The following is a 57100-nucleotide window of genomic DNA, read 5'->3' as shown; positions in this document are numbered from 1 at the left end:
GGCAGTGCTGCGAGCGAGGCCGCCTCCGCCATGCTGAGCGCCCCGAGCGGCTTGCCGAAATAGGTGTCGGCGGCGGCGGCCACGCCATAGGCCGCGCCGCCGAAATAGATCTGGTTCAAATAGATTTCCAGGATGCGTTCCTTCGACAGCGCCGCCTCGATCCGGCTGGCCAGGATCGCCTCGCGCACCTTGCGGCGGAGCGACCGCGGCTGATCGGCCAGCAACAGGTTCTTGGCGACCTGCTGGGTGATGGTCGAGCCGCCGGCCGGATCGTTGCCGAGATTGGCGATGTTCTGCGCGGCGGCCCGGACGATGGCCGGCAGGCTGGTGCCGCCATGGTCGAAGAAACGCCGGTCCTCCGCCGCCAGGAAGGCCTTGACGACATGGCCGGGGATCATGTCGAGGGCGACGAAATCGCGTCGCTCCAGCAGCCGGCCATTGGCATCGCGCCGCGTGACGCTTTCCGGACGATAGGTCGCGAGCTGGCCGACCTCGGGCAGATCCCGGCCATAGGTCACGAGCAGCGCGCCGGCGCCGCCCCCGACCAGCAGCGCCAGGGCGGCGGTCGCCACGCCGGCGCGCTTGGCCCAGCGCTTCAGTTCGCCGCCGGCCAGCTGATAAGGCCGGCTCAGCAAATCCAGCGGAATGGCCCAGGCGCGCGCCAGCTTGTCGGCCATGCTGCCCGAAAGCGCCCGGCGCCGCGCCAGGATCTCGGAAGCGCGCGAGCGCGAGCCGAGGACTTCGGCGAGCTCGGCCTGCGACCGCCCCTGCGCCTGCATGGCGAAACCGATGACCGCGACCGGATCGGGGGCGCCGAGATCGGCGGCCTTCTGTTCGTAATTGGCCACCAGGATCGCCAGCACCTCCAGGCGGTCGGCCTCCGGCGTGCCGGCGGCGGCGCCCAGCAAGGCGCGGATCTCATCGAGCGCGCGCCGGTGATCTTCAGTGGAGCGGATCGGCTTCAGTGGTTCCATCTGGCTGACCTCTGGATGTCATGGAGATTCAAGTGAAATGCCGTCGATGACGACGAGACGGGCGGCGAAATGCACCGACCAGCGGATCGTCAGGGGCGGATGATCGAGCACGAGCCGCCATTGGCCGCCCGGCCCATCCGGCCGGCTGCGCGGCAAGGTGGCGAGAAGATCTGCGGCGCCGGACCAGTCGGCCGCCGCCACCAGGGCGTGAAAGGCACGCAGCATCGGCCCGGCCTCGGGGTGCTGGCGAATGGCGTCGTTGAGGAGAGGCAAGCCGACAATCTGCATGGACGCAGACTTGTTCCCAATTATGGGAACATTATGACCAGAAGACCGAGCTGCAGCGCTCCTGTTCGAAACGCCCCTGTCCTACCCGCGCGGCGGGCGGTTCTCGGCAAAACGCCTGCGGAACCAGTCGCGCAGCATGGCCTTCTCATAAGGCAGCCATTCGCTCGAATTGCGCGCCTGGACATTCGTGAGATAGTCGAGATCGGAGACGGTCTCTTCGGCGCTGGCAATGGTCCGGCCGGCCATTGCGAGGCGGTAGCGCAGCTTGACGCGCGGCGGCGTCATGTCACGCATCACCCTGATATCGTTGAACCGGGTGTTGAACGGCTCGTAACGGCCGGCGAGATCGACATCGAGAATCTCGATGCTGAGGGTCTGGCCGGGCCGCAGGTAGCGCTCGCCCATCCGCTGCAGGTAACGCTCCAGCTCCTTCATCAGCGAGTCGCGCTTGTAGGGGCTGCGAAAGTCCTGGTCGCCGAAGCGCTCGGGGGCGATGAAGCGGACATTGACGCCGGCGAGCGCGGCGCCCGGCAGGAGAAGCGCCAAGAGGGCAACGACAGCGACGATCCTGGATGCGCGCATGATCTCTCCGACATTATCGTCAAAGCCCCCGCAGCCATCATAGGCCGTTGCCGGGCGACACTGAAGAGGTCGCGTCGACGCGGATGCGCCGCCCGGAGCCGGTCAGGCGGTTGGCCGCCCGCCCGTCAGATCCGCCAGAAACGGCGGGATCGGCCTGCCGACCGAGACGAGATAGGCGACCATGGGGCCGACGACCCGGCGCACGGCCGGCCGCTGCGTCATCCGCGCCCGCCAGGCGATCAGGTTCGGGTGGTCGGCTGTGAGCCGCGCGCCCATGCGCTCGCCGAAGAGCTGCGCCATGAAGAAGGCAATATCGGCGACGGAATATTCGCCGGCGAGATAGTCCCGGCCGTCGACCTGCCGCTCCATCTCGGCATGGAACCGGCCGGCGGCCGTGAGCGCGGCAACCGCCGGCTCGCCGCCCAGCTGGTCCTGCAGGCTCATCAGCCTGATGATATCGGGAAAATAGACCTCGTCGGACTTGTGCTCGGTCAGGCGGGCCCGGGCGCGCGCCGCCGGCTCAGCCGGCCAGAGCGCAGGCTCGGGTTTCAGATGCTCGAAATATTCGCAGATCTGGGTCGAATCGAAGATTTCGAGATCGCCATGGATCAGCACCGGCACCTGGCGCTTGGGATTGATGCGCAGCACCTCCGGATGTTTCGGCTCGTAGAGCCGGTCCATGTCGAAGGGCACCATGACGACGTCGAAATCGAGCCCCTTCTCGAAGGCGGCGATCTGCACCTTGGCGCCGAACATGTTGAGCGGACCGTAGAACAGGCGCATGCGGTTCATCCTCGTCTCCCCAGGCTGTTGTTTGTCGTGGCGCCGCTCCGGTCGAGCATCCCGGCCAGATGGACGGCGCAGGCGCGCAACGGCCGGGCGCTCTGTTCCGCCTTGGCCATCGCCATGGCGCCGGAATAGGCGGCGACCACGAAGGTCGCGAGGCCGTCGGCGTCGTCGGTCCGGTCGGCGCGAAAGCACCGCGCAAGCGCCTCGCGCCAGCGCTGGAAGATCGCTTCCGTCGCCATGCGGAACTCGTGGTCGGCCAGCGACAGTTCGAGCGCCAGATTGTTGAGCGGACAGCCGCGCACGCCGCCCTGCCGTTCGAGATCCGTCGCGATGGTGTCGAACACGTCGAGGATGCCTTGGCGCGCCGAGGCGGCGGCGGTCACCGGGGCGATCCAGGTGGCCTCGACGGCCTCAGCGACCCGCTCGTTCAGCACGCCGAGACCAAGCGCCTTCTTGGTCGGGAAATGATGATGCAGCGCCCCACCCGTGGCACCGGCGAGCCGCATCACGTCGTGAATGCTGGTCGCGTGATAACCGGCGCGCTGGAAGGCGTCGAAGGCGACATCGAGCAGCCGGCGGCGCAGGCCGTCCGGGTCATTCGTGCGCTTGCGCCCTCGCCTCTCGTCCGTCGCCATCACGTTTCTCCAGCGGAGGACGCTAGCACAAATATAAAACAGGACAACCGGTCTGTTTTTCGAACAACAGACTTTGACGGGCGTCTCCGGTTCTCACCGCGTCCTGGCCGGGCTTGTCACGGCCATCCCCGGCTTGTGCGGTCGAGCTATTCGTGGATGGCCGGGACCAGGATCTGTCGCTGGGGTCGCGCATGGACCGGGGGTGCCGGGCTTGCGGTCAGCTCACTGCATCGTCTTGCCCGGGCTTGTCCCGGGCATTCACGACTTGTTCCCGCGTCGCCGAGGACCGGGATTGATCCAATCTCCGCGACCAGCTCGGCTGAATTCGTGGATGCCCGGCACAAACCCGGGCAAGACGGAAGGGGTGGTGGGGCGGCGGAAGCCGGACACACCCACCCATCCAGCAGTCCCGATCCTCAGGAAGCCCGTTCGGCCGCCGATGCCACGAGGTCCTTTCCCGCCACCGCGAGGCAATCGGCGAAGTCCAGCCCCTCGCCGGCGCGCTGCGCCATCACCATGACCAGCTTGGTCAGGAACAGCGCTTCATTGGCCTCGCCGGCCCGGTCTATGGCTTCGGCCAACTGCTCATAGACGGTTTCGAGCCTCGCGAAAGGCAGAGGCGCAGGCTTGGACGTCATGGCGCCGTTCTCCCGAGGCAGGCCGACAAGGTCGCGATAATCTCGGCCGGCACGGCGTCACGCCAGCGGCCGGCGACATGAAGGTCGGGGCGCAGCAAATAGACCGTGCCCGGCCGTGCGCCATAACGGGCAAAGACCGCGCCGTCCGGATCGGCGATCGCGCCACCCTGCCCGTCCGGAGTGATGATCACGGCCCTGAAGCGCCGATCGAGGCGCGCCAGGGCATCAAGGCAATCGGCCATGGCGGCGCTCACGGAACCATCGGCAAAGACCAGCGCGATGAAACCGTCGCCGGCCAGGTCGAGCAGGAAACCGCCGGCCGCCAGTTTGACGTTCACCCCGGCCGCGCCGCTCGCCGGTCCGCCGGCAAAGGTGTGATCGTGCCCGGCAAACGGTGTCAGCGGGCTGTCGGCGTAGGTATAGGGCGCCATCTGGCGCGGATCGGCGAAGGCCCGCGCGAAATCCTGGCTGAGCGCCAGCGACAGCACGGCTTCGCGCACCAGTTTCCAGCCGCGGGTCGGCGGCGTCATGAAACGGGTGCTCTTGGTCGCATTGGCAAAGACGTCGAGGGTGGCGCCGCGTCGTTCCGGCGAATAGCTGTCGAGCAGCGCCGCGCCGGCCTCGCCGTTCAGCACATAGGCCAGTTTCCAGCCGATATTCTCGGCATCTGCAAAGCCGTTGTTCAAGCCGCGCACGCCGAAGATCGGCACGATATGGGCGCTGTCGCCAACGAAGATCACGCGTCCATGGCGGTAATCGTCGAGGCAGAGCGTGTTGGCGGAATAGACGCTCCACCATTCCAGCGCCCAGTCGCCCTGGTGGCCGATATCGGCGAGGATGGCGCCGACCCGCGCGCGGATCGTCTCCTCGCGCATGGCCAGTTCCTCGCTCTCGCCGTCCTTCAGCTGATAGTCGACGCGCCAGATCCGGTCGGGCTGCTTGTGGACCAGCACCGTGCCGCCAGGATTGGAGGCGGGTTCGAAAAAGGCGCGCCGTTCGGTCGGATAGTCGTGGTCCATCTGGACGTCGGCGATGACATAGCGGCCTTCGTAATTCGCGCCCGCGAGCCTGAGGCCCAGGCTGCCGCGGATCGTGCTGCGCGCGCCATCGGCGGCCAGCACATAATCGGCGGCGAGCCGATAGGCGCCATGGGGCGAGGTGACATCCAGCGTCACGCCATCGGCACGGGCCTCGATATCGGTAACGGCACTCTCCCAGCGCAGCTCGATCAGGTCGCTCCGCGCCACCGCCGCATGCAGGAACTGCTCGATATATTGCTGTTCGAGATTGTACATGGGCATGTACTTCTCATGCGCGCCATGCGGCATCTCGAAGCTGTAGATCTCGCGGCCGCGATAGAAGCTGCGGCCGCGGGTCCAGCCGAGCGACTTCTCCAGGAAGGGCGCCACCGCACCGACCCGGTCGAGGATCTGGAAACTCTGCCTAGCGATGCAGATCGCCCGGCTGCCATCGTTGAAGGTGTTCTTGGCGTCGAGCAGCAGGCTCCTGACACCATAGCGGGCCAGCGTCAGGGCAGCCGTCATGCCGATCGGGCCGGCGCCGACGATGACCACCGGATGACGCCTGGATTGCCCGGCAAGCTCCGGAGCCGGCTTCGTTTCGAAGACCGGGTAGTCGAAATAAAGCGATTCGAGTGGTCCCCGGCCCTTCGGTCTCATGGCTTCCCCGGCTTCGTGGCGTCCCCGGTCTCGTGCGATCCCCGATCAGGCGGCCGCCTCGAAGCCCCCCAGCACGGCCGCCAGATTGGGCCCGAGATTGTCGGAGAGATAGCCCCCTTCCTGGACGAACAGCGTCGGCAGGCCCATTCGGGCGATCGCCTCGCCGGCCCGGCGGAAGCCCTCGGCCGTCACCTTGGCGCCGCCGAACGGGTCGTCGGCCGAGGCATCGAGGCCCAGCGCCACGACGAGCATGCCTGGATCGAAGGCGGCGATGGTGCGGGCCGATTGTTCGATCGCACCGACATAAGCCGTGTCGTTGGCGCCCAGCGCCACGGGAATGTTCAGGTTGAAGCCTTCGCCGGCGCCCTCGCCGCGCTCATGGGCATAACCCCAGAAGAACGGATAGAAGCGGTTCGGATCGGCATGAACGGAGACGGTGAGCACGTCCGGCCGGTCGTAGAAGATCGCCTGGGTGCCGTTGCCGTGGTGAATGTCGATGTCGAGCACGGCGACCCGGTCGTGCACCGAGCGCAGATATTGCGCGACGACGGCGGTGTTGTTGATGAAGCAATGACCGCCGGCCATGTCGCGATAGGCGTGGTGTCCCGGCGGCCGGCAGAGCGCATAGGCGGCACGCTCGCCCTCGATGACGAATTCCGCCGCGGTGACGGCCACGTCGGTCGCCGAGGAGGCGGCGATCCAGGTTTCCGGCCCGATGCCGCAGGCCATGTCCTGCATGTACCAGCCGGCCCGGCCGGTGAGCGATTGCGGCATGGTGCCGCCGCGCCGGACCGGATGGACATTGCCAAGCACCTCGTCGGAGGCATCGACCAATTGCTTCCATTCGGCCGCCGCCTCTTCGAGGAAGCGCAGGTAATCGACCGAGTGAACGCCGAGCCGCGGGCCCTGGCCGAAGATCTCAGCCGGGTGGAGCTCGTGCCGGCCGGCCTGCAATCCGGCGGTCAGCCGGTCGGCACGTTCGGGCCGCTCCTCGCCCTGGGCGAATTTGCCGCGCAGGACGAAACGCTTGGGATCGTGGCCACGGTGCAGATCGGTGAAGACGGCTTTCATCGGCGATATCCCGGCGAATTCTGGAATCTGTGAGGTCTGGCCGGCGACCAAACACGCTCGGGGCGAGCCTCGCAAGGGCCGATGTGCGGAGCAAGGCTGCGTCATCCGCGCTTGTTCGCGGCTGCCCCGCCGCTAGGCTCGCCGCCGAATGGAGCCCGCCTCATGCCGCTTGATGATGCCCTTGCCGCCAAGATCCTGAAAGCCGTCGACGACAATTTCGAGCGCCAGATGGACTTCACCAAGGCTCTGGTGCGCTTCGCCTCGCTGCGCGGCGCGGAAACCCCGTGCCAGGATTTCGTCTTCGCCGAGATGGAAAAGCGTGGTTGGGCCATGGACCGTTTCGCCATGGACGAGGACGCGATCAAGCGTCATCCCGGCGGTTCGCCGTTCTCGCCCGAGCACTCCAAGGCGCCCATCGTCGTCGGCATCCACCGGCCCCGCGCCGAGACCGGCCGCAGCCTGATCCTGCAGAGCCATGTCGACGTCGTGCCCGCAGGCCCGGACGCGATGTGGTCCAGGCCCGCCTTCGAGCCGCATATCGAGGGCGATTGGTTTTATGGCCGCGGCGGCGCCGACATGAAGGCCGGCCATGCCGCCATGTTCGCGGTGTTCGACGCGCTCGGGAGCATCGGCCTGCAGCCGGCGGCGACCGTCACCGTGCAGTCGGTGGTCGAAGAGGAAGCGACCGGCAACGGCGCGCTGCAATGCCATTTGCGCGGCTATCGCGCCGAGGCCGTGCTGATCCCCGAGCCGGAAGAGGAAAAGATCATTCGCGCCAATGCCGGCGTGCTGTGGTTCCGGGTCGAGGTCGCCGGCCTGCCCGTCCATGTCAGCCATGCCGGCTCCGGCCAGAACGCCATCGAAGCCGCCTTCGGCCTGATCGGCGCGCTGCGCGGGCTGGAAGCACAATGGAACGCCAAGAAAGGCGAGCACCCGCTGTTCGCCCGGGACCCGCACCCGATCAACCTGAATATCGGCAAGATCGAAGGCGGCGACTGGGCCTCCTCGGTGCCGGCCTGGTGCACCTTCGACTGCCGCATCGCGATCTATCCGGGTGAGCGGCCAGAGGCCATGCAGAAGGCCGTGGAGGCGACCATCGCCGGCGCCTCGCTGAACGACCGCTTCCTGTCCAACAACCCGCCCAAGGTGGTCTGGAACGGCTTCACCACGGAAGGCTATGTGCTGGAACCCGGCTCGGACGCCGAGGCGGTGCTGGCGCGCGCGCATCAGACCGCCACCGGCAAGCCGCTCGAGGAGCTGGTGACGCCGGCCTATCTCGATACCCGGGTCTATGCGCTCTACGACAAGGTGCCGGCGCTCTGCTACGGCCCGATCTCGGAAAACATTCACGGCTTCGACGAGCGCTTCTCGGTCGCCAGCATGAGACGCGTCACCCGCTCCATGGCGCTGTTCGTCGCCGAATGGTGCGGCGTCGAGCCGATCTGACCATCGTCGCGCGGGTTCTGTGCCGCGTTCCCCTCATTCCCTTTGCCGAACTGCCCGGAGCTTTTCATGCCGCTCGATGCCGCGCTCGCCGACAAGATCCTGAAAGCCGTCGACGACAATTTCGCCGACCAGCTCGAACTGACCAAGGCGCTGGTGCGCTTTCCCTCGCGGCGCGGCGAGGAGAATGCGGTGCAGGACTTCATCTTCCGCGAGATGAAGACGCGCGGCTGGGCGATGGACCGTTTCGCGATGGACGAGGAGGCGATCAAGCGCCACCCGGGCGGCTCGCCCTTCTCGCCCGAGCATTCCAAGGCCCCGATCGTCGTCGGCATCCACCGGCCGAAACAGGAGACCGGCCGCAGCCTGATCATGCAGGGCCATATCGACGTGGTGCCGGAAGGCCCGACCAAGATGTGGACGAGCCCGCCCTATGAGCCGCGCATCGACGGCGACTGGTTCTATGGCCGCGGCGCCGGCGACATGAAGGCCGGCCATGCCTCGATGTTCGCGGTGTTCGACGCCTTGAAGCGGACCGGGCTGCAGCCGGCCTCCACCGTCACCGTGCAGTCGGTGGTGGAGGAGGAATCGACCGGCAACGGCGCGCTCCAGTGCCACCTGCAGGGCTACAAGGGCGAAGCGGTGATCATCCCCGAGCCGTCGGGCGAGAAGGTGACGCGCACCAATGTCGGCGTCGTCTGGTTCCAGATCGACGTCGCCGGCTTCCCCGTCCATGTGCGCGAGGCCGGCAATGGCCAGAATGCGATCGAAGCGGCCTTCGGCATCATCCGGAAGCTGCGCGAGCTCGAAGCCTTCTGGAACACCAAGGTCGGCGACTTCCCTCTGTTCAAGGACACGCCGCATCCGATCAATCTGAATATCGGCAAGATCAAGGGCGGCGACTGGGCCTCCTCGGTGCCGGCCTGGTGCACCTTCGATTGCCGCATCGCGATTTTCCCGGGGGAAAAGCCCGAGCAGATGATGCGCGCCATCGAGGATGCCGTTGCCAAGGCGACCCGCGAGGACCGGTTCCTGGCCAACAATCCGCCGCGCATTACCTGGAACGGTTTCACCACGGAAGGCTACGTGCTGGAACCCGGCTCGGAAGCCGAAGCCGTGCTCGGCCGGGCGCATCAAAGAGTGAATGGCGCGCCGCTCACCGCCCAGGTGCTGCCGGCCTATCTCGACGGCCGCGTCTATGCGCTGTTCGACAAGATCCCGACGCTCAATTACGGCCCCTATTGCGAGCTGGCGCACGGCTTCGACGAACGCTTCAGCATTGCCAGCCTGAAGCGCTCGACCGGCACCATGGCGCTGTTCGTCGCCGAATGGTGCGGGGTCGAGGCGATCTGACAGCCAAGATCCATTGGCGAAATCCCGAGGCCCGGCCGCAAGCCGGGTCTCGTTTCGTCAACTTGACCGCCGCCGGTCCCTCCCCGACAGTCCGTCACCCCATGGAGAATCCCGATGTCCACAGCCGTACGTGACGCCCTCGAAGCCTCGCTTGCCCGTATCGATGACCCGAACTCGGACGGCCGCGTCACCTACACCAAGGTCTATACCGAGCGGGCTCGCGCCGAGGCGGACGCGGCCGATGCGCGCGCCAAGGCCGGGGTCTGCCTGTCGCCGCTCGACGGCTGGGTCATCTCGGTGAAGGATCTGTTCGATGTCGCCGGCGAGACCACCACGGCGGGCTCGTCGATCCTGCGCAACCGGCCGGCGGCCAAGAGCGATGCTCCCGTCATCGCCCGGCTCAGGCAGGCCGGCGCGGTCATCGTCGGCAAGACCAATATGAGCGAATTCGCCTTTTCCGGCATCGGCATCAATCCGCATTTCGGCACGCCCGGCAATGCCGCCGACAAGAGCCGGGTGCCCGGCGGCTCGTCGTCCGGCGCCGGTGTCTCGGTCGCCGAAGGCACGGCGCGGATGGCGCTCGGCTCGGATACCGGCGGCTCGATCCGCATTCCCGCCGCGCTCAATGGCTGCGTCGGTTTCAAGCCGACCGCCAACCGGATCCCCAAGACCGGCGCCTTCCCGCTGTCCTATGCGCTCGACTCGATCGGGCCGCTGGCCCGCAACATCGCCGACTGCGCCGCGACCGACGCGGTGCTGGCCGGCGAGGAGCCCTGGGCGCTGGAGCCGGCGCCGGTCTCCGGCCTGCGGCTCGGCGTGCCGCGCGGCCGGCTGTTCGGCCAGACCGAACCCGAGGTCGAGAAGGCCTTCGAAGCCTCGGTGGCCAAGCTCGCCAAGGCCGGCGCGCGCATTACCGACGTGTCGATCGAGGACCTCCTGCAGGAACTCACCGACGCCATGGCCAAAGCACCCTTCGTGGCGATCGAGGCCTCCGCCGTCCATGCAGAATGGCTGGAGGAGCGGGCCCGCGACTTCGATCCGCGCGTGCTCGCCCGCATTCGCATCGGCGCCAAGGCAACCGCTTCCGACTATATTCGCCTGATCAACAAGCGGACCGAGCTGATCCGGCGCATGCGCGACCGGCTCGCCGATATCGACGCGCTGATCCTGCCGACCACGCCGATCCGGGCGCCGAAGATCTTCGACCTGATCGCCTCCGACGACCAGTTCTGGGCCGCCAACGGCCTGGTGCTGCGCAACACCACGGTCGGCAATATCTTCGACTTCTGCGGCGTCTCCATCCCCTGCCCGCAGGTGAAGGGCCTGCCGGTCGGCTTCATGATGACCGCGCTCGCCGGCCAGGACCGGCGCATGCTGCGCATGGCGGCGGGCGTGGAAGTGCTGTTCCAGGGGTAAGGGGGCGAATAGAAGGGCGGCGAGTGCGGATCGAGCGACACCCACGCGCCAGTTGACGGCCTCCGAAGTTCGCTATGCGTGCAATGGCACCTGCAAACCAACCCTCTCCCATAGGGAGAGGGTGGCGCCGTCAGGCGCCGGGTGAGGGGCGTAACCTCTCAGGACTGCAGCCGACGCTCGCGCCGCATGCCGCCCTCTCTGGAGATGGACGACCCCTCACCCCGCCGCTGACGCGGCCACCCTCTCCCTCTGGGAGAGGGTTCGTTGAAGCGCGCGCAATCCTGACCCGTCTCCAATCCCATGAAAAAAGCCCGCCGCGGCAATGCCGGGCGGGCTTTCAGCTTGTCGGCCGCGGAGCGAACTTACGCCGCCTTGACGGCGCCGAGGAACGTGCCCACCGCGTCGCGCAGGGCGGTGACATCGCTGTCGAGGCCGGTCGCCACCTGGTTCAGCGACTGGACGGCCGAGCCGACCGCGCCGATGCGCTCGGATACCGTACCGATCGCCTGGCCGGCCTCCTGAGCGACGGCCGCCGCGCTTTCGACGCTGACGCCGATCTCGCGGGTTGCCATGGCCTGCTGGTCGATCGCGCTGGAGATCGCCTCGCTGGCGTTGCGCATCTTCACCACCGTGTCGGAAATGCCGGTCATGGACGACACGGTGCGGCCAGTCGCCTGCTGGATGGCCGAGACCTGGCCGGCAATGTCTTCGGTGGCGCGCGCCGTCTGCGACGCCAATTGCTTGACCTCGCTCGCGACCACCGCGAAGCCCCTGCCCGCCTCACCCGCGCGCGCCGCCTCGATCGTGGCATTGAGCGCCAGCAGATTGGTCTGTTCGGCGATGGCGCGAATGAGCTGCACCACTTCGCCGATCTTCTCCGCCGTCGACGCAAGGCCGCCGACGTCGCCGGAAGCGGATTCGACCGCCCGGGTCGCTTCCGCCGATACGTTGAGCGCTTCCTCGGTCTGCCGGCGGATCTCGACGATCGCAGCGTTGAGCTCCTCGGTCGCGCCGGCGATGCCGGTGACGCGGCTGAGCGTCTCCTCGGTCGCCGCCACCGTCTCGCGGGCACCGGTCTCGGCTGCCTCGCCGGAGGCGGACGCGGTGCCGGACGCTTCGCCGACGGCGCGGGCGCGCGATGCGACATGCTCGACCACTTCGCCGATGGCCGCATCGAAGGTACGGATCGCCAGTTCGACGCGGGTCCGACGCTCGATATCGCCGGCGACCCGGGCGTCCTCGCTGGCGCGCATTTCGGCGCGCTCGGCGAGGCTTGCCGCAAGGCTGTCGACGGCCCGCGCCATCAGACCGACCTCGTCCTGGCGGGCGGCGTGCCGCAAGGGGGCGACCGGCTTGTCCTCGGCCAGCGCATTGATGGCGTCAGCCACCTCGCGGACCGGCTTCAGCAGGCGCGACAGCACGATGAAGACGCCGGCGGCCGCGACCAGGGTGAGAATGGCGAGCGCGGCGAGGACGCTGTTGCGCATGCCGGCGGCCAGCGCCTCGGCCTCGGCCTTGCTGACGCCGGCGGCAACCGCCCCGACCACCTTGCCGTCCTGACCGACGAGCGGCAAATAACGGGCGATCCGGTTGATGCCGGCGAGGAAGATGTAATCCGTGACGACTTCGCCCCGGCCAATGCCCTGGGCGATGCGGGCCGACGCCGGAATGCGGGTGCCGACCGAACGCTGCCCCTGTTCGGTCTTGACCGAGCTCGAATAGCGAATGAGATCGCCATTGGCGGGATCGACGCGGAAAATGGTCGCGGTGTCGACCGCGTGATCGACAATGGTGTGATCGCCTTCCTTGGGCAGTCCGGGCAGCTTGATGCGCAGCAGCGCGCCGGCCGCGTTGCGCTCGATCGCCGCCCCGGCGACACCGAGTTCCAGCGCCTTCGCGTTGGATATCATGCGCTCGTTCAGCTGGCTCTCGACGATGGCATCCATCCGGGTGCCGATCTCCGCGACCGTGTACCAGGCGGCGCCGGCGGCGACGACCGTGATCAGCAACGCCGCAAGCGCGGAAACTTTGGCCGCGAGCGGCAGACGATTCAGAAGGCGCATAGGGTCCCCAATGGTTTCAGCCCAGTGGGGACGATCAGCGAACAGCCTTAACAAAATATTGGCAAAATCCGCTTCAAGCAGGAAAAAGACAACAAAACAAATATGATACGGGACCGCGGCCGGTTGCTCCGGCCGAACGCGGCAGCTTGGCCCTGGTTACACGCTCGGCCGTCACAATGGCTTGGTCATCCGGACGAGCCAGGCGAGCGCGGCGCCGTCGAGCTGGCGCGCCAGCGCCTTGGCCACGCGGGCATGATAGGCGTCGATCCAGGCCCGCTCCGTGGCGTCGAGCAGTCCGATATCGATGGCGCGCCGGTCGATCGGGCACAGCGTGATCGTCTCGAATTCCAGGAAGCCCTCGGCCGCCGCCTCGCGCACCACCAGCAGGTTCTCGATACGGATGCCGTGGGAGCCGGTCTTGTAATAGCCGGGCTCGTTGGACAGGATCATGCCGGGGTCGAGCGGCACCTGGCTGAGCGGCGAGATGCGGGCGGGCCCCTCGTGGACGCCGAGATAGCTGCCGACGCCATGGCCGGTGCCATGGTCGAAATCGAGCCCGTTGGCCCAGAGATGACGTCGCGCGAATGCGTCGATGGCGATGCCGCCGGTGCCCTTGGGAAAGCGCGCCGTGGCCACCGCGATATGGCCCTTCAGCACCAGGGTGAAATGCCGCTTCAGCTCACGTGGCACCCGGCCGACCGGAATGGTGCGGGTGATGTCGGTGGTGCCGTCGCCATATTGGCCGCCGGAATCGAGCAGGAAAAACGTACCCGTCTCGACCGGCCGGGCGGTCGCCTCGGTCGCCCGGTAATGCACGATGGCGCCGTTCGGGCCGGAACCGGCAATGGTGGTGAAGCTCGACCCCCGATACATCGGGTCCTCGCCACGGGTCTCCTCGAGCTTGGCCATCACCTGCAATTCGCTCAGGCCCAGCGCCTCGGCGTCGAACCAGGCGAGGAAACGCACCATGGCGGCGCCGTCCCGGACATGGGCCTTTCGCGTGCCGGCGAGTTCCGCGGGGTTCTTGCGCGCCTTGGGCAGGACAGTCGGATCGGGCCCCCGGACGACCTTGGCGCCGGCCTGTTCGAGCTGCGCCTTGATCCAGGCGGTGGCGGTGTCCGGCTCGATCGAGACGGTCTCGCCCGCCAGATCCTTCAGGCCGTCGGCAAAGGCCTCGATCGGGCGGATGGTGACGCCATTGCCGAGATGATGAGCAAGGCCCGCGGTGAGCTTGCGCTGGTCGACGAACCAGGTGGCGTGGCCATCGGCGGCAAGCACCAGGAAGCTCTGCACCAGCGGCGTCGAGGGCGTGTCGCCGCCCCGGACATTGAGGAGCCAGGCGATCGAATCGAGCTGATTCAGCACCGTTGCCCTGGCGCCGCGCCGGGCGATTTCCTCGCCGAGGCGGGCGCGCTTGTCGGCGCTCTCTTCGCCGGCGAAAGCCAGCGGATGGGCGTGAACCGAGGCGAAGGGGTCGCCCGGCTGGTCGGCCCAGAGCTGGTCGATCGGATTGTCGTCGAGCGCCACCAGTTCGGCGCCGGCCTTGGCCAGCGCATCGCGCCAGCGCTCGGCCTCGCTCACCGGCGTGACGCGCGGGTCGTAACCGACGCGGTCGCCGGCCTTGACCTTGCCGGCGAGCCATTCGATCGCCGGCGGCTTCTTGAAATGGCGGCATGCGATGACGCTGGCATCGGTCTCGGCGGGCGCCTGCAAGGTGTAGCGCCCGTCGACGAACAGGGCGGCCTCCTTGCGCAGGACGACGACGAAACCGGCCGAGCCGGTGAAGCCGGTCAGCCATTTCAGCCGCTCGGCGCGCGCCACGATATATTCGCCCTGGTGCTCGTCGGCCCGCGGCACCAAGAAGGCGGCGAGCTTCAGCTTGGCCAGCAGCTTCTGCAACGCCGGAATGCGTTTGGCGTCGCGCTCGAACGACGGTTCCGGCGCCTCGGCCAGCATGGCCCTCAACTGGAAGCGCTGTTCGACGGTCGCCTGCGGACAGGCCGCCGCCATCCACTCATCGGGATGGGCGCTGGCGGGCGTCGCCTTGACGCGGGCGAGGATCGGGCGAAGCCCCTCGATATCAACTGGCATCAAGAACCTGTCTGGCCGCCTCGGCCCCCGCAATGCGTCCGAGGACGACGGCGGTCACGAGGCCATTGCCGGAAAGATAGCCTGACGAATGCGGACCTGACACCCCCACCGCCGCGCCCCCTGCCGCGAAAAGATTGGGCAGCACCGATCCGTCGGGCCGGCGGACGCGCGCGTGATCATCGACCCGAAGCCCGCCCTGGGTATGGAACAGCGCACCGGTCACGCGCACCGCGCGGTAAGGCGGCTCGAGTTGCGGCGAGCCAGACCAGTCGCGTCCTGAGAAATCGATTCCGCCATTCCGCTTGAGCTCCGAGACCGATTCGAGAGTCGCGCGAATCGCTTGCGGGGAGATCTTCATGGCGTGGGCGAGCGCTTCCGGCGTTTCGGCCGCGACGATGGCGCCCTGGGCTTCGGCCCGCCTGAAGTCGTCGAACTGGCCGGCAATCCCGGCGATGCGTCCGTCGAAAATGTCCCAGGCGATGCCGCCGGGCTGGCCGAGCACGGCGACGCCGGCTTCCGAATAGCCCTGGGCCTCGTTCCAGAACCGTTTGCCCGCGGCATTGACCTGGAAGCCGCCCTCCATGATCACCGCCCAGGAGATCAGGATGCCGTGCGGATGGGCCACCGAGCCATGGCCCTGATGGCCGGTCATGTGTTTCAGCCCGGCGCCCAGCGCCTCGCCCCAAAGGACCGCATCGCCCTGGTTGCCGGCATGGCCGAAATAGAGCGCATGTTCCAGCTCCGGGATATGGGTTGCGACCAGGGCCTTGTTGCCGCCATAGCCGTTGCAGGCGAGCACCACCGTCCCGGCGCCGATCCGCTCGGTCGCGCCATCCGGCCGGGTCAGCTCCAGGCCGCGCACCGTGCCGTCGGCCGCGGCGACCAGCGCCGTGACATGGGCGCCGGTCATGATCGCCACGCCGGCTTGCTCGGCGGCCGCGCGCAGCCGGTCGATCAGCTCGGCGCCCGAGCGCGAGGCGAGCCCGTGCATGCGCCGGGCGGAATGGCCGGGATAGGAGAAGTCGTCAATGACGGTGAAGGCGAGGCCATGGCGGTCGCAGAGCCAGTCGACGGCCGGCCCCGCCCCTTCCGTCGCGAGCTTCAGCACCGTGGGATCGGCCTCGCCATGGGCCTTGGCCTGGATATCCCTTGCGAAGCGTTCGACGCTGTCGGCGATGCCGGAGGCAAGCTGCGCTTTGGTCGCCGGCGCCGGAATCAGGCCGGCGGAGAGCGATGTCGAGCCTTGCGGCAGCGGGTCGCGTTCGAACACGACGGGGTCGATACCGGTTTCGGCCGCGGCCAGCGCCGCGCAAAGGCCCGCGGCGCCACCGCCGATAATGGCGAGGGGAATGGTGGTGTCGAAAGGCAGGTCATCGACGAGCACGCGGGACATGGGAGTTCTCGCTCCGCCAGATAACCCTCTCCCTATGGGAGAGGGTTGGTCGCGCGCGTCTCGCCGCATGCCCCATTCGCTATTCGCCATTCGCCTTCCCCCGGCCCTCACCCACCGATCTCCGCCATCAGCTCCGCCACGGTGGCGATCCGTGCCACCGGCTTCAGCCCCGCGATCGCCTCGGCATGGATATGGGGCGAAAAAGCCGCGCAGCCATCCTCGATGACCGTCACCTCGAAATCACGGACATGGGCGTCACGCACCGTCGAGGCGACGCCGCCATTGGTGACGATGCCCGAGACCAGGAGATGCTCCACGCCCGCCTTTTTCAGCACCCATTCGAGCCTGGACATGTAGAACGCGGAAAAGGCGACCTTCTCGACCTGGATGTCGGCCGGCCTGAGATCGTCGACCAGGTCGTGGCCCCAGGCGCCGGGCAGGAAATCGCCCTTGGCGAGGAAAGGCCGGAGCTTTTTCAGATGCGCCGAGATGAAGGGCTCGCCGCCCTTGCCCGGCACCAGAGTGAAATGGGTCGAGATGATCCATCCGCCATGGGCGCGGACACGGTCGACCAGCGGCTTCACCCGGGCCGGCACCGCCGCGATGGCCTCGGCCGATTGTCCCGCCCGGCCATAGGCGCCGTCCGGATGAATGAAGTCGTTCTGCAGGTCGCAGAGGAGCAGCGCCGTCGACGCAAGGTTCATCAGCCGCGCTCCACGATCAGATTGCCGAGCTGGTCGACCCGGCCGCGCTGGCCCGGCGGCACCACGGTGGTGGCGTCGGGCTGCTCGAGAATGGCCGGGCCCTCGACGACGGCGCCGACCGGCAGGTCGAGCCGCGACCAGATCGCCGTGTCGCGCCAGCCGCCGAACCAGACCTTGCGCTCGCCGATGCGCGCCTTGGCGACCGAGGCGTCCGGCCCCGGCGCCAGGGCGCCGAGGTCGATCTGCGGACGCCGGCCGATCGCGGCGGTGCGCAGGTTGACGATGCGCACGCCCAGCCCCGGCAGCAGCCGCGAGAAGGCCCGGGAATAGGCGGTCTCGAAGGCCCTGGCGGTGATCTCGCCGGTAATGCCGGTCCGCCCGTCGGCGAGCGTCACCGGCAGCGGCACGGCCACCGTGTGGGTCTGGCCGAGATAGTGCATGTCGAGCTCGAAGGTGACGTCGATGCGCTCGACGCTGAGGCCGGCGGCCGCGACCACGGCACGCGCCGCCTCGCCCTCGCGGACCATGCGCCGGTCGAGCGTCTCGGCGTCCAGCCCGTCGAGCGCCAGGTTCAAAGTCTGCACCTGGTCGTGCCTGATATCGGCGATGACGCAGCCCATGGCCGAGGTGACGCCCGGAAAGCGCGGCACCAGCGCCGCCTTCAGACCGATATCGGCGATCAGCGCGCCGGCATGCAACGCGCCGCCGCCGCCGAACGGCACCAGGGCGAACTTGGCCGGATCATGCCCGCGTTCGATCGAAACCAGCCGGATGGCGCCGGCCATGCGGGCATCGGCGACGCGAATGATCGCCTCGGCGGCCTCGTGCGGACCAAGCCCGAGGGGGTCGCCGACATGCCGGCGGATCGCGTCGGCCGCCGCCTCGACGTCGAGGCGCCGGAGCACGCCGCCGATCGGCCGCTCGGCGTTGATCCGGCCGAGCACGACATTGGCGTCGGTCAGCGTCGGCCGGTCATTGCCCTGGCCATAGGCGACCGGGCCCGGCCGCGACCCCGCGCTTTCCGGACCGACCTCCAGCAGGCCGCCCTTGTCGACATGGGCAATGGAGCCGCCGCCGGCGCCGATAGTGGTGATCTCGATCATGGGATTGCGGATCACCATGCCGAAATCGATGGTCGTCTGGGCGGCGAGCGCCGCCTCGCCGCCCGCGATCAGCGAGACGTCGAAGGAAGTGCCGCCGAGGTCGCCGGTGATCACGTCGGGATAACCGGCGGCTCCGGCGATCGCGGCGGCCGCGATGACACCGGCGGCCGGTCCGGACAGCGCGGTGCGCACCGGCAGCCGGCGCGCGGTCGCCGTCGACATGACGCCGCCATTGGACTGGACGATGTGGAACGGCCCGCCGAACCGCTCGCCGGCGAGCGCCGCCTCCAGCTTGGCGAGATAGGAGCCGACCACCGGCTGCAAATAGGCGTTGAGCGCGGTGGTCGAGGCGCGCTCGAATTCGCGGATTTCCGGCAGGATTTCCGATGATACCGAGACGTGCTCGTTCGGCCAGACGGCGCGTGCCGCCGCAGCCGCCGCCCGTTCATTGGCTGGATTGGCGTAGGAATTGATAAAGATGATGGCGAGCGCCACGACGCCCTTGGCGACCAGCGCCTCGGCCGCCAGGCGCACCTCTTCGGGATCGACCGCATGGCGGATGGTGCCGTCGGCGAGGGTGCGCTCGGCAACCTCGACGCGCACGTCGCGGTCGGCGATCGGGGTGAAGTCGCCCCACAGACCCCAGGTATTGCGGCGGTCGCGCCGGCGCATTTCGAGCGCGTCGCGAAAGCCCGGCGTGGTGATGACCCCGACCCGCGCGCCCTTGCGCTCGAGCAGCGCATTGGTGCCGACCGTCGTGCCATGGACGATCGAGCCGAGGCCTTCGAGCGCCCCGAAGGTCCTGAGGCCTTCGAGGAAGCCGACCGCCTCGTCGCCGCGGTTCGACGGCACCTTGCCGGTCAGGAACGTACCCTTGGCCTCGTCCATGAAGAACAGGTCGGTGAAGGTTCCGCCGACATCGACGCCGACGAGCTTGTTGCCGCTGCCGCCGGTCATGACGCCGCTCCCGGCAGATCGCAGGAACCCGAGGCATAATGCTCGTCGAGATGGGCCGGCGTCACATATTCGAAGATGATGTCGCGGGCGATCGCCTGCGGATCGCGCCGCGCCGGATCGCCGAAGCCGCCGCCGCCCGGCGTCTCCAGCCTGACACGATGGCCCCGCTTCAGTTTCACGCCGGTGATCTTGGAGGCCATGGGCGGCACATGAGTGCCGCCGTCATCGGTCCAGGAGAAGCGGTTGAGCGCCGCCTCCGAACCGCCATTGACGCCGAATGGCGCATAGCGGCCGCGCTCGCCGAGCAGGAAGACCTCGGCGCCCGGCGTGTCCAGGAGCTCGATCTCATAGACCGCGCCAAGCCCGCCACGGTGCTCGCCGGCGCCGGCCGAATCCGGGCGCAGCGCCCATTGGGTGAACATCACGGGATAGGCGGCCTCCAGGATCTCGACGGGAGGAATGGTGGCGGTCGAGATCGGATTGTTGGCGTGGCTCAGGCCGTCGCTTTCCGGATTGCCACCGAGGCCGCCGCCGAAGAAGGAAAACATCACCCAGCGCGCGCCATTGGCGCGATGGCCGGCGATCGACAGGGCGTTGATCGTGCCGAACGGACCAGCGGTGGCCCGCTCGGGCACGGCCACCGCGAGCGCGCCGAAGACCACGCCGATCAGGCGCAGGATCGTCTCGGTATAACCGGCCATGGGCTTGGGCGCGCGGGCGCCGAGCAAGGTCGTGTCGGGGATGACGAAGCCGATCGGCCGGAGGCAGCCAGCATTGGCCGGCACCTCGGTGAAGACATGTTTCAAGGCGACGTAGCAGGCGGCGACCGTGGTCGCCGTCGAGATGTTGATCGGCCCCTGGCAAGGCGGCGACGAGCGCGAGAAATCGAGCGTCATCGTGTCGCCCGAGATCGTCAGGTCGAGCGCCACGGTCAGCTTTTCGTCGGTGATGCCGTCATTGTCGAGATAGTCCTCGAAGGCGTAGCGCCCGTCGGGCAGCGCGCTGATCGCCTCGCGCATCAAGGCCTCCGCCCGGTCGGAAAAGGCGGCGAAGGCCTGGTCGACGATCGTATCGCCATAGTCGTCGAGCAACTGGCCGAGCCGCCTCTCGCCGAGATCGAGCGCGTTGAGCTGGCCGTTGAGATCGCCCCAGTTGGAATGCGGCAGGCGCGAATTGGCGGCCAGGATATCGACGATGTCCTGGCGCAGCTCGCCCTTGGCGACCAGCTTGACCACCGGGATCAGCACGCCCTCCTGGAAGCTCTCGGTGGCGACCGGATTGTAGCCGCCGGGCACATTGCCGCCGATATCGAGCCAATGGCCGGCCGAGGCGAGCCAGCAGAACAGCCGCCCGTCGCGAAAGATCGGCCGGACCAGGCGGAAATCGTTGAGATGGGTACCGCCCACATATTGGTCGTTGAAGATGAAGGTGTCGCCGGCGGAGAGACCGCCTTGCAGCTTCACCTTGTCGATCACCGCCTTGACCGCGAAGGCCATGGCGCCGACGAAGATCGGCAGGCCCTTGGTGCCCTGCACCAGGGTGTCGCCGGTGTCGCGGTGATAGAGCCCGTGGCAGGCGTCGCGGGCCTCGGCGATGATCGGATTGAAGGCCGAGCGGTAGAGCGTCGCGTCCATTTCGTCGGCGATCTGCTCGAGCCGCCCCTTCAGGACGGCCAGGGTGACCGGGTCGAGCGCACTCACGACCCGCCCCCCGCCGCATCATATTTGCGGCCTTGCTCCAGCAGCTCGGTGGTGCCGACGATTTCGGCCAGCTCGTCGAAGGAATACATCTGATCGCGAATGGCGTCCGAGGTGCCGTCCGCCTTCAGCGTATCGTAAAACGACCGCGCGGTCCTGGCCATGGCGCGCACCACACCGGCGGAAAACACCACGAGGTCGTAACCCATGGCCTCCAGCTCGCGCACCGGGGTCATCGGCGTGCGCCCGCCCTCGACCATATTGGCCATCAGCGGACGCTTGCCGCCGAGCGCCTTCGGCACCGCCGCCAGTTCCTCGGTGGTGCGCGGCGCTTCCACGAAAATGATGTCGGCGCCGGCCTCGGCATAACGCTCGGCCCGTTCGAAGGCGCGCTCGAAGCCCTCGACGGCGCCGGCATCGGTCCGGCCGATGACCAGCATGCCGTTGATGCGGGCATCCACCGCGGCCTTGATCTTGCCGACCATTTCCTCGACCGGCACCACGTCCTTGCCGCGCAGATGGCCGCAGCGCTTGGGGAAGGTCTGGTCCTCGATCTGGATGGCGGCGGCACCCGCCCGCTCGAAGAAGCGCATGGTGCGTTGCACCGTGATGGCATTGCCGAAACCGGTATCGCCATCGACGATCAGGGGCACGTCGACCTTGTCGGCGATACGGGCGATGACCTCGGTCACCTCCGTCATGGTGGTCAATCCGACATCGGCCATGCCGAGCCGTGAATAGGCGATGCCGGCGCCGGTGAGGTAGAGCGCCTCGAAGCCGGCATTGACCGCCAGCACCGCGGTCAGGGGATCGATGACGCCGGGCGCCACCAGGACGGGACGTTGCTGGAGGCGCGCGCGCAGGATCTGGGCCGTGTTTTGCATCAGGCGTCTCCGGATATGTGCAGAAGCGCCAGGAGGCGCTGCGGGTCGAAATCGGTGTCGAGCGCCTTGACCGCGGCGATCACGCGTTTGGCCTTGGCCTCGCCCCAGAGCGGGCTGGTAATGTCGACGAACTTGGCTTCCACCTCATCCGCCGCATAGGGATCTTCGGTATCGCCCTTGTTGGTGATCGCGGTCGCCGTCAGTTCCCGCCCGTCGGCGAGCCTGAGCGTGACCCGTGCCGGACGCGCCGCCGGCAGCATGGCGGTCAAAGCCGGATCCTCGTCGACCCGGACCCGGCTCGCCAGCGCCCTGGTGACCTTGTCGGCGCGCGCCGCGTCGCGGAACGCCTCGATCGAGGCGCGACCGTGAACCAGGGTGGTGGCGAGCGCGAAGGGCAGCGAGAACTTCGCCGCCAGCATGGTCCTGGGTTCGGGATCGTCGAGCTGGGCGGCCCAGACATAGGTCGCGACGTCGACGCCGAGCACGGCCTGCGGATCGACCTTGCCGCCGGCCTGCTTGACGATGTCGGCGAGCGCGTCGAGCGCCGCATGGGTGTAGCGGCAGGCGGCGTGGCGCTTGAAATAATTGCGCGCGATCTCGTAGCGTTCGCCGAGCTCGTCGGTCATCGCCGCGGGCCGGAAATCGCCGGCCGCCACCGTGCCGTAGACGGTGGCGACGCCGTCGCGCTCGCCACCGAAACCGGCGGCCACCATTTCCCAGGCGAGCAGGCCGAGCTTGTTGGACAAGCCGGCAAAGGAATTCCTGACGGTCGCGCCCTCCAGCATGGTCTTGCGGCTGGTGGTCAGCCCCAGCGACGAGGCGACGTTGATGGTTTCGATCATGGCCTCGGGATCGGCCTCGTGCAGCCTGGCGACGGCGACCGCCGCGCCGACCGTGCCCCAGGTGCCGTGCGGGTGCATGGCGACATTGAGCTTGCATGCTATGCCGATGCGCGCGCCGATCTCATAACCGAGCACGACCGCGGTGATCAGTTCCTCGCCGGAACAGCCCATGCGCGCGGCGGCGATCAGGGCCGCCGGCACGACATGAATGCCGGGATGGCCGCGGGCATATTGGTTGCCCTCGTCGAGTTCGAGCATGGTGCCGGCGGTGCCGCCGAGAAAGGCCGCGTTGGAGGCCGACAGCCGCTTCGAACTGCCGATCACCTGGGAGGAGCCGATGCCGTCGAGCGCGCCGAGCCGCATGACGAGCGCCTGCATTTCAGGTTCCGCCATGCCCGCCGCGATCGCGCCGATGCAATCGAAGATCACCTGCTTGGTCCTGGCCACGACCGGCGTCGGCAGGTCGTGAAAGGTCAGGTTGGCGGCGAACCGCCCCCATTCGGCGAGCCATTGCGAACGCGGCTCGGCCGCGAGTTCGGTGGCGGTCTTCACACCAGGCGTGACGATGCTCATGGTCAGAGCCCCAGATAGGCGCGTTTGAGTTCGGGATCGGCGGCCAGGTCCTGCGCCCTGCCCTTCAGGGCGAAGACACCGTTCTCCAGGATGAAGGCGCGGCTTGCCAGTTCCAGCGACTGCACGACGTTCTGCTCGACCAGCATGACCGCGAGGCCCTCGGCATTGATGCGGGCGACCAGCTGGAACATCTCCTCGACCAGCAGCGGCGAAAGGCCGAGCGAGGGTTCGTCGAGGATGAGCAGCCGCGGCTCGGCCATCAGCCCGCGGCCGATGGCGAGCATTTGCTGTTCGCCCCCCGAGAGCGTGCCGGCCAATTGTCCCACCCGTTCGTTCAAACGGGGAAAGATTGCGAATATCTTGTCCAGATTGCTCGATCTGTTGGCTTTGCCCCGCCGGTAGGAGCCGAGCTCCAGATTTTCCTTCACCGTCATGTTCGGGAAGATCTTCCGGCCCTCCGGCACATGGATCAGGCCGAGATCGACGATCGCCTGGGATGAGGCCCGGGTGATGTCGTGGTCGAGGAAGCGGATGCGTCCAGACGTCGCCGCGCAGACGCCCGACAGCACCTTGTTCAGCGTGGTCTTGCCGACACCGTTGGAGCCGAGCACGGCGACGATCTCGCCGGGTTCGACCGTCATGGTCAGGCCGCGCAGGATCTCGGTCGCGCCGTAGCCGGCATGCAGGCCGTCAATGGCAAGCAAGGGTTCAGCCATGGGCGGCCTCCGTGCTGAGCCGCTTGGCGGCGCCGTGGCCGAGATAGGCCTCCACCACGCCGGCATCGCCGACGACGCTCGCCGGCGACCCTTGCGCAATCGTGCGGCCGTTGGCGATGACGTGGACGGTCTCGCAGAGGCTCATCACCGCCTGCATGACGTGCTCGATCATCAGGATGGTGATGCCGGTGGCGCGCACTGCCCGGATCACCGGCAGGATGTCGCGGATCTCGGAAGGGTTGAGGCCGGCCAGGACCTCGTCGAGCAGCAGCAGGCGCGGTTCGGTCGCGAGCGCGCGGGCGAGTTCCAGGCGCTTGCGGCCGGCGACCGTCAGGGATGCCGCCGGTTTGTCGAGATCGGCGCCGAGACCGACCCGGGCCGCGACCGCCCTGGCCTTGGCCAGCGCGCTGTCGCGGCCTTGATGGCGCAGATAGGCGCCGACCGCGATGTTCTCGCAGACGTTCAACCCGGCGAAGGGCTGGACGATCTGGAACGTGCGGGCAATGCCCATCAGCGCAAGCGCCTCGGGCTTCCGGCCGGTAATGTCCTGGCCCTCGAACAGGATGCGTCCGGCGGTCGGCTGCTCGAAGCCGGAGATCATGGTGAACAGCGTGGTCTTGCCGGCGCCGTTCGGGCCGATCAGCCCGGAAATCGTGCCCGCCTCGACCTGCATGGTGACGTCATTGACCGCGACCAGGCCGCCGAACCGTTTGGTGACGCCCTCGACCTTCAGCATCAGCGGCCTCCCCCGAATGCGAGGCGCCGGGCGAGCCCGGTGACGCCCTGGGGGGCGAAGGCGATGGCGGCGATCAGCAGCACGCCGTAGACGACCAGGTCGACCCCTGGCACGGCCGTGCCGAACAGCGCGTGAATGCCAATCTTGGCGAGTTCGCCCAGGCCCAGCAGGGTCAGCGTGCCGAACAAGGGGCCGAACAGCGTGCCGATGCCGCCGATGATCGGCGCGAGCAGCGCCTCCACCGAGATCCACGAGCCATAGGCGATATTGGCGTCGATATAGAGGAACTTCTGGGTGTAGAGCGCGCCGGCGATCGCCGTGATCGCCGCCGACAGGGTGATGGCCTGCAGCTTCACCTTCAGCGTATCGACGCCGAGCGCGCGCGCCGCGTCCTCGTTCTCGCGCACCGCGACCAGATAGGCGCCGAAGCGCGACAGTTCCATGGCGCGATTGATCACCAGGACCAGGGCGACCAGCGCCAACGCGAGATAAAAGAAGCCCTCGCGCGCCGCGAACTGGAAATTGCCGATGCGCACGTCCAGCGGCAAGAGGATGCCCGCGGCGCCGCCGGTGACCGGCGCCGCATTGGCCAGGATCCGGAACACCTCGGCGAAGGCGAGCGTCACCAGGGCGAAATAGGAGCCGCGCAGCCGCGCCCGGAAGGCGAGATAGCCGATGACGAAGCCGGCGAATGCGCCGGCGGCGATGGCAAGCGGCAGGGCTGCCCAGGGATTGATGCCGAAGCGCGTCTGCAGGATCGCCTGGGCATAGGCGCCGGTGCCGAAAAAGGCGGCGTGGCCGAAGGAGAACTGGCCGCCATAACCGCCGGCAATGTTCCAGCCCTGGGCGGCGAGCGTGATGATCAGCGCGAAGACCAGCAGGTTGACCAGGAGATTGGCGCCGGCGGCAAGGCCGGTGCCGACCAGCAGCGGCACGGCGAGCGGCAGCACCGCCAGCAGCGCGACCACCAGGATGACCGATCGGAAGTCGCGCAGCCTCATGCCTTGGCTCCGAACAGGCCGGTGGGGCGGAACAGCAGAACCAGGATGAAGATCAGGAAGATGCCGATCTGGCCGAGGCTCTCGCCGAGATAGAGGCCGCACAGGCTCTCGACCACGCCGATCGCCAGGCCGCCGATCAGCGCCCCGGGGATCGAGCCCATGCCGCCGAGCACGACAACCGTGAAGGCGACCAGGACGAAGGCGTTGCCGACACGCGGATTGACGTAGAAGGAAGGCATGAGCAGGCACGCCGCGACCGCGATGCAGGCCGTACCGAGCCCGAAGGTGACGGCATAGATATGGCGGACATCGATGCCGACCAGCGCCGCGCCCAGCTTCTCCTTGGCCACCGCCCGGATCGCCTTGCCGGTATCGGTCAGCGCCAGGATCGCCCAGAGCAGCACCGCCACCAGGATGGCGACGCCGAAGCCGATGACCCGGGGCAGCGACAGCAGCGCGAAGCCGAGGTCGACCACCTGGAACGAGTAGTCGAGGGTCAGCGCGCGGGTGTCCGAGCGGAAGATGGCGAGCAGCGCGTTTTCCAGCACGATCGACAGGCCGAGCGTCACCAGCAGGATCGAGCCGTCGTCATTGCGGCTCGCCGGGCCGATGACCAGGCGCTGCAGGCCGTAGCCCAGGCCGTAGAACAGCGGCGCCAGCACCGGAATGGCCCAATAGGGATCGAGGCCGAGGCCGAGATGGACCATCAGCACCGCGAACATGGCGAGCGTCAGGAGCGCGCCATGGGCGAAATTGATGATGTGCAGGACGCCGTAGACCAAGGTCAGCCCGAGTGCGACCAGGGCATAGACGGCGCCGGTCAGAAGTCCGTTGAGCACGGCCTCCAGCACGATCTGAGGCGGGTAGGAATGAAACACCTGATGATCCTGCTTCTTTCTCGAAAACAAGGCATCTCGTTCTGGCCGGATGGATCCGGCCAGCGCAGGTCGCGTCAGGGTCGTCTCTTATGTGGCGCGCGCGGCTGGACGCCGCGCGTGCCGGATCTCAGCCGGTGACCGGGAAAACCGGCTTGGCGTCGGCGAATTCGGACGGGAAGATCACCTTGATGTCGCCCCCCTGAACCTGGGTGTTGACCGGCCCTGCCCCCATGTTCTGGCCGTTTTCGAACCGGGTCGGACCATAGGGCATGATGTGATCGGCGAAGGTCGAGGCGGTGATCGCCTCGATGATCTTGACCCGGTCGCGCGAGGCCGCCCGCTCGATGGCGTCGGCCACCAGCCGGACACAGGAATAGTTGAGCGGCGTGTTGTAGAGCCAGAAGCGGCCGGTCGCCTCCACCTGCTTGCGCAGTTCGGCGGTCTTCGGCTTGCGCGGGTCGGCCCAGTGATTGCAGTCCATGACATTGGCCGCCGCGTCGGGGAATTCCTTGACGAAGCGGAAATTGGAGGCTGCCCCGTTGAGCACGGCATAGATGCCTTTCGGGCGGATACGCTGCTGCTGCATGGTGCGGGCGAGCAGAACGAATTCGCCGTAATAGCTCGAGGGGATCACCAGATCAGGGTTGAGCGCCCGGATGCGCAGGGCGACGTTGGACATGTCGCGCGCCGGCGTCGGATGGGCGATGGTCTCAAGGATCTGGAAACCGAGCGCCGAAAGCCGCTCGTTCATCAGCTTGGCGAGGCCCGTGCCGAACAGGCCGTCCTCATGGACCAGCACGACGGTCTTGGCCGGCTTGCCGGCGGCGTCGTTGAGCTTGACCAGGTTGTCGATCGCCGCCTTCGTCACCGTGCCGAAGCCCGGGCCGAAGCGGAAAGTGTTCTTCAGGCCGCGCGAGACGATGGCGTCGGAGACACCGACATCGACGACATAGGCGAGGTCGTAGCGCGATGCCGCTTGCGATGCCGCCAGGCAGATCGGCGAGGCGAAGCCGCCGACCACCGCCGCGACGCCCTCGGCATGCATGCGCTCGACCTCCTGGGTGCCGCCCTCCGGATTGGAGCGGGCATCGCCGAACACCATCTCGATCCTGGCGCCGCCGAGCGACTTGATGCCGCCGGCCGCGTTGATTTCGTTGATCGCCGCCTCGGCGCCGATCCGGCCATATTCACCGTCCTGGGCGAGATTGCCGGTCACCGGCTGGAGAATGCCGAGTTTCACCGGGGCGGGCTGGGCCCGCAGAAGGCCCGGCGCCGACAGCAGCGTCGCCCCTGCCGTCCCCGCCTTGATCAGGCTGCGCCGCGACAATCCACTGAGAGAAGTCATCCCGCTCATCTCCGTCTTTCCCGTTACCCTGGAAGCGCCGGCATTAAGGGCCGGTCGTTGAACCATTCAAGTCGCAGTTGACCGCGCGATGACGCGCGACCGGTCGATCAGTCGGCCGTGGCGGTGCCGTTGAAATTGCTGCCGCCGCGAAACCGCTCGACCGGCGACCATAGCCGGTCACCGCCGGAATCGATGCGCACCAGATCCATCTGGAACGAATAGCGGTCCGGGCGATAGAGCGCGACCAGGTGCTCGATGCCGCGCCGCTTGACGTCATAGACCACGCGGGTGAGCGCCAGCAGCGGCGCACCGATGTCGATGCCCAGCGCCTCGGCGACGTCGGGGCCGGCAAGGGTCGCCGAGATGGTCTGGGTGGCGCGGTCGACCTTGACGCCGGAGCGCTCGATCAGGGTCAGCAGCGGCTGGGCCGCGAGCTCCTGCTCGGTATAGGTCGTGCCGATGCGCGCGGGCACATGGGTGACCAGATAGCTGAACGGTTCGCCGTCGATGATGCGCACGCGTACCGAGCGCTGGGCCTTCTCGCCGGAATCGAGACGCAGCGCCTCGGCGATTTCGAGGGCGGGGTCGAGATAGCCGAACTGCAGCAGCCGGACATCGGTCGAGCGGCCCATCTCGACGAGATGGGCGAGCGCATTGGACAGGTCTGCGACGATCGGACGCTTGATCATGCGTGCGGTGATGAAGGTGCCGGCGCCGGGCCGGCGCGAGATCAGCCCTTCCCGCTCGAGTTCGGCCAGCGCGCGGCGAATGGTCACGCGGGAGACGTCGTGCAGATCGGCGAGGTCCGGTTCCGACGGCAGCCGGGTTCCCGGCGTCAGTTCGCCGGAGGTAATCCGATCACGCAGGGTCAGGTAGACCCGTCGCGTCTTGGAGGTCTCGATTGCGTCTGCCATGATTGTCCCGCCACCCCGATGACCGTCAGCGCCACGTGCGCCACAACCCCTTGCGGAGTGTGACATTTCTGCAATCGTTTGCGCCTGGAAGTCCATCGACGTCAACCACACCGTAGCAATTTCCCGGTATTGTCTAGTCTATGATACAATCTTTCCTGGTCAAGCATTGATCGCGAGTATTGCGCCGTGACGGGGCCCTTTACCCTCTTCGACAAGCTCTGGAATACCCATGTGGTCACCACGCGAGACGACGGATTGTCGCTTTTGTGGATCGATCGGCATTTCGTCCACGAAGGATCCCATCACGCATTCGGTCAGGTAGCCGCGCGTGGCGCCAGGTTGGCCCGGCCCGACCTGACCTTCGGGGTGGCCGATCATTATGTGCCGACCCGTGGCCGGGGCGGCCCGATCCCGGACCCATCAATTTCCCGCATGGTTGACATGCTGACTGCGAATACCGCGGCCCATGGCATCACGCTGTTCGGGCTCGACGATCCGCGCCAGGGCATCGTCCATGTCGTCGGCCCCGAACAGGGCCTGACGCTGCCGGGGCTGACCATCGTCTGCGGCGACAGCCACACCTCCACCCACGGCGCCTTCGGGGCCTATGCCTTCGGCATCGGCGCCTCCGAGGTCGCGCATGTGCTGGCGACCCAGACCCTGTGGCAGAAGAAGCCGAAACGGCTGCGGATCCGGGTCGACGGCACGACCGCCGCCGGTATCTCGGCCAAGGACATCATGCTGACCGTCATCGCCACGATCGGCGCCGATGGCGCGGCGGGCCATGCCATCGAATATGCCGGCACGGCGATCCGGGCGCTGACGATGGACGGCCGCATGACGCTCTGCAACATGTCGATCGAGGCCGGTGGACGCTGCGGCATGGTGGCGCCGGACGCGACGACGTCGGCCTATGTCAGGGGCCGGCCCTTCGCGCCGGAAGGCGCGGCACTGGAGGCGGCCGAGGCGGCCTGGGCGGCGCTTGCCGGCGACGCCGATGCGGAATTCGACCGGGAGGTCGTGCTCGACGGCACCGAGATCGCGCCGACCGTCACCTGGGGCATCAGCCCGGAACATGCCTTGCCTGTTACTGCGACCGTGCCGGATCCCGCGCGTATCGACGATCCCGTCAAAGCCGCGGCGGTCCGCGACGCGCTGGCCTATATGGATCTGGCCGCCGGCCAGAGGATCGACGCCATCGCCGTCGACCGGGTGTTCATCGGCTCCTGCACCAACGCCCGGATCGAGGATCTGCGCGCCGCCGCGGAGGTGCTGCGCGACAAGCGCGCGGTGGTGCCCGGCGTGGTCTCTCCCGGCTCCTCGGCGGTGAAGCGCCAGGCCGAGGAGGAAGGCCTGGCCGCGATCTTCCAGGCCGCCGGTCTCGAATGGGTCGCCTCCGGCTGCTCGATGTGCGTCGGCATGAACGGCGACCTGGTCGGTCCGGGCGAGCGCTGCGCCTCGACCACCAACCGCAATTTCAAGGGCCGCCAGGGTCCGGCTGCGCGCACCCACCTGATGTCGCCGGCCATGGTGGCGGCCGCCGCCGTCACCGGCCGGCTCACCGATGTGAGGCGGATGCGATGAGGCCGTTCAAGACCGAGACCGCGCCGATGCTGCGGCTGGCCGCCGCCAATATCGACACCGACCAGCTGATCCCGGCGCGCTTCATGAAGGAACCGCGCAAGCCCGAGGGTTATGGCCGCTTCCTGCTGCACGACCTGATCGCGGAGGCGAAGCTGCCCGCGCCCCTGCCCGGCCAGACCGTACTGGTGGCGCGGCGCAATTTCGGCTGCGGCTCGTCGCGCGAGGCGGCGGTCTATGCGCTGGCCGATTTCGGCTTCCGGGTGGTGGTCGCGCCGAGCTTCGGCGACATCTTCGCCGCCAATTGCGTCAAGAACGGCGTGGTTCCGGCCCTCGTCAGCGAAGCCGATGCCGAGGCGCTGATCGAGGCCGCGGCACTGCCGGTGACCGTCGATCTCGAGGCCAGGCGCATCACCGCCGGTAACCTGGCGGTCGACTTCACCATCGACCCGGTCTGGCGCACCCAGCTGCTCAACGGTTTCGACGATATCGACATGACGCTCGCCGAAGCGTCTGCGATCGAAGCGTTCACGCAGCGGGATGGCGTGGTGAGGGGCTGGGCGGCGCCGCGGCGATGAGGGGGCGAGGGTCGACGGATCTAACTCTCCCCCACGCCTGCGCGGGCGAAGGTTGTCGCGCGTTCGACACGGCGCAGATCTTGAGTCATAAAAAACCCGCAACCTTTTGAGATCGCGGGTTTTTCAGTCGAATCGAAGCGGCAATCACTTACGCGTCGCCGGCGATCGCCCGTTGCACCGCCGGGCGCTCCAGCATGCGCCGCGTGTGGTCGTGGACGCGGGGGAAGCGGGCGATGTCGACGCCGTCGCCTTCGAGCCAGCGCGCCATGGTGAAGAGATAGGGATCGGCGATGGTATAGCTCTCGCCCATCGCCCAGGGGCCGGCGAACATCTCCCGTTCGATCAGGGCGAAGCACTCCGCCATGGTCTCCGGCACCTTGCGCTTCATGTCGGCATAGGAGCTTTCCTCGCTGGCCCAGCGGTAGCCACGCATCTTGTGAGCGTGGTTGATATGGACGGTCGAGCACAGATAGCTGTTGAACGACTGGATCTGGGCGAAGGCATAGGCGTCGTCCAACGGCGCGAGCTTTGCGGCCGGATAGGCCTGGGCGATATAGGTCAGGATCGCCGGCGTCTCGGTCAGCACACCCTTCGGGGTGCCAAGCGCCGGCACCCGGCCCTTCGGATTGACCGCGAGATAGTCCGGCGTCCGCTGCTGGCCGCCGGCCATGTCGAGGCGGACCGCCTCATAGGCCGCGCCGGCTTCTTCCAGGGCGATGCGCGAGGCCAGCGCGCAGGTCTTCGGGCCGAAAAAGAACTTCAAGGTCATTGGCGTCGCGTTCCCTGTCAGCCGGCCTTGACCAGCACGTGCTTCTTGCGACCGAAGGACAGCTTGAGCACGCCGTCCTTCAGCATCCCGCTGGTGACCACCAACTGCGGATCGGTGATCGCCTCGTCGTTGAGCCTCAAGCCGCCGCCCTGAACCTGGCGGCGCGCCTCGCCGTTGGACGCGACCAGGCCGGCGCGAACGAACAGCGCCAGCGCGCCGATTCCGGCGGCAAGCTCGGCATCCGGCACGGTGACGGTCGGCAAGTCGGCGGCGGCCTGGCCCTGCTCGAAGGTCTGGCGTGCCGTCTCGGCTGCGGTTTCTGCGGCCGGCCGGCCGTGGATCAGTGCGGTCGCCTCGGTCGCCAGCACCTTCTTGGCCTCGTTGATCTCGGCGCCGCCGAGGGCCGCGAGCTTCGCGATCTCGCCGAGCGGCAGCGTGGTGAACAGCTTGAGGAAGCGCGCGACATCGGCATCCTCGGTGTTGCGCCAGTATTGCCAGTAGTCATAGGCCGAGAGCATGTCGGCATTCAGCCAGACCGCACCGGCCGCCGTCTTGCCCATCTTGGCACCCGACGCGGTGGTCAGCAGCGGACAGGTCAGGGCGTAGAGCTGGTGCGTGCCCATGCGCCGGCCGAGATCGATGCCGGTGACGATATTGCCCCACTGGTCCGAGCCGCCCATCTGCAGGTTGCAGTTGTAGCGCCGCGCCAGCTCGACGAAGTCGTAGGCCTGCAGGATCATGTAGTTGAATTCGATGAAACTGAGCTCCTGATCGCGGTCGAGCCGGAGCTTGACCGAATCCATGCTCAGCATGCGGTTGACCGAGAAATGCCGGCCGATGTCGCGCAGCATCTCGATGTAGTTCAGCTTGGTCAGCCATTCCGCGTTGTCGGCCATGACCGCGTCGGTCTTGGCCTCGCCGAAGGTCAGGAATTTCGAGAACACGCCCTTGATGGCGTTCTTGTTGGCCTCGATGTCCTCGAGGGTCAGGATCTTGCGCGTCTCGTCGCGCCCCGAGGGGTCGCCGACCCGCGTCGTGCCGCCGCCCATCAGGGTGATCGGCTTTCCGCCGCCGGTCTTCTGCAGCCAATGCAGCATCATGATCGACAGGAGATGACCGATATGGAGCGACGGCGCGGTGCAATCATAACCGACATAACAGACCACATCGCCCTTGGCGGCCAGCTGATCGAGGCCGGCGAAATCGGAGGACTGATGGATGAATCCGCGCTCGGTGAGGACGCGCAGGAAGTCTGATGTCGGGGTGGTCATGATCTTTCCAGACAGGATGAAACCGGCCGGGCCTCGCGCCCGGCGGGCCGCCGGTGTAGCAGAGGAAACGCATGATTTCACCCTTTGAGTCGTCCTGACCGGGAGAGCCGTTTTGACCGGAACGAGGTTTTTGACCGGCAAGAGCCTGCGCGCGATCGGCCTGATGTCCGGCACCTCGATGGACGGCGTCGACGTCGCCCTGCTCGACACCGACGGCGAGACCATTTCGGGTTTCGGCCCGACCGGCTACCGCGGCTATAGCGAGGACGAACGGGCGCTGCTGCGCGAGGCCTTGAAGGAAGGGGCGAGACTTCAGGACCGGGTGACCCGCACGCCGCTGCTGGCCAAGGCCGAAGACCTGATCACGCGCGCCCATGCCGAGGCCGTGGAGAACTTCCTGGCCGCCAACGGCTTGAGCCGCGACGATATCGGGGTGATCGGCTTTCACGGCCAGACCGTCATTCACCGGCCCGACCTGAAAATGACCGTGCAGATCGGCGACGGCCTGGCCCTGCGCCAGCGCCTCGGCATTCCCGTGGTCTATGACCTGCGCCAGGCCGATATCGCCGCCGGGGGCCAAGGCGCGCCGCTGGTGCCGGTGTTCCACCGGGCGCTCGCCGCGCAAAAGGCGCTGCCGCGGCCATTGGCCGTGGTCAATGTCGGCGGCGTCGCCAATGTCACCTTCATCGGCGCCAACGACGAACTGACCGCCTTCGACACCGGGCCCGGCAATGCGCTGATCGACGACTGGATGCGCGAGCGGACCGGCCATGCGCTCGACGACAACGGCGTAATGGCTGCCAGGGGACGGGGCGACGAGGCCCTGCTCGCCTGGCTGCTGGTGCACCCGTTCTTCGCCAAGTCGCCGCCGAAATCGCTCGACCGCAATGCCTTCGCCCACCGGATCGTCGGCAATGTCTCGACCGAGGACGGCGCCGCGACGCTGACGACCTTCACCGCCCGCTCGATCGCGCGCGCCGCCGACTTCGTGCCGGAGCGGCCGGTGCTGTGGATCGTCTGCGGCGGCGGCGCCCGCAATGCCGAGCTCCTGCGCCTGCTCGCCTATCACGCCCGCGCCGAGGTGAAGACCGGCGAGGAGGTCGGCTGGTCGTCCGATTTCCTCGAGGCCCAGGCCTTCGCATTCCTCGCCGTGCGCTCGATGCGCGGCCTGGCGCTGACCTTCCCCTCCACCACCGGGGTCAGGGAACCGGCAACCGGCGGCGTGCTCGCCGGCGACTGACCGGATAAGGGCGACGCCGCCAACGCCACGCTCCCCCTTTTGCCCCTCTCGCCCCGGCCCGGTCCGAGGGCTATCCTGCCGGTCACGAGGAGTTTGCATGTCCTACCCAGTCCAAGACCTCAGCCCGGAAGATGTCGCGGCGGCGCTGGCCAATGACGAGATCCTGCTGGTCGACGTCCGCGAACCGCACGAACTTCTGATGGCGCGCATCCCGGAGGCGGTGAACCTGCCGCTGTCGCGCTTCGATCCCGCCGAGATCCCGGACCCGCAGGGCAAGCGGGTGGTGTTCATGTGCGCCGGCGGCGTGCGTTCGGTGCAGGCGAGCGAAATCGCGCAGGCCCACGGCCTGCCCTATGGCCAGCACCTGGCCGGCGGCATCAAGGCCTGGGCCATGGCCGGCCAGGATTTCGAGCGCGGATGATGCGGGCTCTGGTTCTCAACCGCTTCGGCCTCGACGGCCTCGCTTTCGAAGACCGCGAAACCCCTGCCCCGGGCCCCGGCGAAGTGGCGATCCGGGTCGAGGCGGTGACGCTCAACCGGCGCGACCTGCTGCTGGTCGAGGGCGTCTACAATCCGCGCCAGAGCTTTCCGGTGGTGCCGGCTTCGGACTGCGCGGGCACCGTCATCGCGGTCGGGCCCGACGTCACCGGCTTCAGGCCCGGCGCGCGGGTCGTGCCGGCCTTCTTCCCCGACTGGGTCGACGGCGAGCCGACCATGGCCAACCTGATGTCGTCGCGCGGCGGCCATGGCGGCGATGGCGTGCTGGCCGAGACCGTGATCTTTCCGGCCCATGGCATCGCCAGGGTGCCCGACCACCTGAATGCGGTTGAAGCGGCCAGCCTGCCCTGCGCCGGCTTGACCGCCTGGTCGGCCCTCGCCACCCATGGCGGGGTCAAGGCCGGCGACACCGTGTTGATCCAGGGCACCGGCGGGGTCGCCATCTTCGCCCTGCAATTCGCCAAGCTCCTGGGCGCGACCGCGATCGTCACCACCTCGTCGGACCGGAAGGGCGAAGCCGCCAGGGCCCTCGGCGCCGACCACATCATCAACTATGCGGCCAATCCACGCTGGGCCGAGGCCGCGCGCAAGCTCGCGCCCGACGGCATCGACCACGTCATCGAGGTCGGCGGCGCGGCGACGCTGGAAGGCGCGCTGCGCGCGGTCCGCCCGGGCGGCACCATTTCCCTCGTCGGCGTGCTCTCCGGCGCCATCGCGCCGCTGAACCTGCCGCTGGCCGTGATGCGGCGGGTGCGCCTGCAGGGCATCACCGTCGGCTCGGTGCGGGAGTTCGAAGCCATGCTGGCGGCGATCGGCAAGGCGCGAATGAAGCCGGTGGTCGGCGCGACCTTCGGTTTCGCCGAAAGCCTCGCGGCATTCCGCGCCATGAAGGCGAATACGGTGTTCGGCAAGATCGCCATCGATCTGGCGGGCCAAGGCTAGTCCCGCGGCGGCGCGGCGGCCTCAGCTCCCGACGTCACCTGCCGCCGAGGTATCCGCCGCCGCCGCGACAATGACACGCCGCAGCCAGATGTGCCTCGGCGCGTCTTGCTGGCGCGCGTGCCAGGCGAGGCTCATCGTAAAGGTGCCGAGATCCAGCGGCGGCGGCAACGATACCAGGCGTCTCATCGTGGCGGCCGCGCGTGCCAGGCTCGACGGCAAGGTCATGATCAGGTCGGAGCGGGCGGCGATCTCGACCGCCGCGAAGAAGTTCGGCACGCGCAGCCTCACCCGTCGCGTTCGCCCCATCCGCTGAAGCACCTCGTCCACCGGCGCAGGGCCGACGCCGGTGACGCTCACCACGATATGCTCGAGCGCGAGAAAGCGGTCGAGCGTGAGCTTTCCGGCGAGCGCGGGGTGATTCACCCGCATGAGCGTCACGAGTTCTTCGTCATAGAGGCGGCGACGGTGAATGCCCGCCGGCGCTTCGTCGAGCAGCGCCACCATCGCGTCCGCGGCACCGTGCTCCAGGGCTTCGACGCCGTGCCTGCCCGGCGCGACAATATCGAGATCGAGGGATGGCGCCTCGCGGGCGAGGCGCGCGAGCAAATGCGGCGCCAGCGCCGCGGCGTTGAGATCGGGCATCAGCAGGCGGATTCGGCCCGTCGCGGTCGCGGGGTCGAACACGTTCGCTTCCAGCATCTCACCGACATCCGCGAGCACCCTGCGCAGCATGGGGCGCACCTCTTCGGCGCGGGAGCTGAGGACATAGCCACCTGGTCCATCAACCAGCAGGGCATCGGAAAACAGCGCGCGCAAGCGCCCGAGCGCTCGGCTCGCGGCCGGTTGGCTCATGCCGAGCCGGTGAGCGGCCCGCGTGACGCTCTTCTCATCCAGCAGTGCCTCGAGCGCCACCAGCAGGTTGAGGTCGACCCGGCGTAAATCCATTTCGCGCATACTGACAATATATCCCATGCATTGGACGCATGAACAGCCTACGCCTATCCGTTTCCTTGTCGAACGAACCGAAGGAGTGGCGATCATGTATGTCGTGCTTGGAGCAAACGGGCGGGCTGGCGGCGAGGTCGCGCGCGCCCTGATCGAGCGTGGCGAGACCGTCCGTGTCGTCCTGCGTCGCAAGGAACAGGGGGAAAGATGGACAAGCCTCGGCGCGCAGGTGGCCGTCGCGCGCATCGAGGATGCCGACGCGCTGGCCGGCGCTCTGAGCGGCGCGTCGGGCGCGTTCCTGCTCAATCCGCCGCCGCTGAGCGGTGATCCCCATGCGCGTACCGAGGAGCTCGGCGCGGCGCTGGCCGAAGCGGCACGGCGGGCGCGTCTGCCCAAGGCCGTTGTCCTGTCCTCGATCGGAGCGCAGCATCGCTCCGGCACCGGCGTCATCGTCACCCTCAACCGGTTCGAAGCGCTGCTCGATGGGGTCGCGCCGGCAACCGCCTTGCTGCGGTCGGGCTATTTCGTCGAGACCTGGGGCGAGGTGGCGGAAGCCGTGAAGTCGGACAGCGTGCTGCCGACCTTTCTCGAACCCGCCCAGAGAATCCCGATGGTGAGCACGATCGATGTCGGACGCGTGGCGGCAGCCCTGCTCTGCCAGGAATGGATGGGCAAGCGGGTCGTCGAGCTGGGTGGGCCGGACGACTGGAGCGCCGGCGATGTGGCATCGGCCTTTGCCGAAGTCCTCGGCCGGCCAGTGGCGACGGCGTGGGTCCCGCCGGAGCGCCGCGCCGCGCTGCTTGGCGCCGAAGGCGTGCCCGACGCGGTGGCGATGGCGCTTCTCGGCATGTACGAAGGTATCGCCAACGGCCTGTTCACGCACCAGGACGACAGCGAACGACGGCGCGGCACGATTTCCCTGACGACGGCGATACGGCGCCTTGTCGCAACGGTCGAACCGACCGGCCGCTGAACCCCGGCCCGCCGCGCGTTTCGAGATGCGCGCGACGGCCTTGTCTGAATCATTACCGCTGATGATCGGCGGGCCGGTCGAGCGAGCGCAATTTTTCGCGCGCCTGGGCCTCGCCGAACTCGACTAGGGCGATCAGCGCAGCGTGGTGCCGCTCTCGTCGGGACGCACCACGCTGCGGCCGCGGAACTCGAACATCTTGCGCAGGAAGCCCGGCGCGACCGCCGACAGCGGGTTGACGGTCAGCCGCGGCTGGCTGACCTGCCCGGCGATCTCATAGGTAATGCCGATGACCCCTTCGTCCGGAGCGCCGCCCAGGAAGAAGCCGAGGACCGGAATGCGGGCGAAGAGATTGTTCAGCGCATAGGCCGGCACATAGGTGCCGCGCAGCCTGAGTTGATTGCGGCCGGAATCGAATTCGCCCTCGACCGTGGCGCCGATGGCGGCGCCCCAGAGCAGGCCGTCGCTCACCGTCACCTTGCCGTCGGCGCGCGTGAAGCCGGCACGCAAGCGCGAAAACGCAAAGGCATCGTTCGGCCGCTGGCTGCGGCTGGCGCCCGGCGCCTCACCGGCGGCGGCGACCATGCCGGATATCGCGCGGTCGCCGCGAATGGCGAAATTGGTGATCTCGATATTGCCTTCGCGAATGGTGCCGTCGGACCGGGGCGGCGTCATCACCAATGCGAGGTCGCCGCCCTGCAGCGTGCCCCAGAGGTCCAGGAAGCGCAGTGTCGCGCCGGCGTCGCCCGAGCTGACCACCAGGCGCTGGGCCGCCCCCTGCCCGCGCAGCTCGATGGCGAAGGGCGCGTTGCGGCCGACCCGACCACTGGCGGCGAGCGCGCGGATATCGGAGCCGCGCTTGACCGCGCGCAGCTCGAACTGCCTGATCACCTCGCCATTGCCGCCGGCGATGGCGTTGGCCTTCATGTCGATCTCGAGCTCGCCGCTCTGGCCGGGCCCCGTCGTGCCGCCGGGCTTCGGCGGCTCGGTCATCTGGCGCAGCAGTTGACGCGCATCCATCATGTCGCCGCGCAGCGTCACCTTGTGGCCGGTGCCGGCGCGTTCGACCCGGACATTGATCCGGTCGCCATCGGATAGATTATAGGCGGGGAACAGTCCGGAGACGAGGCCGCCGCTGTTGTCGAGCACGGCTGAACCGCGCACCAGCACGCCGCGGCCCTCCACCACCATGTCCTCCAGGCGCCAGCCGTCATCGGTCTCAACCGCCACGAAACGCGCCTTGGCGGCTTGCCCCCTGGGTTTGGTCCAGCCCGGCAGGAGCTCGGCGAGCGCGGCCTGGGTCAGATCGGCCTCGACCGTGTAGCGGCCGGAATCGTCCCCCTCGGTGGTCACCTTGAGCGGCGTCGGCCCGACCACGCGGCCACCGATATTGAGGCCGAGCCGGGACCGGCCGGCATCGTCGAGCGTCGCGGTCAGGCGGATCACGGGTTTGGCGTCGGGCCGGGGCTTGCGATATTCGAAGCTGGCCTGCGCGCCGCCGAGCCGGCCCTCGCCGCGCATCAGAAAGTCGCGCGGCGTGGTGACCACCTTGAAGCTGGCATTGTCGACGCGCATGTCGCCAAAGGCCTTGTCGCCCGAGAAGGCGGAAAAATCCGCCTCGACCCGGTAGTCGATCTGGCTTGGCTTGAGCTTGTCGGTGATCGGCACGTTGACCGTGACATTGGCCACCACGGTGCCGCGCACCGGACCGCTCGGCAAGGCCGGCCCGGTCGCAGCGCCCTTGAACGCCTCCTGGCCGAGCAGGGCGAAAGCCGCTTCCGCCGACCCCTCCAGGCGGAAACGGGCCGCCGACAGCGGATCGGCCACCCGATGCTCGGCGATCACGAAGCTGCCCTGGCTGAGCGCCAACCGTTTGCCGGGCGCCGGCTCCACCGTGCCGCGCAGCACCGAGAGCCGCGTCGCCTGGCCGTCGACCAGCACGTCGACATCGGCGTCCCGCAGCGGAGTCAGGTTGGGCAGGACCCTCAGCGACGTGCCGCGCAGTTTCGACTGGACCAGCAGGGCGTCGGGCTCGAGCAGGACCGGCATGGTGGCGAGCTGCCCCTCGGCGATCTCGACACGCACCGTGGTGTCCTCGGCCGTACCGCCGGTCATGTTGTCGACGACCCAGTCGCGGACATAGGGGTTGGTGATCCGTGGCCAGAGCTTGAGCGCCTGCGCCAGCGGCATCTTGCCGGCATTGACCCGGAGCGACACGGCCGGCGCCGCGCTGGTCAGCGTCGCCTGGCCGGTGATGGTCGCGACCGTCTCGGCGCCTTGATCGACGTTCAGTCGCTCGATGCTGAGGACGCGGCTCTCCGGCTGGTAGACGAAACGCGAGTCGGTCAGGCCGATGGGCACCGGCGGCTCATGCGGATTGAGCAGCGAGGCGACCGTGGTCGCCCTGGCGATCTCGACGACCAACGGCTCGCCCGGATGGGCCGGCGCCCAGACCGTGCCGTTCAGTTCGCCGCGGTTCTGCCCGGCGACGATCTGGACGCGCTCGACATTGAGGCCGCGCATGCCGGCCTGCCAGCGCACCTGCGCCGTGGCATGGTCGATGCCGATGCGCATCTCCGGATTGTTGAGGTCGCCGACCGTTCCGGTGCCGAGCACGACACGTCCGGAGAAGCCCGAAGGATCGCCCGATGCGTCGAGCATGGCGCTGAGCGAGCCCGAAATCGGCGTGTCGGCATGGAACATCTCGGGATGCTGCACCGCCAGGCTGAGATCGCGCGGCGACAGCCCGGCCATCACCAGGTCGATCTTGCGCCGCCCCTCGGCGTCGCGCGGCGAGATCAAGGCGGTCGACGTCCAGCGTGCACCCGAACCCGATGCACCGACACCCAGGGTCAGGCCACCGTCGCGCGGCGCGGTGAGGTCGAAATCGATGCCGCCGAAGACGAAGCGCTTGCCGGAACGGACATCGTCGACGATGAGCGTGCCGGCCCGCAATCCGATGCCGACGAGGCGGTGGCCGTCGAGGCCGGATTTCTCGATCAGGTCGAGCCAGATGCCCAGCCGCCGGAACGGCGACATTTCCGGCTCCGGCAGGTTCGAGGTCAGTTCGGACTGGGGTGCCTGACCGCTGTCAGCTTCCGGACGCGGCCGGGCGGCGGCCGGCCCGGCGCGGAACTCGCCGGCGGCGAAGGCGATCTGGCCGTCCTCGCCGACCTTGAGTGCGACCGAAGCCCCGACCAGGTCGATGCGGCGGACCGAGGGACGGCCGAACATCGGCATGCCGTCGAGGCCGAGCGCCACCCGCGGCATGGAAATGATGCGCCGGCCGTCGGCATCGAGAATGGTGACGTCCTGCGCCTCGACCTCGACCCTGCCGGACGCGTCGCGCGCGGCGACGGCCGAGCCGATCATCACCGAGCGGCCGTCGCCGAGCTGATTCGACAGTGAATGGGCGATCCAGGGTGTCAGCATGTCTAGCGCGACGCCGCCGCCGCGATGGATCTGCCAGGCGAGGAAGGCGCAGGGCGTGGCGAGCGCCAGGAAAACCGCGGCCAGGAGACCGACCACGATACGCCTACGGGTCGACCAGCGCCGGCTCAGCCAGCGCGACAGGAACGGCGGAACACGCCGATTGGACCACAATGCGACAAACCGGCCCGTTCGAACGGGCCCGGACGCGCAAACGCGGCCCTGGTCGGCACCAATCTCCATTCCGTCTCGTCCCCCACCTCAGCGACCCTCGAGGCCCGTGGCTCGTTGTGGCGCGATCGCGCCGGATGATTCATTCTGCCCGTGCTCTGTTAACCGAACGTTGGTCACGAATCACGAGGGCGGACCAGTAAAACTTGGCCCACCCTCTCCTCGCCGACCATCGGCGAAATCCACGGGCAATACGTGGGATTCCCCTGTCGGGCCCCGGATCGGGCGCCAGACAACCGTGGTCACACTCCTCTACAAACCTGACAAAAGGAAGGCATCATGGCCCTGTCGACCGGCGACCTCGCCCCGGACTTCTCGCTGCCCGCCGATCGCGGCGGCACGGTGAAGCTCTCCGCACTCCGCGGCCGGAAGGTCGTCGTCTATTTCTATCCGAAGGCCGATACCCAGGCCTGCACGCTCGAGGCGCAGGATTTTACCCGGCTGAAGCCGGATTTCGACCAGGCCGGAGCAACCGTGATCGGCATTTCGCGCGACCCGCTGAAGGCGATCGACCGGTTCCAGAAGAAATATGAGCTCGGCGTGCAACTGGCGACCGACGAGAGCCTGGACACGCTCGGCGCCTATGGCGTCTGGGCCGAGAAATCCATGTATGGCCGGACCTATATGGGAATCGAACGCTCGACCTTCCTGATCGGCGCCGACGGCAGGATCGCCCGGATCTGGCCGAAGGTGCGCGTCAAGGATCACGCCGAGGAGGTGCTGGCGGCGGTCAAGGCGCTGTGAGCGCGCGAATGGCGAGTGGCGAATAGCGAATAGCGAATAGCGAATAGCGAATAGCGAATAGGGACGAAGCGAGACGCTCGGTGCGCGTCAATCCTCTCCCGCGCCTTCTCGGGAGAGGATTGCGCCGCATAGCGAGTGCGAACGCATCTCGCGTTCGCTCGATGCGATGAGGCGCCGGATGAGGGTTTGAAGGGGGCCGGTCCTTTTATTCGAGCCGGAATGCACTGATGGCGGGGACGCGCCCACCCTCACCCGGCCGCTGCCGTCAGGCAGAAGCAATTGCTTCTGCCGCGGCCCCCTCTCCCACGAAGGCGTGGGCGAGGGTTGGCGCGGTGCTGCTGGGCGGGGCGCCCCCCATTTGCCACTCGCCATTCGCCCTTCACCACATTTCGTTAACCCTAATCGGCGGTAATGCGTTGTCTCGTTCGCGTACGGAATCGTTCGCCGATGTCGCTTAAAGGCAACCACTTCAATCGCGCGCAACTCGCTCAGGAAGCGAACCAGCGGGCCCAGGTGCCCAAGGGTGCGGTCACCTTCGCCTGGCGCGGCGGCGCCGGTCTCAGGATGACATCGCTGTCCTATCTCACCTGCGGGTCGCTGGCCGGGCTGACCCTTGCCCTGGGCGTCTGGGGCGCCGCGGTGACCAGCTACCTGGTGTTCAAGGACGATATCCTGGGCGGACTGATGAACCGCCAGGCGGCCATGCAATATGCCTATGAGGATCGCATCCGCGATTTGCGCACCCAGCTCGACCGTCTCACCAGTCGCCAGATGGTCGATCAGAGCGAGGTCGAGCGGCGGGTCGACCAGATCGCCCGCCGCCAGGCGATCCTGGAAAGCCGCCAGTCGATCGTCACCTCGATGGCGGAAGCTGCCGGGTCGCTGCGCGGCCGGTCGCCGGGACAGACCGGGCCGGCGGCCGCCTCGCCAGCCCCCCTCCCCGAGGCCCGGCCGCTGCCGGTGGGTGATACCTTGCGTCTGGCGCCGCCGCCCGAACGCCAGTCTCGGCTCGAATCCCGCGCGCTGCCGGCCCGCGCCGCCGCCGAAGCGCCGGGCTTCCGGCTGGCGTCCCTGGCCGCCGACGCCGCCCCCAAGGCCGCGATCATCGCCCGCGTCGAACGGTCGCTCGACCAGGTCGAGCTCGCCCAGCAGACCGAATTGCAGACGCTGGAGACCCGCGCCGAGCGTCAGGCCCGGCGAATCCGCGCCGTCCTCACCGACCTCGGGCTCGACCATATGAGGCTGGCGCAGGCGGCGACGCCGGCGCGCGGCGGCACCGGCGGCCCGTTCCTGCCGATTCCCGAGCCGCGCGCGGAAGCATCCCCCTTCGAGCGCCAGGTGTTCCGGTTGCAGGCGGTCATCCGCGACCAGGACCAGCTGAGCCGGCTGGCCGCCGCCATTCCGCTCGGCCGGCCGCATGCCGGCGATCTCGAGCAGTCCTCGGGCTTCGGGCCGCGCCTCGACCCGTTCCTGCGCACCTGGGCGATGCATTCCGGCATCGACTTCCGCGCGGCAACCGGCGAAGCCGCGCGCGCCACCGCCGGCGGCAAGGTGACCCATGCCGGCACCATGGGCGGCTATGGCCTGATGGTCGAGGTCGACCACGGCAATGGCATCGCGACCCGTTATGCTCACCTGTCACGGATCGACGTCGCGGTCGGCGACATGGTGCGTGCCGGCCACCGGGTCGGCCGGGTCGGCTCGACCGGCCGCTCGACCGGCCCGCATCTGCATTATGAAACCCGGATCAACGGCGAAGCGGTCGACCCGCTGCGGTTTCTGCGGGCCGGCATGCGGCTCGCCAGCGCCGAGTGACCGAGCCGGTCCCGAACAAGACAAAGGCCGCCCCAAGGGCGGCCTTGTTTGTTTGTGTAATCCCGTATGGGTGTCTGCCGGCCAATGGGGACACAAACCGCTCGATCCGGCTTTCGCACGAGACCGGGCATCTCCCTGGACGCGACACCGGACGTGGGCGCGGCCGTCCGGCATGGGCCCTGCCTTGACCGGCAGGGCCGCGCGCTCCTATTCGACGTCGTCGGTATCGCCCGCCTTGGTGCCATAGGCACGCATGGCCAGCGTCGCCTCCATGAAGCCGTCGAGATCGCCGTCCAGCACATCGGACGGGACGCCCGAAGTCTTGCCGGTCCGCAGGTCCTTGACCAGCTGATAGGGCTGCAGGACGTAGGAGCGGATCTGGTGACCCCAGCCGATATCGGTCTTGGCGGCGAAGTCGGCTGCCGCCGCCTCCTCGCGGATCTTCAACTCACGCTCATAGAGCTTGGCACGCAGCATCTGCCAGGCCACCGCCCGGTTGGCGTGCTGGGAGCGCGAGCCTTCGCTGACCACCATGACGCCGGTCGGATTATGGACGAGGCGAACGGCCGATTCGGTCTTGTTGACGTGCTGGCCGCCGGCGCCGCCGGAGCGCATGGTGTCGACGCGAACGTCGCTTTCGTTGATCTTGATGTCGATCTTGTCGTCGACCACGGGATAGACCGTGGCGGAAGCGAACGAGGTGTGACGCCGCGCATTCGAATCGAACGGCGAAATGCGCACCAAGCGATGCACGCCGGCCTCGGTTTTCAGCCAGCCATAGGCATTGTGGCCCTTGATCAGCAAGGTGGCGGATTTGATGCCCGCCTCTTCGCCCTGGCTCTCTTCCAGCACCTCGACCTTGAAACCGCGCCGCTCGGCCCAGCGCGTATACATGCGCATCAGGATCAGGGCCCAGTCCTGGCTTTCGGTGCCGCCGGCACCGGCATGGACTTCCAGATAGGTGTCGTTGGCGTCGGCCTCGCCCGAAAGCAGGGCTTCCAGCTGCAGCCGCTGCGCCCTGGCGCGAGCCTCGGCCAGCGCCTTGGCGGCCTCGTCCAAGGTCGCCGTGTCGCCTTCGGCCTCGGCCATTTCGGCCAGTTCCAGGTTGTCCGACAGCTCGCGATTGATCTCGGTCAGCGCGCTCATGCGGCTGTCGAGCGCGGTGCGCTCCTGCATCACCTTCTGGGCCTTCTCCGGATCGTTCCAGAGATCATTGCTCTCGGCGAGCGCGTTCAGTTCGGCAAGGCGCTTCTGGGAGGCACCCCAGTCAAAGATGCCTCCTCAGGAGTCCGACCGACTCCTTGATGGCCTCGGCGGTGGCGACGATGTCGGCACGCATGGCGCTGTCCTACGGGGTTTCAGGAAAGGGAGGGCGCACCCTAGTCAGGACGCGCCTCGTGTCAATGTCGCCGACCACGCACGGCCGCGCCGCAGAAGATATCGGACATCCCATAGAACATTCTGCACCCGCCGCGTGCATTTCGCGAAACGCACCCGTATAGCGCCGGATTCCGTCGGATTGCCAACTAATGACGATTGAAAGACACAGATCCTTAGGGAAACGCCCTTAGGGAAAAAACATTGAATGGGGGCGGCAATGTTTCGCGTGCTGACGTGCCTGGCTTTTGAACACAACTGGTGGCTTGTCGCCCTCGCCGCTATAATATGCTTTATTTCAAGTTATTCTTTCGTTGCTATTGGACGACAAGCGCACGACGCCAGAAACGGACAGCGCTGGGGCTGGATCATGATTGCCGGAGCCGCCGCCGGCTTTGGTATTTGGTCCACTCATTTCGTCGCGATGCTGGCCTATGATGCCGGCGTCGTCGTCGGATACGACATCGAGCTGACGATCCTGTCGCTGGCGGTGGCGATAGCCTTGACCGCGACGGGCCTAGCGGTCGCGCTGACCTGGAAAGCGCGCTGGTCCGGGGCCGTCGGCGGCGCATTGGTCGGCGGCGGCGTCGCCGGCATGCACTATCTCGGCATGTGGGCCATGCAATTGCCCGGGCAGATCACCTGGGCCGGCGACCTGGTGGCCGCATCGATCCTGCTCGGCGCCGGGCTCGCGGCGCTGGCCTTCATGGTCGCGCGCCATCATCGCGGCGCCACCGGCGATCTCGCCGCGACGCTGCTGCTGACGCTGGCCATCTGCTCCCTGCATTTCACCGCCATGGGCGCGGTCACCGTCGTGCCCGACCCGGCACGGGCGATTTCCGGCTCGGCCCTCGATCCTCAGACCATGGCCTATGCCGTCGCGCTCGCGGCGATCGGCATCATCGGCGGCGCGCTGGTGGTGGCCTTGATCGCACGCCACGCCCTGGCCGAGCGCCATGCCAGCGAGCGGCGTTTCAGCCTGCTGGTCAACGGTGTTTCCGACTACGCCATCTACATGCTCGACCGTGGCGGCTGCGTCGCCAATTGGAATGCCGGCGCCGAACGGGCCAAGGGTTATTCGGCGGCGGAGATCGTCGGCCAGCATTTCTCGTGCTTCTACAGCCAGGCCGATCGCGCCGCGGGCGCGCCGGAAAAGGCGCTGGCGACGGCGCTCGCCGAAGGCCGCTACGAGGCCGAAGGCTGGCGCTTCCGCAAGGACGGCACCGGCTTCTGGGCGCATGTGGTGATCGACGCGATCCATGACGACGACGGCGAGTTCGTCGGCTTCGCCAAGATCACCCGCGACTGCACGCGGCAGAAGGCCGATGCCGACCGGATCCGCGAGGTCAGCCGGACGCTCGACCTGGCCCTGTCGCATATGAGCCAGGGGCTCGGCCTGTTCGATCCGGCCGGCCGGCTGGTGTTGGCCAACCGGCGGCTCAACGAGATCTTCGACCTGGCCGCCGACGCGGTGCCGGTCGGCACCTCGTTCCACGATCTGTTCAAGCACATCGCCACGGCTTCCGGCGGCAGCCCGATCGAAGCCGAGCGTATGCATCAGCGCCATCGCGCGCTGATCGCCGCGCGCGACGGCCGCGTGGTGGTCGAGGAGCTCGGCGCCGAGCGCACGATCGCGATCACCCACCGGCCGGTGGCCGACGGCTCCTTCGTCTCCACCTTCGAGGACATTTCCGAGCGGCGGCGGTCGGAACAGAAGATCGCCCATATGGCGCGCCACGACGCGCTGACCGGCCTGCCGAACCGCGCCTATTTCAACGATCACCTGGACCACGAGCTGGAGCGCGCCTCGAAGACCAGTGACAAGATCGCGGTGATCGGGGTCGATCTCAACCGCTTCAAGGAAATCAACGACGTTCACGGCCATGCGGCCGGCGACGAGGTTCTGCAGATCCTGTCGCAGCGCATGGCGGAAACGCTGGGCGACGACGAATTCGTCGCCCGCTTCGGCGGCGACGAATTCGCCGCGGTGAAACGCTTCACCCATCAAGCCGGGCTGGTCGACTTCCTCGAACGGCTGGAGGCCTGCCTGTTCGCCCATGTCAAGCTGGGCGAGATCGACATCGCCCCGGGCGCGAGCATCGGCGTCGCGCTCTATCCCGAGGACGCGACCATCCGCGAGACGCTGGTCAACAATGCCGATCTCGCCATGTATCGCGCCAAGACCGGCCTGAACCAGACGATCTGCTTCTACGAGGCCCGGATGGACGAGGCCGCCCGCACCCGCCGGGCGCTCGCCAAGGACCTCTGGGCCGGCATCGAACGCAAGCAGTTCAGCCTGTTCTACCAGGTGCAGAAATCGGTCGCGACCGGCGAAACCATCGGCTACGAGGTGCTGCTGCGCTGGCAGCATCCCGAGCGCGGCATGGTACCGCCGAGCGAATTCATCCCGATCGCCGAGGAATGCGGCGCCATCGTGCCGCTCGGCGAATGGGTCCTGCGCACGGCCTGCACCGAGGCGGCGCGCTGGCTGCACCCCTACAAGATCGCGGTGAACCTCTCGCCGGTGCAGATCGGCCATGTCGACCTGGTCGCCCTGGTCAGCCAGGTCCTGGACGAGACCGGGCTTTCGCCCGGCCTGCTGGAACTGGAAATCACCGAGACGACGATCATTGCCGACAAGGTCCGGGCGCTGCACATCCTGCGCCAGATCAAGGCCCTGGGCGTGACCATCGCCATCGACGATTTCGGCACCGGCTATTCGTCGCTCGATACGCTGCGCTCGTTCCCCTTCGACAAGATCAAGCTCGACCGCACCTTCATGACCGAACTCGAAACGAGCCCGCAGGCCAAGGCGATCATCCGCGCCATCCTGGCGCTCGGACGAAGCCTGGAAGTGCCCGTACTCGCCGAAGGCGTGGAGACGGCCGACCAGCTGGCGCTGCTGCACCTGGAAGGCTGCGACGAGGCCCAGGGCTATCTGCTCGGGCGGCCGAAACCGCAATCGGACATTGGCGAGCTGGCGCGCCGCGGCCGAGTCATCGCGAGCCCGCGGCTGGCCCCGGAGGCGGCCGAGCACCTGCAGGCCACGGCCGACATTCCGGCCTGATCCGGCCTGGATCCGCGCGACGGGCGATTTACAGCCGCCGCCGATAGCCTATCCTGTCTCCCCGAGCTTATTGCCCGAGGAGACGCCCCATGCATCGCCGGTCGTTCCTGAAGCTTGGCATCGCCGCGCTCGCCGCCCCCCGCCTGGTCACGCGGCCGGCGGCGGCCCATGAAAACGCCTTCACGGTCACCTATTTCGACGTGCCCGCCATCAAGGGCTCGCGCGACGTCACCGATGCCGGCGACGGCCGGGTCTGGGTCTGCGGCCAGCGCAACGGCACGCTCGGCCTGTTCGACCCGCGCGACGGCAGCCTGAAGGTGATCCCCCTCGGCGACGGCGCCGCCCCCCATGGCGTCATCACCGGCAAGGATGGCGCCGCCTGGGTCACCGAGGGCGGGCAGAACGCCATTGCCCGCGTCGACCCGGTCTCGCTGAAGGTCGACCTGTTCCGGCTGCCCGCGGCGCGCGCCAATGCCAATCTCAACACCGCCGTGTTCGACCGCAACGGCGTGCTCTGGTTCACCGGCCAGAACGGCATCTATGGCCGCTTCGAGCCGGCGACCGCCAGGATGGACGTGTTCGACGCGCCCCGCGGCCGGGGCGCCTATGGCATGACCCGCACGCCGTCGGGCGAGATCTGGTATGCCTCGCTCGCCGGCAACCACATTGCCCGCATCGATACCGAGACCGCCCAGGCCAGCATCGTCGAGCCGCCGACCGCCAACCAGGGCGCCCGCCGCGTCTGGTCCGACTCGCAAAACCGCGTCTGGGTCAGCGAATGGAATTCGGGCAATGTCTCGGCCTATGACACGGTGGCCAGGACCTGGCAGACCTGGAAGCTGCCGGGCGAGCGGCCGCGCACCTATTCGGTCTATGTCGACGACAAGGACAAGGTCTGGCTGACCGACTTCTCGGCCAATGCCATCGTCCGCTTCGACCCGATGACCCAGGCCTTCAGCAGCTTTGCCAGCGACCGGCCCGGCGCCAATGTCCGCCAGATGGACGGCCGGCCGGGCGAGGCCTGGGGCGGTGAATCCGGCCAGAACCGGCTGGTGCGGATCCAGGCCCGGGCGCCCGCCTGACCATGATCCGGCTCGGCCTCGGCCTGTTGCTGGCACTCGGCCCGGCCTTGTCAGCGTGGTCCGACGACGGCGCGCGCGGGCGGGCGCTGTTCGAGGCCTGCACCGCCTGCCATAGCCGCACGCCCGGCCAGGCCGGCATGGCCGGGCCCAACCTTGCCAATCTCAGGGGGCGGCCGGTCGGAGCCGATCCCGATTTCGACTATTCGCCCGCGCTCAAGGCCGCGCGCGCCCAGGGCCTCACCTGGGATGCGGCCCGGATCGAGGCGTTTCTGGCGGATCCGGACGAGATGTTTCCTGGCCTCTGGATGAGCCCGCCGGGGGTCAGGCGTGCCGAGGACCGCGCCGCCATCGCCGCCTATCTGATGGGCGCGGAGCCCTAGGCACCGTTGCCTCGGCGCGGCAAGCCCCTCCCCCGATCAGATCGTCATTCCGCTCGCCCCGTCTGTGCCGCCGGGCACAGCGCCTGCGATTGCCGCGGCCTAGGGTCAGCGGTACCATGATCCTGCGGCCTGCATGCCGCCGGCCCTTGTCCATCTCATGCGAGGAGTACGGAATTGGGCAAAGATCCGCATCGCACCGACTACATGCCCTCACCCGAGTTCGCCCGGCGCGCCCTCGAGCAGACCCGCCTCGGCTTCAAACCGGTCGGCCAGACGATCACCATCGTGGCCACCTATGACAGCGGTTTCGACCAGTTCGCCGCCAAGGTCGCCCACGAGCTGCGCCACTATGTGGTCTACCGGAGCGATGGCGGCGTGTTCGCCCGGGGCCTCGTCCGCGCGAGCGGAGATCTCGGCCTCATTCATCGGGACTACCTTGCCGCGAACCTGGCCAACGGCACGCGCGTGACATTGGCGGCCCGGCTCTATCGACGCCAGCACATGAAGCCGGGCGACCGCTGGGTGATGAGCATCCGTTTCGCGAAGGTCGCGATCAGCTTCGACAAGGACGAGGCCGAAGTCGTCCGCGCTTCGCCGGCCATCGTCCAGCAATCGGAAAAGGCCTATGCCGAAAAGGTGCTGCAGCATGCGATCAACGCCGCCTACAACCCCGGCTGGAGCGGCGATCGGCAGAAACGCATCATCGACTGGGTCATCCTGGCCGCGGAACTCGACTACCCGGCCTTTCTCGACCTCTGGTACTACAACCGCGTCGCCGTGTTCGAATATGTCAACTGGAACACCCTGGACAAGCGCCGCGCCGACATGACGCGCGCCACGGGCGGCAAGCTGCCGTTTTCGGGCACCACCGGCAGCATGGGCGGCAACGGCACGTTCTCGGCGCCGCCGGATACGCCATGGCGAGAATATCCGTTCCGCAACGCCATCAAGAAATGCCACGGCCGCACCAATGTCGACGATTGCTACGGGCTGGTCGGCAACGAACTGAAATTCGCCGAGAGCGAGATCTTCAGCTCGATCCAGGAGATAGACAAGCAGATCAAGCGCGTGAGCATGGCGGCCAACCAGGATCCTTGGCAGGGCCCGGTCGGTGCCGCCTCCGACGCGGTCGGCGCTTCGGCGGCGCCGTTCTTCAAGCATGTCCTGCAGCTGCTCAAAGACCCGAAATCGCTCTATTCGACCTACATGAAGTACAATCAGGCATCGACGACCATCTGGGACTCGTATTGAGGCCGGGGTGTCCCGGCATCGGTCAGGTCGCCGTGGTCAGCACGGCGGCGAACTGTTCGAGCGCCCAGTCCGCCTGATCGCGGGTGATGATCAGCGGCGGCGCGATGCGGATCGTGTCGCGATGGGTGTCCTTGGCGAGCACGCCGCGTTGCCTCAGCATGTCGCAGAAGCGATGCGCGCCGCCGGCATCCGGGTTGAGCTCGACCGCCAGCATCAGGCCGCGGCCGCGCACCTCGCGCACGACGTTGGAGCGGATATCGGCGAGCCCCGCCTGGAGATAGGCGCCCTGCACGGCGGCGTTGTCGATCATGCCCTCCTCGACCAGGACCTTGACCGCGGCGCGCGCCACCGCGCAGGCGAGCGGATTGCCGCCGAAGGTCGAGCCGTGCTGGCCGGGCTTCAGGACGCCGAGCACGGCGGAATTGGAGAGCACCGCCGAAACCGGGTAGAAGCCACCGGACAATGCCTTGCCGATCAGTGTGACGTCGGCCTCGATGGCCTCGTGCTGCTCGGCCAGGAGCTTGCCGGTACGGCCGAGCCCGGTCTGGATCTCGTCCAGGATCAGCACGACGTCATTGTTGGTGCAGAGTTCGCGCACCTGGCGGAAATAGCCCGATGGCGGAATGATCACGCCGGCTTCGCCCTGGATCGGCTCGACCAGGAAACCGACCGTGTTCGGATTGATCGCGGCCGCCAATGCTTCGGCATCGCCGAACGGGATGATCCGGAAGCCGGGGGCAAAAGGACCGAAGCCGCCGCGGGCCGTCGGGTCGGTCGAGAAGCCGACAATGCCGATGGTCCGGCCGTGGAAATTGTTGGCGCAGACGATGATCTCGGCGGAGCCCTCCGGCACGCCCTTCACCTCCGAGCCCCATTTGCGCACCGCCTTGATGGCGGTTTCGACCGCCTCGGCGCCGCTGTTCATCGGCAGGATCTTGTGCGAGCCGGTGAGCGCCGCGAGCTCCTCGTAGAACAGAGCCAACTGGTCGTTGCGGAAGGCGCGCGAGGTGAGCGTCAGCTTTTCCGCCTGCTCGACCATGGCCTTCAGGATCTTCGGATGGCAATGGCCCTGGTTGACCGCGGAATAGGCCGACAGGCAGTCGAGATACCTGACGCCGTCGACGTCGAAGACATAGACCCCCTCGCCGCGCGCCAGCACGACGTCCAGCGGCTGGTAATTGTGGGCGCCGAGCCTGGCTTCGGTGGCGATCAGATCGGAGCTGGACGGCCGCATGACGATCTCCCACGGCAGGGCTGATCATCAGTACATGTGGTGCCGCCTCGCCAGGAGCTAGACCGCCCCCGTGACCAGCCCGTAGAGCACGCCGAGCGCCGAGCATGCCGCGAGCACCGGGATCATGCCGACCTTGAAACGAAACACCGCCAGAAGGGCGCCGATGGTCAGGACCAGCGACGGGACGTTGACCGACGTCAGCACGGGCACCTCGACCGCCATGCCCAATCCCCTGATCTCGCGCAATTGCCCGAACAGCACGTGGAGGGCGAACCAGACCGCCAGATTGAGGATCACGCCGACCACCGCCGCGGTGATGGTCGACAGCGCCGCGGACAGGGCCTTGTTGCCACGCAACGTCTCGACAAAGGGCGCCCCCAGGAAGATCCAGAGGAAGCACGGCACGAAGGTGACCCAGGTGGTGAGCAGGCCGCCAAGGGTGCCCGCTACCAGCGGATGCAGCGCCCCCGGCGCCCGGTAGGCACCCATGAAACCGACGAACTGGGTGACCATGATCAGCGGACCGGGCGTCGTCTCGGCCATGCCCAGGCCATCCAGCATCTCGCCGGGCCTCAGCCAGCCATAGTGGTCGACCGCCTGCTGGGCGACATAGGCGAGCACCGCATAGGCGCCGCCGAAGGTGACCACCGCCATCTTGGAGAAGAAGACCGCGATCTCGGCGAAGACATTGCCGGAACCGAGCAGCGCCAGGAGCCCGAGCACCGGCACGAACCACAGGACGAGAAAGGCTCCGGCGATCTTCAGAGACCAGCTGACCGGCGGCCGGGCATGGTCGGGAACGCCTTCGCCGAGCGCGGTATCGGCATCGGCGACCTGCCTGCCGCCGACTTTGCCATGGCCGTTGGCGGCGATGAAGGGAGCCCAGGCCGCCCTGCCGCCGACGAAGCCGATCAGGCCGGCGACCAGGATGACCAGCGGGAACGGCACCTGAAAGAAAAACAACGCGATGAATGCCGCGGCGGCGAGCCCGACCATGACATTGTTCCTCAAGGCCCGCCGGCCGATCCGCAGGACCGCCTCGAGGACCACGGCGAGCACCGCGGCCTTCAGGCCGAAGAACAAGGCCTGAACCAGTCCGGCATTGCCGAAAAGCGCGTAGATCCAGCTGAGCGCCATGATGGCGACGACGCCGGGCAGGACGAACAGGATGCCGGCCACCAGGCCGCCCTTGGTCTTGTGCAGGAGCCAGCCGATATAGATGGCGAGCTGCTGCGCCTCCGGGCCCGGCAGCAAGGTGCAATAGTTGAGCGCGTGCAGGAAGCGGGTCTCGCCGATCCAGCGCTTCTCCTCGACGATGATCCGGTGCATCACCGCGATCTGGCCGGCCGGGCCGCCGAAACTGAGGAGAGCCACCCGCGCCCAGACCCGCACGGCTTCGCCGAAAGCGATACCGTGGCCGGGCAGACCTTCCGCGGCGAGGCCGGATGTCCCGACTGGCTTCGCGGCGACGCCCTCGGCATTGGTCATGGCCTGGTCCTCTTTCGTCAGCCGCGCTTGCCGCGAAAATACTGATGAAGATTGTCGAACACCGCGGTGCCCTGGACGATCCGCTGGCCGTCGTCGGCATGAGCCGCGGCAATGCCGGCGATCAGGCTCGCAATGCCCGACGTCTCGTCATGGCCGAATTTGCTGTCCTTGAGATCAATGTCGTGGACGATCTCGGCGATCGCCTGCAAGGCGGGATCGACGATGCCGGTGCGGCCGAGCAGGACTTCGAAACTGCAGCGGTCACCTTCATGGGTGATCTCGCCCTCGAACATGTCGAAGCGTAGTTCGTCCGGCTTCGGGATATGGCCCTTGCCCGGGACGAAGCGGATGACGGCCTGCGGGTCGATGAAGCGGCGGATCAGCCAGCTGCAGGCGATACGGTCGACATGAATGTCGCGGCGCGTCACCCAGGTCCGGCCCTTCAGTTCCGCGATGGGCTCGGCCGCGCTCGACGGGTGCCCGGTCATGGTCTGGTCCTCCGTGAGCCGGGCCTCGAGCCCGGCCAGCATCGCCTCGACCGCCAGGCGGCCGGTGGCGGCGAAAAAATCGATCGTCACGAGCTCGGTGAGCCGTTTGCGCAGGCGGTTGATCTGCGAGCGCGTCTCCGTGCTCTTCTCGGCCTCCGCCCTGCCCTCGCGCGCCAGCGCGTCGAGCGCCAGGGTGAGGTCGCGTGCGTCCTTGGCGATCTCGCCGTAATCGGCGTCACGCGCAGCATCGAACAGCGCCCGGACCTGGGCATCCGACAGGCCGTCGATCAGCCGCGCCTCGCACAGCATGGCCTCGCCGCCGCCATCGACGATTTCCTTCAGGAGCCATTCGAAATCCTCCTGGGTCTCGGCATTGGCGGGCAGCGCATAGACCGTGCTCTTGACCGCGACGGCGCCGAGGCTTTGCAGCCGGCGCCAGATCTTGACGCGGAAATAGGCCGGTTTGGTCGGCAATTGGTGGATCAGCAGGAGCCAGCGCGGCTCCATCCCTGTCGGCTCTGAGCTCATGTGCACATCGTATCACTCGATTCTATATTTGCAACAGTTGTATCACTATAGATTCAGGCGTAACGTTCTCCGCCTCTCGGGCTTTGTCCCATAGCCAGGCGAGGATGCGATGACGCATCGGATCATGCCCCTGCCCTTCAAGCCGCCACGGCTCGACGGCCTGTCCGAACGGCTGCTGGCGAGCCACTACGAAAACAATTACGGCGGCGCCGTCAGGCGCCTGAACGCCATCGAACGCCGGCTCGGCGAAACCGACTGGGCCGCCGCTCCGGTCTTCGACGTCAACGGCCTGAAGCGCGAGGAACTGGTCGCCGCCAATTCGGCGATCCTGCACGAGATCTATTTCGACGGACTCGGCGGTTCCGGCGACGCGAAGGACGATCTCGCCGCGGCACTCGAACGCGATTTCGGCAGTATCGCCGCCTGGCGCGGCCAGTTCACGGCGGTCGCCAAGGCGCAGGCCGGCGGTTCCGGCTGGACCTTGCTCACCTGGTCGGAACGCCACGGCCGGCTGATGATCCAATGGGCGGCGGACCACACCAACTGCCTGGCCGGCGGCGTGCCGATCCTGGCGTTGGACATGTACGAGCACGCCTATCACATCGATTTCGGCGCCAAGGCCGGGGCTTACGTCGATGCCTTCATGAAAAACATCCATTGGGAGCGCGTCGGCATCCGCCACGGGCGTGTGATCGCGCGCGGGGATGGCTGGTCGCCGCTTCCCGATCCTGCCGGCTGCGGTGTCGCGGCCGAGGACCTCAAGGCCCGTCTGGACCGACGGGACGACATCGTCGTGCTCGATGTCTGCCTCGCGGACGACATGGCCAAGCGCCATGACATGGTGCCGGGCGCGCTGATCCGGGCGCCGGAGGCGATCGCCGGCTGGGCCGACGCGGTGCCGAAGGACAAGCCGGTCATCGTCTATTGCCTCTACGGTTTCCAGGTCAGCGGCGATGCCGTCGCCGAACTGCGCCGGCGCGGTGTCGACGCATACGCCCTCTCCGGCGGCATCGCCGCCTGGCACGCCCTCGGCGCGCCCACCGTCCCGCTGACGTCAGACCAGAGGAGATGAGATCATGAAATGGGTCACACGCGAACGCCCGGTCATCGACCGGATTGCCTGTCCCTGGCTGATCGCCCGGTTCATCGACAGCGAGCCAGAATTCCTGTTCACGCCACCCGATCAGGTGATGCGGGTGGCAGCCGAGACCGGGGCGACGCCTTATGACGTGCCCGGCGTCGCCTATACCCATGTCGGCGAGGGCTGCAGCTTCGATACCTTCGTGTCGAAGCACGGGCTGGAACGCGATCCGGCGATCGTCAGCATTGCCGCGATCGTGCGCGGCGCCGATACCGGCCGGCATGACCTGACGCCGCAATCGGCCGGGCTTTTGGCGATCTCGATGGGCCTCCGGGACGTGACGCCCGACGACCACGAGGTGCTGAAACACGGCTTCGTCATCTATGACGCGCTTTATGCCTGGGCTTCCGGGCGCAAGGCGGAAGCCCATAGCTGGCCGCCGGCGATGACGCCGAGCGCGGCCTGAGCCGGATCCGGCTCACGGCCCGCGATCGATCACGTGCCGGCCGAACAGGCTCGCCACCAGGTCGACCAGCAGCAGCGCGCTCTTGCCGCGCTCGTCGAGAAAGGGATTGAGCTCGACCACGTCGAGCGAGCCGACCAGGCCGCTGTCGTGTAGCAATTCCATCACCAGATGGGCCTCGCGATAAGTGGCGCCGCCCGGCACGGTGGTGCCGACACCGGGCGCCAGCGAGGGATCGAGAAAGTCGACGTCGAGGCTGACATGCAGCACGCCGCCGGCCGCCTTGACCCGGTCGATGATCCTCCGGATCAGCACCGACGCGCCGAATTCGTCGAGCAGGCGCATGTCGACGACATCGATGCCGCGCGCCCTGAGCAGCGCCCGCTCGGCCCGATCGACCGAGCGGATGCCGAAGAGGTGAAGATTTTTCGGGTCGAGCAGCACGCGCGGCGCGTCGCCGAGCAGGCTTTCGAGCCCCGGCTCGCCGCACAGGAAGGCCGCCGACATGCCGTGCATATTGCCCGAGGGCGAGGTCTCCGGCGTGTTGAAATCGGCATGGGCGTCGAGCCAGAGCACGAAAAGCGGCCGGCCCCCGGCCCGCCAGTGGCGCGCCACGCCGCTGACCGAGCCCATGGAGAGCGAGTGGTCGCCGCCCATGACGATCGGCAGCTTGCCGCCCGCCAGCGCGGTCTCGGTTTCCCGGGCGATCGCACGCGACCAGGCGGCGATGCGCTCGAGGTTCTTGGCCCGGCCGGCGCCGAGCTGAACCTCCGGCAGATCGGCCGGCAGGCGGAGATCGCCGCGATCCTCGACGTCGTGGCCGAGTTCGCGCAGCGCGCCCACCAGGCCGGCGGTGCGCAGGCCGGCCGGTCCCATGACCGCA

General features: G+C 67.8%; 48 protein-coding genes (2 of these 48 cut by a window edge). 17 read left to right on the top strand and 31 right to left on the bottom strand.

Annotation, left to right across the window (positions count from 1 at the left end; all coding sequences use genetic code 11):
- From AC07WJ_RS24810 to AC07WJ_RS24775, 8 genes are all read right to left on the bottom strand, one after another.
- Positions 1 to 974, bottom strand: the 5' portion of a protein-coding gene (locus tag AC07WJ_RS24810; RefSeq protein ID WP_494937347.1) for a helix-turn-helix domain-containing protein. 154 nt of this gene lie to the left of the window's left edge; only the first 974 of its 1128 coding nucleotides appear in the window; its start codon is at positions 972 to 974; the stop codon falls past the left edge of the window.
- Positions 975 to 992: 18 nt separating this feature from the next.
- A complete protein-coding gene (locus AC07WJ_RS24805) occupies positions 993 to 1262 on the bottom strand; it encodes a type II toxin-antitoxin system HigB family toxin (protein ID WP_494937346.1) in 270 nt (89 codons plus the stop codon).
- Positions 1263 to 1343: 81 nt separating this feature from the next.
- A complete protein-coding gene (locus AC07WJ_RS24800) occupies positions 1344 to 1844 on the bottom strand; it encodes a DUF3016 domain-containing protein (RefSeq protein WP_494937345.1) in 501 nt (166 codons plus the stop codon).
- A gap of 102 nt (positions 1845 to 1946) precedes the next feature.
- Positions 1947 to 2636 carry a glutathione S-transferase family protein gene (locus AC07WJ_RS24795; protein WP_494937344.1) on the bottom strand — a complete coding sequence of 230 codons (690 nt, stop codon included), beginning with the start codon at positions 2634 to 2636 and terminating at the stop codon, positions 1947 to 1949.
- Positions 2633 to 3268: an LmrA/YxaF family transcription factor gene (locus AC07WJ_RS24790; RefSeq protein ID WP_494937343.1), complete on the bottom strand. Its 636-nt coding sequence runs from the start codon at positions 3266 to 3268 to the stop codon at positions 2633 to 2635. The genes AC07WJ_RS24795 and AC07WJ_RS24790 overlap by 4 nt, the downstream gene beginning before the upstream one ends.
- A 416-nt stretch (positions 3269 to 3684) precedes the next feature.
- Positions 3685 to 3906 (bottom strand): hypothetical protein, encoded by a 222-nt coding sequence (locus AC07WJ_RS24785; protein WP_494937342.1) that lies wholly within the window; start codon positions 3904 to 3906, stop codon positions 3685 to 3687.
- Positions 3903 to 5585, bottom strand: coding sequence for an FAD-dependent monooxygenase (locus AC07WJ_RS24780; RefSeq protein WP_494937341.1), 1683 nt, complete (start codon positions 5583 to 5585; stop codon positions 3903 to 3905). The genes AC07WJ_RS24785 and AC07WJ_RS24780 overlap by 4 nt, the downstream gene beginning before the upstream one ends.
- Positions 5586 to 5630: 45 nt before the next feature.
- Positions 5631 to 6656 carry a histone deacetylase family protein gene (locus tag AC07WJ_RS24775; protein WP_494937340.1) on the bottom strand — a complete coding sequence of 342 codons (1026 nt, stop codon included), beginning with the start codon at positions 6654 to 6656 and terminating at the stop codon, positions 5631 to 5633.
- A gap of 162 nt (positions 6657 to 6818) precedes the next feature.
- On the opposite strand from AC07WJ_RS24775, the gene AC07WJ_RS24770 reads away from it, so the two are divergent.
- The 3 genes from AC07WJ_RS24770 to AC07WJ_RS24760 all read left to right on the top strand — a co-directional run bounded on the left by AC07WJ_RS24770 (position 6819) and on the right by AC07WJ_RS24760 (position 10868).
- Positions 6819 to 8102 (top strand): ArgE/DapE family deacylase, encoded by a 1284-nt coding sequence (locus AC07WJ_RS24770; protein ID WP_494937339.1) that lies wholly within the window; start codon positions 6819 to 6821, stop codon positions 8100 to 8102.
- Positions 8103 to 8168: 66 nt separating this feature from the next.
- Positions 8169 to 9452, top strand: coding sequence for an ArgE/DapE family deacylase (locus tag AC07WJ_RS24765; RefSeq protein WP_494937338.1), 1284 nt, complete (start codon positions 8169 to 8171; stop codon positions 9450 to 9452).
- A 114-nt stretch (positions 9453 to 9566) separates the two neighbouring features.
- Positions 9567 to 10868: an amidase gene (locus AC07WJ_RS24760; RefSeq protein WP_494937337.1), complete on the top strand. Its 1302-nt coding sequence runs from the start codon at positions 9567 to 9569 to the stop codon at positions 10866 to 10868.
- A 362-nt stretch (positions 10869 to 11230) separates the two neighbouring features.
- Here the strand turns inward: AC07WJ_RS24760 and AC07WJ_RS24755 are convergent, their stop codons facing one another.
- From AC07WJ_RS24755 to AC07WJ_RS24690, 14 genes are all read right to left on the bottom strand, one after another.
- Entirely contained in the window at positions 11231 to 12931 is a 1701-nt protein-coding gene (locus AC07WJ_RS24755; RefSeq protein ID WP_494937336.1) for a methyl-accepting chemotaxis protein, read from the bottom strand.
- A gap of 171 nt (positions 12932 to 13102) precedes the next feature.
- A complete protein-coding gene (locus tag AC07WJ_RS24750; RefSeq protein ID WP_494937542.1) occupies positions 13103 to 15022 on the bottom strand; it encodes an aminopeptidase P family protein in 1920 nt (639 codons plus the stop codon).
- Entirely contained in the window at positions 15012 to 16415 is a 1404-nt protein-coding gene (locus tag AC07WJ_RS24745; protein ID WP_494937335.1) for an FAD-dependent oxidoreductase, read from the bottom strand. Before AC07WJ_RS24745 ends, AC07WJ_RS24750 begins: the two co-directional genes overlap by 11 nt.
- Before the next feature lie 107 nt (positions 16416 to 16522).
- Entirely contained in the window at positions 16523 to 17119 is a 597-nt protein-coding gene (locus tag AC07WJ_RS24740) for a cysteine hydrolase family protein (protein WP_494937334.1), read from the bottom strand.
- Positions 17119 to 19179, bottom strand: coding sequence for a hydantoinase/oxoprolinase family protein (locus AC07WJ_RS24735; protein ID WP_494937333.1), 2061 nt, complete (start codon positions 19177 to 19179; stop codon positions 17119 to 17121). Before AC07WJ_RS24735 ends, AC07WJ_RS24740 begins: the two co-directional genes overlap by 1 nt.
- On the bottom strand, positions 19176 to 20879 hold the full coding sequence (locus AC07WJ_RS24730; protein ID WP_494937332.1) for a hydantoinase B/oxoprolinase family protein: 1704 nt from the start codon (positions 20877 to 20879) through the stop codon (positions 19176 to 19178). The genes AC07WJ_RS24735 and AC07WJ_RS24730 overlap by 4 nt, the downstream gene beginning before the upstream one ends.
- A complete protein-coding gene (locus AC07WJ_RS24725) occupies positions 20876 to 21760 on the bottom strand; it encodes an isocitrate lyase/PEP mutase family protein (protein WP_494937331.1) in 885 nt (294 codons plus the stop codon). Before AC07WJ_RS24725 ends, AC07WJ_RS24730 begins: the two co-directional genes overlap by 4 nt.
- Positions 21760 to 23175 (bottom strand): MmgE/PrpD family protein, encoded by a 1416-nt coding sequence (locus AC07WJ_RS24720; RefSeq protein WP_494937330.1) that lies wholly within the window; start codon positions 23173 to 23175, stop codon positions 21760 to 21762. The genes AC07WJ_RS24725 and AC07WJ_RS24720 overlap by 1 nt, the downstream gene beginning before the upstream one ends.
- A gap of 2 nt (positions 23176 to 23177) precedes the next feature.
- Complete coding sequence (locus AC07WJ_RS24715; RefSeq protein ID WP_494937541.1) at positions 23178 to 23879, bottom strand: ABC transporter ATP-binding protein; 702 nt, start codon at positions 23877 to 23879, stop codon at positions 23178 to 23180.
- 4 nt (positions 23880 to 23883) lie between these two features.
- A complete protein-coding gene (locus AC07WJ_RS24710) occupies positions 23884 to 24627 on the bottom strand; it encodes an ABC transporter ATP-binding protein (RefSeq protein ID WP_494937329.1) in 744 nt (247 codons plus the stop codon).
- Positions 24627 to 25628 carry a branched-chain amino acid ABC transporter permease gene (locus AC07WJ_RS24705; protein ID WP_494937328.1) on the bottom strand — a complete coding sequence of 334 codons (1002 nt, stop codon included), beginning with the start codon at positions 25626 to 25628 and terminating at the stop codon, positions 24627 to 24629. The genes AC07WJ_RS24710 and AC07WJ_RS24705 overlap by 1 nt, the downstream gene beginning before the upstream one ends.
- Positions 25625 to 26506: a branched-chain amino acid ABC transporter permease gene (locus AC07WJ_RS24700; protein ID WP_494937327.1), complete on the bottom strand. Its 882-nt coding sequence runs from the start codon at positions 26504 to 26506 to the stop codon at positions 25625 to 25627. Before AC07WJ_RS24700 ends, AC07WJ_RS24705 begins: the two co-directional genes overlap by 4 nt.
- A gap of 127 nt (positions 26507 to 26633) precedes the next feature.
- Positions 26634 to 27851 carry an ABC transporter substrate-binding protein gene (locus AC07WJ_RS24695; protein WP_494937326.1) on the bottom strand — a complete coding sequence of 406 codons (1218 nt, stop codon included), beginning with the start codon at positions 27849 to 27851 and terminating at the stop codon, positions 26634 to 26636.
- A 107-nt stretch (positions 27852 to 27958) separates the two neighbouring features.
- Positions 27959 to 28765 (bottom strand): GntR family transcriptional regulator, encoded by an 807-nt coding sequence (locus tag AC07WJ_RS24690; RefSeq protein ID WP_494937325.1) that lies wholly within the window; start codon positions 28763 to 28765, stop codon positions 27959 to 27961.
- Positions 28766 to 28951: 186 nt separating this feature from the next.
- Between AC07WJ_RS24690 and leuC the strand changes: the two genes are divergently transcribed.
- On the top strand, positions 28952 to 30349 hold the full coding sequence (gene leuC / locus AC07WJ_RS24685; protein ID WP_494937324.1) for a 3-isopropylmalate dehydratase large subunit: 1398 nt from the start codon (positions 28952 to 28954) through the stop codon (positions 30347 to 30349).
- A complete protein-coding gene (gene leuD / locus AC07WJ_RS24680; RefSeq protein ID WP_494937323.1) occupies positions 30346 to 30924 on the top strand; it encodes a 3-isopropylmalate dehydratase small subunit in 579 nt (192 codons plus the stop codon). Before leuC ends, leuD begins: the two co-directional genes overlap by 4 nt.
- Positions 30925 to 31072: 148 nt before the next feature.
- Here the strand turns inward: leuD and AC07WJ_RS24675 are convergent, their stop codons facing one another.
- Both AC07WJ_RS24675 and tyrS read right to left on the bottom strand, forming a co-directional pair.
- Positions 31073 to 31693, bottom strand: coding sequence for a glutathione S-transferase family protein (locus AC07WJ_RS24675; protein WP_494937322.1), 621 nt, complete (start codon positions 31691 to 31693; stop codon positions 31073 to 31075).
- A 17-nt stretch (positions 31694 to 31710) separates the two neighbouring features.
- The gene (gene tyrS, locus AC07WJ_RS24670; protein ID WP_494937321.1) at positions 31711 to 32964 is read right to left on the bottom strand and encodes a tyrosine--tRNA ligase; all 1254 of its coding nucleotides are present in this window, start codon (positions 32962 to 32964) and stop codon (positions 31711 to 31713) included.
- Between the two features lie 112 nt (positions 32965 to 33076).
- Between tyrS and AC07WJ_RS24665 the strand changes: the two genes are divergently transcribed.
- From AC07WJ_RS24665 to AC07WJ_RS24655, 3 genes are all read left to right on the top strand, one after another.
- Positions 33077 to 34204 carry an anhydro-N-acetylmuramic acid kinase gene (locus tag AC07WJ_RS24665; RefSeq protein WP_494937320.1) on the top strand — a complete coding sequence of 376 codons (1128 nt, stop codon included), beginning with the start codon at positions 33077 to 33079 and terminating at the stop codon, positions 34202 to 34204.
- Between the two features lie 97 nt (positions 34205 to 34301).
- Positions 34302 to 34625, top strand: coding sequence for a rhodanese-like domain-containing protein (locus AC07WJ_RS24660; RefSeq protein ID WP_494937319.1), 324 nt, complete (start codon positions 34302 to 34304; stop codon positions 34623 to 34625).
- Positions 34622 to 35644 (top strand): zinc-dependent alcohol dehydrogenase family protein, encoded by a 1023-nt coding sequence (locus tag AC07WJ_RS24655; RefSeq protein ID WP_494937318.1) that lies wholly within the window; start codon positions 34622 to 34624, stop codon positions 35642 to 35644. The genes AC07WJ_RS24660 and AC07WJ_RS24655 overlap by 4 nt, the downstream gene beginning before the upstream one ends.
- Positions 35645 to 35665: 21 nt before the next feature.
- Here the strand turns inward: AC07WJ_RS24655 and AC07WJ_RS24650 are convergent, their stop codons facing one another.
- Entirely contained in the window at positions 35666 to 36598 is a 933-nt protein-coding gene (locus tag AC07WJ_RS24650; RefSeq protein WP_494937540.1) for a LysR family transcriptional regulator, read from the bottom strand.
- Between the two features lie 85 nt (positions 36599 to 36683).
- Between AC07WJ_RS24650 and AC07WJ_RS24645 the strand changes: the two genes are divergently transcribed.
- Positions 36684 to 37562 carry an NmrA family NAD(P)-binding protein gene (locus AC07WJ_RS24645; protein ID WP_494937317.1) on the top strand — a complete coding sequence of 293 codons (879 nt, stop codon included), beginning with the start codon at positions 36684 to 36686 and terminating at the stop codon, positions 37560 to 37562.
- A 132-nt stretch (positions 37563 to 37694) separates the two neighbouring features.
- Here AC07WJ_RS24645 and AC07WJ_RS24640 read toward each other — a convergent pair whose 3' ends face one another.
- A complete protein-coding gene (locus AC07WJ_RS24640; RefSeq protein WP_494937316.1) occupies positions 37695 to 41162 on the bottom strand; it encodes a hypothetical protein in 3468 nt (1155 codons plus the stop codon).
- 336 nt (positions 41163 to 41498) lie between these two features.
- Here AC07WJ_RS24640 and AC07WJ_RS24635 point away from each other — a divergent pair, with 336 nt between their 5' ends.
- Together AC07WJ_RS24635 and AC07WJ_RS24630 are read left to right on the top strand one after the other, a co-directional pair.
- On the top strand, positions 41499 to 41963 hold the full coding sequence (locus tag AC07WJ_RS24635) for a peroxiredoxin (RefSeq protein ID WP_494937315.1): 465 nt from the start codon (positions 41499 to 41501) through the stop codon (positions 41961 to 41963).
- A 447-nt stretch (positions 41964 to 42410) separates the two neighbouring features.
- On the top strand, positions 42411 to 43778 hold the full coding sequence (locus AC07WJ_RS24630) for a M23 family metallopeptidase (RefSeq protein ID WP_494937314.1): 1368 nt from the start codon (positions 42411 to 42413) through the stop codon (positions 43776 to 43778).
- A 207-nt stretch (positions 43779 to 43985) separates the two neighbouring features.
- Here the strand turns inward: AC07WJ_RS24630 and prfB are convergent.
- Positions 43986 to 45117, bottom strand: a protein-coding gene (gene prfB, locus AC07WJ_RS24625; protein ID WP_494937313.1) for a peptide chain release factor 2 whose coding sequence is annotated in 2 segments (ribosomal slippage) — positions 43986 to 45047 and positions 45049 to 45117 — 1131 coding nt in all. Because the reading frame shifts where the segments join, the coding sequence is not laid out codon by codon here.
- A gap of 258 nt (positions 45118 to 45375) precedes the next feature.
- On the opposite strand from prfB, the gene AC07WJ_RS24620 reads away from it, so the two are divergent.
- From AC07WJ_RS24620 to AC07WJ_RS24605, 4 genes are all read left to right on the top strand, one after another.
- Positions 45376 to 48222, top strand: a complete 2847-nt coding sequence (locus AC07WJ_RS24620; RefSeq protein WP_494937312.1) for a bifunctional diguanylate cyclase/phosphodiesterase — start codon at positions 45376 to 45378, stop codon at positions 48220 to 48222.
- Positions 48223 to 48311: 89 nt separating this feature from the next.
- Positions 48312 to 49304 (top strand): virginiamycin B lyase family protein, encoded by a 993-nt coding sequence (locus AC07WJ_RS24615; RefSeq protein ID WP_494937311.1) that lies wholly within the window; start codon positions 48312 to 48314, stop codon positions 49302 to 49304.
- Positions 49305 to 49306: 2 nt separating this feature from the next.
- Entirely contained in the window at positions 49307 to 49684 is a 378-nt protein-coding gene (locus AC07WJ_RS24610) for a c-type cytochrome (protein WP_494937310.1), read from the top strand.
- Positions 49685 to 49858: 174 nt separating this feature from the next.
- A complete protein-coding gene (locus AC07WJ_RS24605) occupies positions 49859 to 50935 on the top strand; it encodes a hypothetical protein (RefSeq protein ID WP_494937309.1) in 1077 nt (358 codons plus the stop codon).
- 22 nt (positions 50936 to 50957) lie between these two features.
- On the opposite strand, the gene rocD is transcribed toward AC07WJ_RS24605, so the two are convergent.
- The 3 genes from rocD to AC07WJ_RS24590 are packed head-to-tail and all read right to left on the bottom strand — an operon-like array spanning position 50958 to position 54673.
- A complete protein-coding gene (gene rocD / locus AC07WJ_RS24600) occupies positions 50958 to 52169 on the bottom strand; it encodes an ornithine--oxo-acid transaminase (protein ID WP_494937308.1) in 1212 nt (403 codons plus the stop codon).
- Positions 52170 to 52226: 57 nt separating this feature from the next.
- Positions 52227 to 53657 carry a chromate efflux transporter gene (gene chrA / locus AC07WJ_RS24595; RefSeq protein ID WP_494937307.1) on the bottom strand — a complete coding sequence of 477 codons (1431 nt, stop codon included), beginning with the start codon at positions 53655 to 53657 and terminating at the stop codon, positions 52227 to 52229.
- 17 nt (positions 53658 to 53674) lie between these two features.
- Complete coding sequence (locus AC07WJ_RS24590) at positions 53675 to 54673, bottom strand: chromate resistance protein ChrB domain-containing protein (RefSeq protein ID WP_494937306.1); 999 nt, start codon at positions 54671 to 54673, stop codon at positions 53675 to 53677.
- A 109-nt stretch (positions 54674 to 54782) separates the two neighbouring features.
- Here AC07WJ_RS24590 and AC07WJ_RS24585 point away from each other — a divergent pair, with 109 nt between their 5' ends.
- Positions 54783 to 55745: a Fe-Mn family superoxide dismutase gene (locus AC07WJ_RS24585; RefSeq protein WP_494937305.1), complete on the top strand. Its 963-nt coding sequence runs from the start codon at positions 54783 to 54785 to the stop codon at positions 55743 to 55745.
- Positions 55746 to 55749: 4 nt separating this feature from the next.
- Positions 55750 to 56220, top strand: coding sequence for a chromate resistance protein ChrB domain-containing protein (locus AC07WJ_RS24580; RefSeq protein ID WP_494937304.1), 471 nt, complete (start codon positions 55750 to 55752; stop codon positions 56218 to 56220).
- A gap of 12 nt (positions 56221 to 56232) precedes the next feature.
- On the opposite strand, the gene rocF is transcribed toward AC07WJ_RS24580, so the two are convergent.
- Positions 56233 to 57100 carry the 3' portion of an arginase gene (rocF, locus tag AC07WJ_RS24575; RefSeq protein WP_494937303.1) on the bottom strand. It continues 74 nt past the right edge of the window, so only the last 868 of its 942 coding nucleotides appear in the window; its start codon lies off the right edge, out of view; its stop codon occupies positions 56233 to 56235.

The organism is Phreatobacter sp. GW821-FHT04C01 (assembly GCF_059420385.1).
This window is presented reverse-complemented; position numbering and strand designations above follow the sequence as displayed.

Bases quoted from the DNA above. Each gene is read 5' to 3' on its own strand.
- AC07WJ_RS24720 (WP_494937330.1), bottom strand. From the start codon at position 23,175: ATGAGCATCGTCACGCCTGGTGTGAAGACCGCCACCGAACTCGCGGCC.
- AC07WJ_RS24775 (WP_494937340.1), bottom strand. From the start codon at position 6,656: ATGAAAGCCGTCTTCACCGATCTGCACCGTGGCCACGATCCCAAGCGT.
- AC07WJ_RS24705 (WP_494937328.1), bottom strand. From the start codon at position 25,628: ATGAGGCTGCGCGACTTCCGATCGGTCATCCTGGTGGTCGCGCTGCTG.
- AC07WJ_RS24590 (WP_494937306.1), bottom strand. From the start codon at position 54,673: ATGAGCTCAGAGCCGACAGGGATGGAGCCGCGCTGGCTCCTGCTGATC.
- AC07WJ_RS24585 (WP_494937305.1), top strand. From the start codon at position 54,783: ATGACGCATCGGATCATGCCCCTGCCCTTCAAGCCGCCACGGCTCGAC.
- AC07WJ_RS24770 (WP_494937339.1), top strand. From the start codon at position 6,819: ATGCCGCTTGATGATGCCCTTGCCGCCAAGATCCTGAAAGCCGTCGAC.
- AC07WJ_RS24765 (WP_494937338.1), top strand. From the start codon at position 8,169: ATGCCGCTCGATGCCGCGCTCGCCGACAAGATCCTGAAAGCCGTCGAC.
- AC07WJ_RS24630 (WP_494937314.1), top strand. From the start codon at position 42,411: ATGTCGCTTAAAGGCAACCACTTCAATCGCGCGCAACTCGCTCAGGAA.
- AC07WJ_RS24735 (WP_494937333.1), bottom strand. From the start codon at position 19,179: ATGACCGGCGGCAGCGGCAACAAGCTCGTCGGCGTCGATGTCGGCGGA.
- rocD (WP_494937308.1), bottom strand. From the start codon at position 52,169: ATGCGGCCGTCCAGCTCCGATCTGATCGCCACCGAAGCCAGGCTCGGC.
- AC07WJ_RS24750 (WP_494937542.1), bottom strand. From the start codon at position 15,022: ATGCCAGTTGATATCGAGGGGCTTCGCCCGATCCTCGCCCGCGTCAAG.
- AC07WJ_RS24790 (WP_494937343.1), bottom strand. From the start codon at position 3,268: ATGGCGACGGACGAGAGGCGAGGGCGCAAGCGCACGAATGACCCGGAC.
- chrA (WP_494937307.1), bottom strand. From the start codon at position 53,657: ATGACCAATGCCGAGGGCGTCGCCGCGAAGCCAGTCGGGACATCCGGC.
- AC07WJ_RS24710 (WP_494937329.1), bottom strand. From the start codon at position 24,627: ATGCTGAAGGTCGAGGGCGTCACCAAACGGTTCGGCGGCCTGGTCGCG.
- AC07WJ_RS24610 (WP_494937310.1), top strand. From the start codon at position 49,307: ATGATCCGGCTCGGCCTCGGCCTGTTGCTGGCACTCGGCCCGGCCTTG.
- AC07WJ_RS24690 (WP_494937325.1), bottom strand. From the start codon at position 28,765: ATGGCAGACGCAATCGAGACCTCCAAGACGCGACGGGTCTACCTGACC.
- AC07WJ_RS24695 (WP_494937326.1), bottom strand. From the start codon at position 27,851: ATGACTTCTCTCAGTGGATTGTCGCGGCGCAGCCTGATCAAGGCGGGG.
- AC07WJ_RS24740 (WP_494937334.1), bottom strand. From the start codon at position 17,119: ATGAACCTTGCGTCGACGGCGCTGCTCCTCTGCGACCTGCAGAACGAC.
- AC07WJ_RS24800 (WP_494937345.1), bottom strand. From the start codon at position 1,844: ATGCGCGCATCCAGGATCGTCGCTGTCGTTGCCCTCTTGGCGCTTCTC.
- leuD (WP_494937323.1), top strand. From the start codon at position 30,346: ATGAGGCCGTTCAAGACCGAGACCGCGCCGATGCTGCGGCTGGCCGCC.
- AC07WJ_RS24755 (WP_494937336.1), bottom strand. From the start codon at position 12,931: ATGCGCCTTCTGAATCGTCTGCCGCTCGCGGCCAAAGTTTCCGCGCTT.
- AC07WJ_RS24780 (WP_494937341.1), bottom strand. From the start codon at position 5,585: ATGAGACCGAAGGGCCGGGGACCACTCGAATCGCTTTATTTCGACTAC.
- AC07WJ_RS24650 (WP_494937540.1), bottom strand. From the start codon at position 36,598: ATGCGCGAAATGGATTTACGCCGGGTCGACCTCAACCTGCTGGTGGCG.
- AC07WJ_RS24805 (WP_494937346.1), bottom strand. From the start codon at position 1,262: ATGCAGATTGTCGGCTTGCCTCTCCTCAACGACGCCATTCGCCAGCAC.
- AC07WJ_RS24760 (WP_494937337.1), top strand. From the start codon at position 9,567: ATGTCCACAGCCGTACGTGACGCCCTCGAAGCCTCGCTTGCCCGTATC.
- AC07WJ_RS24745 (WP_494937335.1), bottom strand. From the start codon at position 16,415: ATGTCCCGCGTGCTCGTCGATGACCTGCCTTTCGACACCACCATTCCC.
- AC07WJ_RS24785 (WP_494937342.1), bottom strand. From the start codon at position 3,906: ATGACGTCCAAGCCTGCGCCTCTGCCTTTCGCGAGGCTCGAAACCGTC.
- tyrS (WP_494937321.1), bottom strand. From the start codon at position 32,964: ATGACCACCCCGACATCAGACTTCCTGCGCGTCCTCACCGAGCGCGGA.
- AC07WJ_RS24675 (WP_494937322.1), bottom strand. From the start codon at position 31,693: ATGACCTTGAAGTTCTTTTTCGGCCCGAAGACCTGCGCGCTGGCCTCG.
- AC07WJ_RS24645 (WP_494937317.1), top strand. From the start codon at position 36,684: ATGTATGTCGTGCTTGGAGCAAACGGGCGGGCTGGCGGCGAGGTCGCG.
- AC07WJ_RS24620 (WP_494937312.1), top strand. From the start codon at position 45,376: ATGTTTCGCGTGCTGACGTGCCTGGCTTTTGAACACAACTGGTGGCTT.
- AC07WJ_RS24635 (WP_494937315.1), top strand. From the start codon at position 41,499: ATGGCCCTGTCGACCGGCGACCTCGCCCCGGACTTCTCGCTGCCCGCC.
- AC07WJ_RS24795 (WP_494937344.1), bottom strand. From the start codon at position 2,636: ATGAACCGCATGCGCCTGTTCTACGGTCCGCTCAACATGTTCGGCGCC.
- AC07WJ_RS24660 (WP_494937319.1), top strand. From the start codon at position 34,302: ATGTCCTACCCAGTCCAAGACCTCAGCCCGGAAGATGTCGCGGCGGCG.
- AC07WJ_RS24580 (WP_494937304.1), top strand. From the start codon at position 55,750: ATGAAATGGGTCACACGCGAACGCCCGGTCATCGACCGGATTGCCTGT.
- AC07WJ_RS24655 (WP_494937318.1), top strand. From the start codon at position 34,622: ATGATGCGGGCTCTGGTTCTCAACCGCTTCGGCCTCGACGGCCTCGCT.
- AC07WJ_RS24725 (WP_494937331.1), bottom strand. From the start codon at position 21,760: ATGCAAAACACGGCCCAGATCCTGCGCGCGCGCCTCCAGCAACGTCCC.
- AC07WJ_RS24615 (WP_494937311.1), top strand. From the start codon at position 48,312: ATGCATCGCCGGTCGTTCCTGAAGCTTGGCATCGCCGCGCTCGCCGCC.